Origin of the sequence: Helicobacter sp. (assembly GCF_022770205.1) — a bacterium.
In the GTDB taxonomy this organism is placed as follows: domain Bacteria; phylum Campylobacterota; class Campylobacteria; order Campylobacterales; family Helicobacteraceae; genus Helicobacter_D.
This window is the reverse complement of the sequence record NZ_JALEIK010000002.1, coordinates 1-48555: the sequence shown is the minus strand read 5'-3', so window position 1 is coordinate 48555 and position 48555 is coordinate 1. Positions and strand designations below refer to the sequence as shown.

The 48555-nt window shown below is 36.1% G+C and carries 50 protein-coding genes and 2 pseudogenes; 2 read left to right on the top strand and 50 right to left on the bottom strand.

From position 1 onward, the window contains the following. From MRZ19_RS00535 to MRZ19_RS00515, 5 genes are all read right to left on the bottom strand, one after another. A partial coding sequence (locus tag MRZ19_RS00535) for an acyl-CoA dehydrogenase family protein (RefSeq protein WP_291029263.1) occupies positions 1-864 on the bottom strand: 864 nt, incomplete at its 3' end. Then, a complete protein-coding gene (locus MRZ19_RS00530; RefSeq protein ID WP_291029260.1) occupies positions 864-1394 on the bottom strand; it encodes an OsmC family protein in 531 nt (176 codons plus the stop codon). The genes MRZ19_RS00530 and MRZ19_RS00535, both read right to left, overlap by 1 nt. A gap of 75 nt (positions 1395-1469) precedes the next feature. Continuing rightward, the gene (locus MRZ19_RS00525) at positions 1470-2219 is read right to left on the bottom strand and encodes an ABC transporter ATP-binding protein (RefSeq protein ID WP_291029258.1); all 750 of its coding nucleotides are present in this window, start codon (positions 2217-2219) and stop codon (positions 1470-1472) included. After that, positions 2216-2959 carry an ABC transporter permease gene (locus MRZ19_RS00520; RefSeq protein ID WP_291029256.1) on the bottom strand — a complete coding sequence of 248 codons (744 nt, stop codon included), beginning with the start codon at positions 2957-2959 and terminating at the stop codon, positions 2216-2218. The genes MRZ19_RS00525 and MRZ19_RS00520 overlap by 4 nt, the downstream gene beginning before the upstream one ends. A 2-nt stretch (positions 2960-2961) precedes the next feature. Continuing rightward, the gene (locus MRZ19_RS00515; protein ID WP_291029254.1) at positions 2962-3918 is read right to left on the bottom strand and encodes an ABC transporter substrate-binding protein; all 957 of its coding nucleotides are present in this window, start codon (positions 3916-3918) and stop codon (positions 2962-2964) included. 217 nt (positions 3919-4135) lie between these two features. Here MRZ19_RS00515 and luxS point away from each other — a divergent pair, with 217 nt between their 5' ends. Beyond that, complete coding sequence (gene luxS, locus MRZ19_RS00510; RefSeq protein WP_291029252.1) at positions 4136-4621, top strand: S-ribosylhomocysteine lyase; 486 nt, start codon at positions 4136-4138, stop codon at positions 4619-4621. Further along, positions 4618-6627: an NAD-dependent DNA ligase LigA gene (gene ligA / locus MRZ19_RS00505; RefSeq protein WP_291029250.1), complete on the top strand. Its 2010-nt coding sequence runs from the start codon at positions 4618-4620 to the stop codon at positions 6625-6627. The genes luxS and ligA overlap by 4 nt, the downstream gene beginning before the upstream one ends. Positions 6628-6633: 6 nt before the next feature. Here the strand turns inward: ligA and MRZ19_RS00500 are convergent, their stop codons facing one another. The 45 genes and pseudogenes from MRZ19_RS00500 to MRZ19_RS00280 all read right to left on the bottom strand — a co-directional run. Beyond that, positions 6634-8208, bottom strand: a complete 1575-nt coding sequence (locus MRZ19_RS00500) for a pentapeptide repeat-containing protein (RefSeq protein ID WP_291029249.1) — start codon at positions 8206-8208, stop codon at positions 6634-6636. Between the two features lie 656 nt (positions 8209-8864). Then, on the bottom strand, positions 8865-9617 hold the full coding sequence (locus MRZ19_RS00495; RefSeq protein WP_291029247.1) for an extracellular solute-binding protein: 753 nt from the start codon (positions 9615-9617) through the stop codon (positions 8865-8867). Positions 9618-9793: 176 nt separating this feature from the next. After that, complete coding sequence (locus MRZ19_RS00490) at positions 9794-11974, bottom strand: saccharopine dehydrogenase family protein (protein WP_291029245.1); 2181 nt, start codon at positions 11972-11974, stop codon at positions 9794-9796. A 66-nt stretch (positions 11975-12040) separates the two neighbouring features. Next, positions 12041-12526 (bottom strand): DNA-deoxyinosine glycosylase, encoded by a 486-nt coding sequence (locus MRZ19_RS00485; protein WP_291029243.1) that lies wholly within the window; start codon positions 12524-12526, stop codon positions 12041-12043. Between the two features lie 8 nt (positions 12527-12534). Continuing rightward, positions 12535-13020: a hypothetical protein gene (locus tag MRZ19_RS00480; RefSeq protein WP_291029241.1), complete on the bottom strand. Its 486-nt coding sequence runs from the start codon at positions 13018-13020 to the stop codon at positions 12535-12537. Continuing rightward, positions 13020-13601, bottom strand: a complete 582-nt coding sequence (locus MRZ19_RS00475) for a TPM domain-containing protein (RefSeq protein ID WP_291029239.1) — start codon at positions 13599-13601, stop codon at positions 13020-13022. Before MRZ19_RS00475 ends, MRZ19_RS00480 begins: the two co-directional genes overlap by 1 nt. Positions 13602-13711: 110 nt before the next feature. Then, positions 13712-13924, bottom strand: coding sequence for a DUF4006 family protein (locus MRZ19_RS00470; RefSeq protein ID WP_291029237.1), 213 nt, complete (start codon positions 13922-13924; stop codon positions 13712-13714). A gap of 10 nt (positions 13925-13934) precedes the next feature. Continuing rightward, positions 13935-14816 carry a c-type cytochrome gene (locus tag MRZ19_RS00465; RefSeq protein WP_291029235.1) on the bottom strand — a complete coding sequence of 294 codons (882 nt, stop codon included), beginning with the start codon at positions 14814-14816 and terminating at the stop codon, positions 13935-13937. Continuing rightward, positions 14803-15036 carry a cytochrome c oxidase, cbb3-type, CcoQ subunit gene (locus MRZ19_RS00460; RefSeq protein ID WP_291029233.1) on the bottom strand — a complete coding sequence of 78 codons (234 nt, stop codon included), beginning with the start codon at positions 15034-15036 and terminating at the stop codon, positions 14803-14805. The genes MRZ19_RS00465 and MRZ19_RS00460 overlap by 14 nt, the downstream gene beginning before the upstream one ends. Before the next feature lie 2 nt (positions 15037-15038). Further along, positions 15039-15722: a cytochrome-c oxidase, cbb3-type subunit II gene (ccoO, locus tag MRZ19_RS00455; RefSeq protein WP_291029231.1), complete on the bottom strand. Its 684-nt coding sequence runs from the start codon at positions 15720-15722 to the stop codon at positions 15039-15041. 12 nt (positions 15723-15734) lie between these two features. Beyond that, positions 15735-17201 carry a cytochrome-c oxidase, cbb3-type subunit I gene (ccoN, locus tag MRZ19_RS00450; RefSeq protein WP_291029229.1) on the bottom strand — a complete coding sequence of 489 codons (1467 nt, stop codon included), beginning with the start codon at positions 17199-17201 and terminating at the stop codon, positions 15735-15737. A gap of 102 nt (positions 17202-17303) precedes the next feature. After that, on the bottom strand, positions 17304-17438 hold the full coding sequence (locus tag MRZ19_RS00445) for a hypothetical protein (RefSeq protein WP_291029226.1): 135 nt from the start codon (positions 17436-17438) through the stop codon (positions 17304-17306). Next, the gene (locus MRZ19_RS00440) at positions 17435-17917 is read right to left on the bottom strand and encodes a DUF3972 domain-containing protein (RefSeq protein WP_291029224.1); all 483 of its coding nucleotides are present in this window, start codon (positions 17915-17917) and stop codon (positions 17435-17437) included. The genes MRZ19_RS00445 and MRZ19_RS00440 overlap by 4 nt, the downstream gene beginning before the upstream one ends. Positions 17918-17925: 8 nt before the next feature. Beyond that, entirely contained in the window at positions 17926-18420 is a 495-nt protein-coding gene (gene purE / locus MRZ19_RS00435; protein ID WP_291029222.1) for a 5-(carboxyamino)imidazole ribonucleotide mutase, read from the bottom strand. 54 nt (positions 18421-18474) lie between these two features. Next, positions 18475-19797, bottom strand: coding sequence for a hemolysin family protein (locus MRZ19_RS00430; protein WP_291029220.1), 1323 nt, complete (start codon positions 19795-19797; stop codon positions 18475-18477). 108 nt (positions 19798-19905) lie between these two features. Further along, positions 19906-20793 carry a YihY family inner membrane protein gene (locus MRZ19_RS00425; RefSeq protein WP_291029218.1) on the bottom strand — a complete coding sequence of 296 codons (888 nt, stop codon included), beginning with the start codon at positions 20791-20793 and terminating at the stop codon, positions 19906-19908. 7 nt (positions 20794-20800) lie between these two features. Beyond that, positions 20801-21640 (bottom strand): annotated as a pseudogene (locus MRZ19_RS00420) (biotin synthase). A gap of 9 nt (positions 21641-21649) precedes the next feature. After that, positions 21650-22051: a pyridoxamine 5'-phosphate oxidase family protein gene (locus MRZ19_RS00415; RefSeq protein ID WP_291029216.1), complete on the bottom strand. Its 402-nt coding sequence runs from the start codon at positions 22049-22051 to the stop codon at positions 21650-21652. A gap of 9 nt (positions 22052-22060) precedes the next feature. After that, a complete protein-coding gene (gene topA / locus MRZ19_RS00410) occupies positions 22061-24277 on the bottom strand; it encodes a type I DNA topoisomerase (RefSeq protein WP_291029214.1) in 2217 nt (738 codons plus the stop codon). A 73-nt stretch (positions 24278-24350) separates the two neighbouring features. After that, positions 24351-25199: a 3'(2'),5'-bisphosphate nucleotidase CysQ gene (locus tag MRZ19_RS00405; RefSeq protein WP_291029212.1), complete on the bottom strand. Its 849-nt coding sequence runs from the start codon at positions 25197-25199 to the stop codon at positions 24351-24353. Further along, positions 25180-25695 carry an adenylyl-sulfate kinase gene (locus MRZ19_RS00400; protein ID WP_291029210.1) on the bottom strand — a complete coding sequence of 172 codons (516 nt, stop codon included), beginning with the start codon at positions 25693-25695 and terminating at the stop codon, positions 25180-25182. Before MRZ19_RS00400 ends, MRZ19_RS00405 begins: the two co-directional genes overlap by 20 nt. A gap of 56 nt (positions 25696-25751) precedes the next feature. Beyond that, a complete protein-coding gene (locus tag MRZ19_RS00395; protein WP_291029208.1) occupies positions 25752-26525 on the bottom strand; it encodes a phosphocholine cytidylyltransferase family protein in 774 nt (257 codons plus the stop codon). A 155-nt stretch (positions 26526-26680) separates the two neighbouring features. Continuing rightward, positions 26681-27625: a CDP-glycerol glycerophosphotransferase family protein gene (locus tag MRZ19_RS00390; protein WP_291029267.1), complete on the bottom strand. Its 945-nt coding sequence runs from the start codon at positions 27623-27625 to the stop codon at positions 26681-26683. Next, a complete protein-coding gene (locus MRZ19_RS00385; protein WP_291029206.1) occupies positions 27625-28098 on the bottom strand; it encodes a hypothetical protein in 474 nt (157 codons plus the stop codon). The genes MRZ19_RS00390 and MRZ19_RS00385 overlap by 1 nt, the downstream gene beginning before the upstream one ends. Further along, positions 28095-28715 (bottom strand): gamma-glutamyl-CDP-amidate hydrolase, encoded by a 621-nt coding sequence (locus tag MRZ19_RS00380; RefSeq protein ID WP_291029204.1) that lies wholly within the window; start codon positions 28713-28715, stop codon positions 28095-28097. Before MRZ19_RS00380 ends, MRZ19_RS00385 begins: the two co-directional genes overlap by 4 nt. After that, positions 28706-31024 carry a PEP/pyruvate-binding domain-containing protein gene (locus MRZ19_RS00375; RefSeq protein WP_291029202.1) on the bottom strand — a complete coding sequence of 773 codons (2319 nt, stop codon included), beginning with the start codon at positions 31022-31024 and terminating at the stop codon, positions 28706-28708. Before MRZ19_RS00375 ends, MRZ19_RS00380 begins: the two co-directional genes overlap by 10 nt. Then, positions 31025-32575, bottom strand: coding sequence for a CDP-glycerol glycerophosphotransferase family protein (locus MRZ19_RS00370; RefSeq protein ID WP_291029200.1), 1551 nt, complete (start codon positions 32573-32575; stop codon positions 31025-31027). After that, a complete protein-coding gene (locus MRZ19_RS00365) occupies positions 32559-33326 on the bottom strand; it encodes a class I SAM-dependent methyltransferase (RefSeq protein WP_291029198.1) in 768 nt (255 codons plus the stop codon). The genes MRZ19_RS00370 and MRZ19_RS00365 overlap by 17 nt, the downstream gene beginning before the upstream one ends. 73 nt (positions 33327-33399) lie before the next feature. Further along, positions 33400-34223: pseudogene (locus tag MRZ19_RS00360) on the bottom strand (class I SAM-dependent methyltransferase). Next, the gene (locus MRZ19_RS00355; RefSeq protein ID WP_291029196.1) at positions 34210-34725 is read right to left on the bottom strand and encodes a hypothetical protein; all 516 of its coding nucleotides are present in this window, start codon (positions 34723-34725) and stop codon (positions 34210-34212) included. Before MRZ19_RS00355 ends, MRZ19_RS00360 begins: the two are co-directional and overlap by 14 nt. Next, complete coding sequence (locus tag MRZ19_RS00350) at positions 34718-35521, bottom strand: hypothetical protein (RefSeq protein ID WP_291029193.1); 804 nt, start codon at positions 35519-35521, stop codon at positions 34718-34720. The genes MRZ19_RS00355 and MRZ19_RS00350 overlap by 8 nt, the downstream gene beginning before the upstream one ends. A gap of 55 nt (positions 35522-35576) precedes the next feature. Further along, on the bottom strand, positions 35577-36923 hold the full coding sequence (locus MRZ19_RS00345; RefSeq protein WP_291029191.1) for a hypothetical protein: 1347 nt from the start codon (positions 36921-36923) through the stop codon (positions 35577-35579). After that, a complete protein-coding gene (locus MRZ19_RS00340; protein WP_291029189.1) occupies positions 36923-38032 on the bottom strand; it encodes a DegT/DnrJ/EryC1/StrS aminotransferase family protein in 1110 nt (369 codons plus the stop codon). Before MRZ19_RS00340 ends, MRZ19_RS00345 begins: the two co-directional genes overlap by 1 nt. Further along, complete coding sequence (locus MRZ19_RS00335) at positions 38023-38694, bottom strand: class I SAM-dependent methyltransferase (RefSeq protein WP_291029187.1); 672 nt, start codon at positions 38692-38694, stop codon at positions 38023-38025. Before MRZ19_RS00335 ends, MRZ19_RS00340 begins: the two co-directional genes overlap by 10 nt. Before the next feature lie 8 nt (positions 38695-38702). Beyond that, entirely contained in the window at positions 38703-39170 is a 468-nt protein-coding gene (locus MRZ19_RS00330; RefSeq protein ID WP_291029185.1) for a hypothetical protein, read from the bottom strand. 1 nt (position 39171) lies between these two features. Beyond that, positions 39172-40161, bottom strand: coding sequence for a hypothetical protein (locus MRZ19_RS00325; protein WP_291029183.1), 990 nt, complete (start codon positions 40159-40161; stop codon positions 39172-39174). 31 nt (positions 40162-40192) lie between these two features. After that, entirely contained in the window at positions 40193-40612 is a 420-nt protein-coding gene (locus MRZ19_RS00320) for an acyltransferase (protein ID WP_291029265.1), read from the bottom strand. 10 nt (positions 40613-40622) lie between these two features. Then, positions 40623-41363 carry a formyltransferase family protein gene (locus tag MRZ19_RS00315; RefSeq protein WP_291029181.1) on the bottom strand — a complete coding sequence of 247 codons (741 nt, stop codon included), beginning with the start codon at positions 41361-41363 and terminating at the stop codon, positions 40623-40625. Next, entirely contained in the window at positions 41360-42427 is a 1068-nt protein-coding gene (locus tag MRZ19_RS00310; RefSeq protein ID WP_291029178.1) for a Gfo/Idh/MocA family oxidoreductase, read from the bottom strand. Before MRZ19_RS00310 ends, MRZ19_RS00315 begins: the two co-directional genes overlap by 4 nt. Continuing rightward, positions 42421-43512, bottom strand: coding sequence for a DUF354 domain-containing protein (locus MRZ19_RS00305; protein WP_291029176.1), 1092 nt, complete (start codon positions 43510-43512; stop codon positions 42421-42423). Before MRZ19_RS00305 ends, MRZ19_RS00310 begins: the two co-directional genes overlap by 7 nt. Next, positions 43512-45203 carry an asparagine synthase (glutamine-hydrolyzing) gene (asnB, locus tag MRZ19_RS00300; protein ID WP_291029174.1) on the bottom strand — a complete coding sequence of 564 codons (1692 nt, stop codon included), beginning with the start codon at positions 45201-45203 and terminating at the stop codon, positions 43512-43514. Before asnB ends, MRZ19_RS00305 begins: the two co-directional genes overlap by 1 nt. Continuing rightward, on the bottom strand, positions 45203-45943 hold the full coding sequence (locus tag MRZ19_RS00295; RefSeq protein WP_291029173.1) for an SGNH/GDSL hydrolase family protein: 741 nt from the start codon (positions 45941-45943) through the stop codon (positions 45203-45205). Before MRZ19_RS00295 ends, asnB begins: the two co-directional genes overlap by 1 nt. A 77-nt stretch (positions 45944-46020) precedes the next feature. Continuing rightward, on the bottom strand, positions 46021-46641 hold the full coding sequence (locus MRZ19_RS00290) for a hypothetical protein (protein ID WP_291029171.1): 621 nt from the start codon (positions 46639-46641) through the stop codon (positions 46021-46023). A gap of 43 nt (positions 46642-46684) precedes the next feature. Then, positions 46685-47680, bottom strand: a complete 996-nt coding sequence (locus tag MRZ19_RS00285) for a methyltransferase domain-containing protein (protein WP_291029168.1) — start codon at positions 47678-47680, stop codon at positions 46685-46687. Continuing rightward, a partial coding sequence (locus tag MRZ19_RS00280; RefSeq protein ID WP_291029166.1) for a glycosyltransferase occupies positions 47673-48555 on the bottom strand: 883 nt, incomplete at its 5' end. The genes MRZ19_RS00280 and MRZ19_RS00285, both read right to left, overlap by 8 nt.

The window sequence follows — 48555 nt, the reverse complement described above, 5'->3', positions numbered from 1 at the left end:
AATCGCATAAAAGAAATCCTCCCTTGCATCATAAGGCGTTTTAGCTAAACGCAATGCTTCTTGCTGTATTGTTTTGTGCTGCTCTTTTACCTTTAAGACATTCTGTAAATTTCCATAAGAAAGATATGCATTAATTCCATTTTTGGAATCTTTTAATTTCTCTAAAATTTCAATGGCATTTTCTAAAAGTCCAAGAGCGATTCCAGCTTGCATTAGCACGAAGCCGGGCATTATTTTTTGCGATATTGCGCTAAAAGAATGGCTAATCACTAATGCCTCTTCTAAAAAATAATCCTTAAACACAACGGCAAATGTCCCTGAACCCTCTAAGCCTATAAAATGCACATTTTCTTGTAATTCTAGCTTATCAATAGCACAATGTGCGATTCCAAAAATGTAATTCTCTTCTTCTTTAGCAATCACACCAAAATAATGTCCGTAATCTAAATTTGACACCCAAGGCAATGTCCCATTTAACACATATCCTCCAGCAACCTTCACTGCTTTTATCTTAATGGATTCTATCTGTGCAAAAGATTTGATAGGATTAGACAATCCCGTTCCACCTAGAATTTCTCCCAAACTTGCCTTTATAAACAATTCTTTATTCTCGCTATGGAATAAATACCAAGCAAGAGCATTTTGACACCACACGCAAAACCCCGTGTTTCCACACACTTTAGAAACTGCACAAATAGACTGCAAAGCATTCTCTAAACCAAACTCTTTTTGCTCTAAAAAGCTAGCATAAGTACCAGCTTTTCCTAAATTTTCTAAAATTTCCTTAGGATAAAATCCTTGATGGATATGTGTTAATCTAGCCTGCAAACTCCTTAGAGTTTGCTCTAAAAGTGAATTCTGCATTATTTAACCTCTAAATTCACAGCCCTTAGAATCGTATTTGCCACTGGAGAATACTTTGTTGCGTGTGCAATTAACGCATCTTGTGTTTCCTTGCTAGCATCAGATTCTAAAACCACCTTCACACGCACATCTGTAAAACCTAGCGGCTTATCTTTGTTTAAATCCCCTGTTCCCCAAACTGCTGTAATGTTTAAATCCCCTTCTAACTCTAACTCCAACTTATGAATGATAATATTTTGTGCAATTGCATTTGCGTGAATTCCCACTGCTAAACAACTTCCAAGTGCTGCTAAGACTGCTTCACTAGGATTAGGAGCAGTATCATCCCCTAAAAGTGTAGGTGGCTCATCTACAATATAAGCAGGCAAATTTCTAATATAATTTGCGTGGCGGAATTTCCCTTCAGCAACCGTTTTACATTTTAGAGTTTTAATCACATCAGGATTTGCCTTTCCTGCTTTAATCAGCTCTTCTAATCCCTTCTTATCAATAGGATCTAATCGCGTGCAACTTGTTTGAACAACTTCCATTTGTATTCCTTAATAATAAATTCTAGGTTAAACCCTAGAGTCTTTAGAATGCTAAGATTCTAAAGAATTTAGGGTTTAAATCGCATAATCTTGCATAAAACGATAGGTTTCTAAATATTCTGCAATCTCTCTTTTTAAACGCAAAAATTCTAAAGAATTTCTATCATTTTTATTTAATTTAACCTTAATGTCTGCAACAACTTCTCCGGGATTTGGTTTTAGAATAATCACCCTATCCCCTAAATACAAGGCTTCATCAATATCATGTGTTACAAAAATCATCGTTGTTTTAAGGTTTTGTTTAATCTCTAAAAGCTCATTTTGCAAAGCATTGCGCGTGAAATTATCCAAGGCAGAAAAGGGTTCATCTAAAAGCAAAATTTTTGGTTGCACGCATAACGCTCTAGCCAATGCCACTCTTTGTTTTTGCCCTCCACTAAGTTGTGCTGGAAAACGCATTTCAAAAGATTCCAAATGCACACTCTTTAAATATTCTTTAGCTATCCTTTCAGATTCTTTAGCTCCTTGTGCTTGCAAGGCAAATTGCACATTCTCTAAAACATTTAACCAAGGCAGCAAAGCATAATCTTGAAAAATCTTCACACACGCATTGGGCTTTGTCTGCTTAAGAAAAGTTTCTTTTTCTATTCTAATCTCTCCGCTATCAAAGGCTTCAAAACCTCCAATGATATTTAAAAGCGTTGTTTTACCACAACCACTAGCTCCCAAAAGCGTGATAAACTCTCCCTTATAAAAATCAAGATTCACATTGCGCAATGCTAAATAATCCCCATAATTTTTAGAAATATTCCTTAAGCTAATCATCGCAAGCCTCCTAATCTTTTTTGGATTATCTTTTCTAAAGCATTAAAGAGTAGTGTAATAAAAAATCCTAAGATTCCGATTAAAGCCATTGCAACAATGACCATATCAATCCTTACTAAATTGCGCCCATCAATGATTAAATACCCAAGCCCACTTTGGATTCCAAGCATCTCTCCTGCAACCAAATGAATCCAAGCAATAGAAGCTGCAAGCTTAAGACCGCTAGAAATATGTAAAAACGCTCCGGGTATGATGATTTTTCTAAAAATTAAGCCCTCGCTTGCGTGGAAATTTTTTGCCATCGCAATTAAATTAGGATTAATCTGTCTAACACCGGCTATTGTTAAAAGTAAAATAGGGAAAAACACCGCATAAACAATCACAAAAATTGCGCCCACTTCACCAATCCCAAACCAAAGCACAATAAGTGGTAACCAAGCAATAGGAGAAATAGGACGCAACAGCTGAATAAAAGGTTCTAAGACAATTTGCACGCTTTTAAATCTCCCTAAAAATAACCCAAGCAAAATTGCTAAGACTCCGCCAATTACTAATCCAACACAAAAGCGCACTAGGGAATCTATAATGCTTGTTTGCAATCTACCATTTTCTAAAAGTTCTATAAAGCAACTCCAAACTGCACTCACTTGAGGCACACTAGAACCTTTAGCGCAAAATTCCCACAACACCAATACGCCAACACACAAAGCAAAAGAAAGCAAATACAACTTAAATCTCACCCTTACGCCCCTAAATACGCATCTACAAAACTAGAATCTACAAAATCATCAAAGGCAATCTCTAGTGTATCCACTTCATATTTTTTAATGTCTTGCAAAGTTTTCTCTAAATCACTCTCTTGTAATTTTAGATTCCTATACACAACGCGCTCCTCTTGCGCTAAGAGATTCTCTAAAATTTCAGCCCTTTGTCCCAAAAACTTCAAAGACAACTCTGAAGCCTCCTTAGGATTCTTATTAATAAAATCTGCTGTGGTTAGAAAATCCCCTAAAAGTTTAGAAACCTCCCCACCCCTTTGTGTTAAAACAGCATTTTGAAAGGTTAAAACGCAGCAAATGTGATTATTAATAATCTCATAAGAGAGCGCAAAAACATCAGCAATCCCTAATGTTTCTGCCTGCACACAAAAAGGCTCTGCAACAATAAATCCATCAATGCTATGAGATTGCAAGGCAAAAATCATCTCTGTTGGTGCCATATCAATTAACTGCACATCTTTAGGGCTTAAACCTCCTTGTTGGAGTAAATTTGCTAACAATAAATAATGCGTTGAAAAACGACTTGGAATCGCAATTTTTAAGCCCTTTAATTCTGCAACTTCTTTATTTTGTAGCACTCCTTTTTTAATCACCAATGCAGAACCATTGCGATGCGCTGCTAAAATTGCCTTAATATCTAACCCTTGCGATTTTAATTTTAAAGCAAGGGGGGTTAAAATGAATGCTCCATCAATACTTTTGCTCCTTAAAGCTTCGCTTAAATCTGCCCACGATGAAAATTTCACAGGAGTAAAAGCACTTTGCTTTAAATCCTTTGCAATCACTAAGAGATGATCTGTAATTGGCAAATAACCGATTTTTAAAGTTTTAAAATCTGTGTTAGCTGTATTAGAGCAAGCATTAAATGCTAATGCTGAAAGTGTCAAACTAGATGCTTGCAAAAAACCTCTTCTTGTCATATTAATCCTTTTAGGTGATAAATTTGGTGGCATTATATACTATTTTTTAAAAAATACAATATGTATTTAAATAAAATTTAAAAATTTTAAGCATTAATGCTCTATTGTGTAGAATTTTGTAGCATTTGATGATAAACCACACCATAAAGCAATATTTAACATCAAATTCTAAAAATTGTGTTAGCATTACATTTTATTTTTATACCAAAGGAATCCTATGCCACTACTAGATAGCTTTAAAGTTGATCATAAATTAATGCCAGCCCCAGCAGTGCGCCTTGCAAAAACAATGCACACACCAAAGGGTGATACCATCAGTGTGTTTGATTTGCGCTTTTGCAAACCTAATGTTGAAATTCTAAGCGAGAAGGGAATCCACACGCTAGAACATCTTTTTGCCGGCTTTATGCGTGAACATTTAAACAATAATGCAGTAGAAATTATTGACATCTCTCCTATGGGTTGTCGCACAGGATTTTATATGAGTTTAATTGGCGCTCCAAGTGCGGAATCTGTAAAGAGTGCTTGGAAGGAAAGTATGCAAGATATTCTAAAAACTACGCAAATCCCAGAAGCAAATCCTCTACAATGTGGCACTTATGCAATGCACTCTCTTGATGAAGCCAAAGAAATTGCGCAAGATATGCTCAATAAAGGAATCGGAATTATGGATAATGAAGCCTTGAAACTTGATTTAGAATGACACAGGATTCCTATTTAAAAGCAGTTGCACGCTTAAACCTTTGGGCTAGACACTATTATGTGTTAGATAGCCCCATTGCAAGCGATAAAGAATACGACATTTTATACCATAAAGTGCTAACCTACGAAGCACAAAATCCAGAGTCTATCGCTAAAGACTCACCAACACAAAGGGTTGCAGACAAGGTTTTAGAAGGCTTTAATAAGCACACACATCTTAAACGAATGTGGAGCTTAGAAGATGTCTTTAATGTAACAGAATTGCAAGAGTGGATTTTACGCATAAAGCGTGGTTTAGAGCTTGATTCTAATGCAGCTTTAACTTTTAGCATTAGCCCAAAGTTTGATGGTGCAAGCCTTAATCTACTCTATGAAGATGGAATCCTAAAATGCGCTGCCACAAGAGGAGATGCCTTTGTGGGTGAAGATGTAACACAAAACGCACGCACTATTGCTAGCATCCCACTAAGCATCGCCTATAAGGGACGCATTGAAATACGCGGAGAGTGCGTTATTAGCAAAGATGACTTTGAAGCCCTAAACTTAGAGCGACAAAACAAAGGCGAGAGCTTATTTGCCAACCCTAGAAATTGCGCAGCAGGGAGCTTACGCCAACTTGATTCTAAAATCACAGCAAGCAGAAAATTACAATTTATCCCTTGGGGGATTGGAGCGTGCGAGATTAACGATTTTATAGACTTCACTAAGGAATCTTTAAAGCTTACAAACATTCATAGGGATAGCTTTTTTACCCTAATGGAAGGGATTTATGCTTTAGGATTCCAAAAACCCCCTTTTATAGAGCTATGCACCAGCACACAAGCAATCCAAACCGCCTACACACATTTAGTCCAAATGCGCGATTCCTATCCCATTATGCTTGATGGAATGGTGATTAATACGGATGCCTTTAGCTTACAAGAGAAACTTGGCTTTACCATTAAAGCACCACGCTTTGCGTGCGCCTATAAGTTTCCAGCCATTGAAAAACGCACTACACTCTTAAACATCACACTCCAAGTAGGAAGGACAGGCGTTATCACCCCCGTAGCAGAGCTTAAACCCGTATTATTAGAAGGGGCAAAAATTAGCCGTGCAACCCTACATAACTTTGATGAAATCCAAAAAAAAGACATTCAAATTAATGATTCTGTGATTTTAATCCGTAGCGGTGATGTGATTCCAAAAATCATTAAATCTCTGCCCGCATTGCGTGATGGCACGCAGTATCCTTATGTTATTCCAACACAATGCCCCATTTGCAACAGCACACTCCTAATAGAAGAAAAGCTCATCAAGTGCCAAAATCTAAATTGTCCTGCAAGAGTGAAAAACTCTCTTACGCATTTTGCTAGCAAAAAAGCTTTAAACATTGATGGCTTAGGTGAAAAAATCGTAGAACTTTTGTTGGAACACAAAAAAATTCAAAGCATTGAAGACATTTTCACGCTACAAGCTAGTGATTTAAAAGGTTTAGAAGGCTTTAAAGACAAGAAAATAAAGAATCTTATAGAAGCCATTTCTAATGTCAAAGGTGTGGAGCTTTGGAGATTTATCAATGCGCTTGGGATTGAACATATTGGCGAAGGAGCTAGCAAAAAGTTAGCAAAGGCTTATGGATTAGAGTTTTACAAAAAAAGCTATGCAGACTTCATTGCCCTTGATGGCTTTGGAAGCGAAATGGCGGAATCTTTAGTGGAATTTTGCGCTGTAAATCAAACAAGGCTTTTGCGCTTGCTAGAATACATTGCGCCAACTTGTAACACACAAATATTGGAATCCAAAATCAGTAGCAAAACTTTCGTAATCACCGGCACACTTCCCAAAAAGCGCGAAGAATACCAAGAGTTATTAGAATCCTTAGGCGCAAAGGTTAGCGCAAGCGTGTCTAAAAAAACGGATTTTCTACTCTGTGGAGAAGACGCCGGCTCAAAACTCACAAAAGCCAAAGAACTAGGCGTTAGAATCATTAATGCGCAAGAGCTAGAAGCATTATTGGATTCTTAAAGACACCTAAGGTTTGATTAATGTGGCACTATGGAGTTCTTTCTTGCAGTTTTTTGAAGAGAGAAAAGCACTAAAAACATAAGAATAAGTGTAAGCAAATGTTAGGACTACAAACCAAGTATCCTGCATTTTTTCCTCATTTACAAGCTTTCCTAATAATGGATTTAAAAGAGATATTTTACCGATGGCTATAACCCAAAAAACAATGAGATAGCTCGCTAGGACAATCAAATTTCTTAAACAAAGCGTTCTTAAAGAGATTAAACAAAAATAAAAAAGAATAAATGCACAAAAAAGTATTGCGACAGATAAGATGTTGATAATTAGCAAAATAAACACCACTAAAAATATTAATACAAAAAAGATAAGCAATAACTCTATTTTATCTTTTAAAATAAAATATTTTAATCCTTGCTTGATAGTATAAACACATAAAGAAAGAAATAATTTTATTTTATATTTTAATACTTTTAGCAAATATTTTAATCCTTTCTTAGTGGTATAAACACATAAAGCAAGCAATGATAAACCTAAACCAACCAACACTAAGAGTATCCATCTATATTCTTCTATAAAACTTGAAATAGATTCTGTGATATTTTGCAAAAATGATAAAATAATACGATAGAGCTTAGAATTATCAGTATTGAAAACTTCATTATATTCTACATCAATAAATAAAAAATTAAGCGAAGCATAAAATGCAATCAATACTAAAAAATTATTAAAAATTTTTAAAAAATCTGTATGGTGCTCACATAAATTTCTATAAAAACTTAATAGCCAAGCATCAATGTCTTTTTTCAATCCCCCAATCTCTTTGCGCGTATCCTTCCTTGCCATTGTATCTTTATTTTCACTTTCTTTTTCATTTTTCTTTTTATTCTCTTCTTTCTTTTTCTCTTGTCTATTCTTAAATTTTCGCAACTCTATCTCTTGACAATAAAGTTCATATTTATGAAATTTTGATGCTTCTAAAAGATTATTCTCTTTAATCAAAGCATTTTTTAAAACCCTAAAAGAATCTTTAAAATCAGCCGCAAAATCGCTTAGACTTTTCTCGTTCTCTTGGTTTTCTTCCTTCGATTTTTCTCTATCTTCGCGTTCTTTTTCATTTTTTATCGTTGTTTCTAAATTATCAAAACTAAAATCAAATTTTACATTGAGTAAATTTATATTTTCTTTGAATATAGATTGAGAAAAGTTAGGAGCTTCTTTAAAGTTAGCCCTATGAAAATTAGCAATTTTTTCAAACCTACACGCATAAAAAGATGAAGATTCTATAAATTCACATTCATCAAAATAAACCTCTTTTTCAAAAGTGCAAGTTCCAAATTTTATTCTATTAACTTTTCCTTTGCTGAATATTACTTCTTTTTTAAACTTGCTTCTCATAAATTTTACATTTTGTAAATGGATTTCTTTATTTGAAGTATTTTTTTCTAAATAAAATCTAATTTTCCCTGTAAATTCACAATCCTCAAAGGAAATATCATTTTTAAAACAATTTGTAAATATTATTTCATTTTTAAATCTACAATTTTTAAAATAAAAATCAATTGCAAAGGACTCATCCTTCAATAAATCACCAAAAGATAATCTATCAGAAATACAAATATAATGCTCTTCTTTCCCTTGTATGATGCACTTTTTCCTCTCTATATCTATCTCTATATTCTTATATCTTACACCAAGCAGTTTTATAATCTTTTACTTTAAATCCTCTTCACTCATTTTATCTCCTAAAAAACGGATTGCTGATTTCTTTTTCTAGGGAATAGCGTTTGTTTTATAAAACTCTTCTTAAACTTAGAATAACTTCCATAAACTACTCTATGCAAATTTAATGCATCTCTGTTAAGGCATCTCTTTATTTTGAGAATATTCATTTTTTTGATTAAAGAGGCTAGGTTGATTAGGGGATAAAGCGAGCAATGCAAAGCATTTGAAAATTTTTTGATGATAGCTTGCGTCATAGCCACTTAGGGCACTAATTTTTGTGTGTAGATTCTAAAAATTCTTTAGCTTGTCGTTCTTTTTAACGCTAATTGATTGGCTTTTTCAATTGTATGATTGTTTCATTGTAAATGATAGGAATGTTTTTAAAGCTTTGCAATCTAAAGCTATGATTTCCCTTAGAATTTATTAAGATTCCATTAGGCAATACAAGTTACAATACCACTCTAAAAATAAAATCCCTCTTTTTTGCAAACAAAAAGAGGGATTATGTTAGAAGTTTAATTTTTCCAGCCGTATTGATTAAAAATTTTTTTAGCTTCCTTAGAGCTTAAATAATCAATAAAATCTTGCACCTCCTTGCTAGCACCTTCTTTAGCTACAACATTAAAATTCCTATAAACAACTAAATCATCCTCTATCTTTACCGCACTCCCTATGTTAGGATTGCTCTTTGACCAGTCTATCCAAGTAATCCACGCATCCGCCTTATCTTCCTCAAAAAGCCTTCTTGCACTTCCGCTATTTGGAACAAAGGCTACGATATTATTTCTAAAATTTTGTATGGTTTTAATATCCTTCGTTCTGCCTATCATATCCTCCCAAACGCCAGTCCCAGAAGTGTTGCTTTTCCCCGCACCCTCAGGCACAACTATCCTTACATTTTTATTTGCTAAATCCTTTAAACCCTTGATTTTAAGCGGATTGCCAGGCTTAGTTAGGATAATCGCCTCCCTAAAATACAAAGGCTGAATCTTGCTCGTGTTAAAATCCTCGCCAAAATCAGTTGCAATCGCTAAGGCCGACTGCTCAGAAGTGCCAAATAAAATGTCTGCATTCTCCTTTGCCTTGTCAAACCAAGTCGCCTGAGGACCGAAATTAATATGAACCTTCACGCCTGTTTTTTCAGTGTATTGACTTGCTATGTCTTTTAAGGCTGTGTGCGGACCGCCAGGACCATAAAGATTAACATCTGCGTTTGCTACACTCAAAGCTAAAGAAAGCGCGCCAAATAAACTCACAATTTTTTTCATTTTCTTCCTTTTAAGATAAATTAGAGATGGAATTTTAACAACCATTTGTCAATGAAGTGTAAATTTTAATAAAAACATTTTTATTGATTTTAGTGATATTTCTTTTGCTCTTTTAAATCTTGTAGGGTATCAAAAAGCTCACCCAATGACAAATTAAAATTACTTATATCTTTCTTTTATAAGGGAGATTTTAGCTTGTTCTTTAAACTTTCTCTCCCATCTTCTAGCACTTTTAAGTTGCCATTAGATTCTATTTCACAGACAACATAGGGGAGTCCTTGTTTATTTAACTCGCACATAAATGGATCGGGGTCATTTTGCTCCATATTCCACACCCCAGCCCCTTGAAATTCAGCTTTTGACGATAAATGCGGGAGCTGCGAAAAATCACATTTCTCATTCAAAATCTTAGAATTTCTGCTTTGCTGACTGCCCACAACTGCTTCTGCAAGATTTATGGCATTATCAATCCCTTGATACTCCCCACCTTTTGGCATATCGGCGTTGAGTTTTAGCCGCTCTGCGTTGTAGAATTCTAGGCTAGAAGCTTCACTGCTATGGCAAGGGGTAGAATCCACTTTTTTAGATTCTGTATTGTTAGAATCTAAAGAATGTAGATTTTGCTTAAGATTTGTGGGTTGCGCAGAAAATTCTGCGGAGACTAGTCTGTCTTGGCTGTCGCACAAAGAATTTTCAAGCTCCTGCAAAGATTGAGTGAAAGCTACATTCTTAGGCGCATTTAGCCCCCATTTATTTTCACAGATGAGCTTTGCTCCAATCATTGCTGGCACACCTGTCGTATAACTTACACCTTGTGCATTAACTTCCCTATAACAAGCTTCGTGGTCGCAAATATTATAAATATAAATCGTGCGTTCTTTGCCATCTTTCACACCCTTCATATAACAGCCAATATGCGTTTGCCCCTTTGTGCGGCTTGCTAAACTTGCTGGATCTGGCAAAAGTGTCTTTAGCACTTCAATAGGCACGATTTTACTGCCTTTATGACGCACTTCATCAATGCGTAAAAAGCCAATGTTCTCTAAGCATTTCATATGCGTGAGATAGCTCTCGCCAAAAGTCATAAAAAAGCGGATTTTTCGTAAGCCTTTGATATTGCGGATAAGCGATTCTAGCTCTTCGTGGTAAAGCAAATAGCTATTTTTCACGCCAACTTCTGGGTAATCCCACTCTTTCATTAAAGCCAAAGGCGCAATATCCCTCCACTGCCCCCCTGCGTATGGAAATTCAGCTTTTTCTAAAGAAACTTCGTTTTGCGATAAAGGTGCGATTGTTCGCTCACAAGCGGCGTCATTACCGCTTAGGTAACTCCTTGCTTGTTCACTCCAAAACGCACCTTTCTCATCAAAAATCTTAGAATTTCTATTGTGCTGATTTGCTGTAACTGCTTCCGCTTTTGCCTCCACTTCTGCTCGCCAGTGTTGCTCCTCTCGCTCAAATTTGCGGTAAATGGTGTCTTGTTGTAAGTCTGGATTTAAGGCTAAATCTGTGCTAGAAACTAGAGATTTGGATTCTATGTTTTGTGGATTGCCACGACTTCTTGCAGAAGTCTCGCAATGACTAGAATCCGCTTTTTGGGAATCTTTTTGAGACTCTTGGCATTCTAAGGATTGAGATGAGAAATCGGCGTTTTCAAGTGAGCCAACAAGAAGATTACTAGAGGTAAGTGCCGCAGTTGGCGAACGCAGAATCGCCAATTTATCGCTCAATACTGAATGCCCTAGAGAATCGCCCTTAACCCAATATCGAGCCTTTGAACTCACCTCTCTTAAATTAATTTCAGGGTTAAAGTTTGTAGCAAACGCATAGCCGTGATCCCCTGCATTACAATCCAAAATATCAATGCTATGAATCTCATCAAAATAATGCTTTTGCGCGTAAGCACAAAATACATTGGTAACACCCGGATCAAATCCACTGCCAAGCAACGCAAAGATTCCAGCTTGTTTATAGCGTGTATCATACGCCCACTGCTCTTTATACTCAAAATGCGCAGAATCTGGATGCTCGTAATTTGCCGTGTCTAAATAATGCGTTTTTGTGCGCAAACACGCTTCCATAATGCTTAAATCTTGGTAAGGCAATGCAACATTTACCACAAGCTTTGGGCGATACTTTTCAATCAAAGCCACCACAGATTCCACACTATCAGCATTTACAGAATCTATCTCAATCCCGCCTAAGCCCTTCTCTCTAATAGAATCTGCTATCGCCTTGCATTTATCTAGCGTGCGAGAAGCTAAGATAATGCGCGAAAAGCTCTCCCTATTCATCGCCATTTTATGTGCTACTACGCCACCAACTCCACCTGCTCCAATTTGTAAAATGGTTACCATATCCATCCCTTAAAAATAAAAATACTCCAATTTTACAAAATTTTGCTTTAAAAATATATTCTAAAATTATTGTATCTGCAACAACTCCCTTTTCCACTGCACACTATCAAATCTAACATTTGCTGGACTTGTAGAAGAAAGACATTTTGCTCTATCCTGTAAATGCGGATAAGATTTACAAAAAAGTGCGTAAGCTTTCTTTCCATTGCATAGGATTTTTTTAATCTTTGTTACATTAAGCAATGCAACAATATCAGAAATTTCAACCGCTAATAAATTTTTATCCATACTGCCCTCCCTTCCTCCTTGTGTGTTACTACCAAGACACACAATATCCCATAAAGCAATATGCTGTTTTAACAAAAAATTCTTTTTTGCTTCTATACTTACTAATTTCACTTTAAAGAAGTCTTGTAACATTTTCCAAAATCTGTTTCTAGGATTTGCGTAATAAAAGCCTTCTGCAAAAGACATTCTGCTTGGAAAACTCCCAAGTATTAACACTTCACTTTCACAATCAAAAATTGGCTCAAAGCCTCTCTTATTGCACATCTACAAACTTATTCTCTAATAAAATATTCCTGCGTTACACAAATAGAATCCCCATCAATTTTCACCAAAGCTTCACTTTGATAACGCCCTTGTTTTTGCACTTCAAAATACTGACTCTGCCACAATCCCTCAACAAGCTCTCCACTTCCCAATGCTTTATCATCCTGCGTTGTGTGAGGACGCATTAAAAAAAAATTAACCTCTGCATCTGTTACAATTCTTCCATCAGTTTTATCGCTAATGCGTAAGAAAATCTGGCGATAACTTTTTAGATTCTGTCCTTGCATACCTTCAAAAGTAATGTCATACTGCTTCAATAATCTTGCACGCATTTGTGCAATTGCATTAGCATTTTCATCAATGTATTGGGAGCTTTGCTGACAAATCCCTTGTAGCTCCACAGGATTTGATATGGCAACCTTTAATGTCAGCACTATAAGTCCCACAACCACCATTGCAAGTAAAAAAATTCCAAGTGGCCAATAATTTCTCATCACTTTTTCCTTAAATGCACAAACAAAAACAACAATAGCATTATAAACAACATTGCATACAACAAGGTTCGCACGGCAATTTCCACACCTTTATTTTGTTTTGGGAAGCTATGCTCTAACTCCACATTATGGTAAGTAGCGATTCTATCTGCAATATCCACAAAACCATTCAATAAAAATGCGGAAATATTTTGTTGGGTTAGTTCTTTATCACTTTGAGGGATTAAAGGCACAATATAATCCCAATACACTTCTTTTTTGTCAAACATTCTCTCAACTTCTGGGCTTGTGATGATATTGATTTTCTTTTCAAGTTGTGTAAAAAAGAGAAGCGCATAGGGAAATTTTAAGTTTTGTGTAAAAAAATGTTCCTGCTCTTGGATACTCTTACCCCCCAAATTCTCAAGAGCAACAACATACAAAGAAACGCCTGTTTTCTCATACACTTCATCTGATAAAATCTCAATAAAACCCTCTGTTTTATCAACCAACTGATTTTGATTTTCTAAAACATAAGTTCTAGCAAATGCAAACACACAAAAAAATAGAGAAAAAATCCCTATTTCCAAAATTTTTAACATCAATTAGCCAACAAAAAGAAGCATATCAGGAATAAAAGCAACAGCAATAGACACAATAACTGCAACGATATTTGCAACAAAAAGAATCTTTTCTAATCCCGTATATTTCATCATTGTTTCCCTTCCTTAGCATCTTTATAATGCAATACATTGTCTTTGCTCACTCCTTGCAGTGTATTAATATCCTCAATCACATAAGGGTTATTAGCCTGTTCTTTTTGTGTAATAACAGCAGCATAGCCTAACCCAAAAACAATAGCAAGCAATATAACAACTGACAAAAAATATCCAGAAAGCCCATTAATCCCAAATAAACCATTCATAAAACTCTCCTTAATCTTTCTCCGAATAAATGAAATGCGCCAAAGCTTCTTTTTGCTTATCTGTTAGGATTTGGGATTTAAAGGAGGGCATAATGCCAATATATCCTTTTTTACCTTTTTCAAGAACTTCAGCTACAAATGCTGGTGTCCCATACTTGGTTAAATCAGGAGATAAGCCGCCCATACCCCTGCCATCTTCTCCGTGGCAGGCTGCACAAGTTGCAGCACCAAAAAGCTCCTTGCCTTTAGCAACCAACTCGGGGTATTTTGTTTTTTTCACTTCTGAGATTTCTGCCATAACATAAGCAGCTATCGCCCGATAATCTTCTTCGCCATTTAACACACCAGGTGCAAGCTGATCAATTGGAAACATATCTCCTAAGGGATAGCCTAAACCTTTACTTCCCTCTTTGATAGTCCGAACAATCCCCTCTTCTCTGCCCCATTCAAGCAAGTTTGCAGCAATTCCATTAATCCCTTCTGTTGTAATCCCGTGGCATTGTGAACATTGCACCAAATAGAGATTTTGCCCCATTTTTGTTAATGTCTCCTCATCAATATCTTGCCATTTTTCTTCAAATTTTGCATTATAAGCTTTCACCTCCTCATTATATTCCCCAATTTGTGAATAAGAGTTCAAAGGATACCCCACAAACCAATACCATAAAGCCCAAATAATAAGCACTAAATAGGCTACCCCCCAACCAATAGGAATGTCATTTTTAAATTTTTTAATGCCATCCCATTCTTCTTCTCCTAAATCACCTTCTGCTTTGCTATCCTTCATTTTTCTAATATAACTACCCGCAATGAAAATCGTCAAAGCTAAAATTATCACGGCTCCAGCTAATCCAAATAAATTTATGCTATCACCTAAATTAAACCATTCCATTTACCTCTCCTTCTTTTTTGTCTTGACCATTACGCTTTTCTATCAAACGATCATCTAGTCCATCGTCTAATGCAAGTCTTGCATATTTTTCATAATCAATTTTGCCTTGCCTTTGACTTTTATACAAATGATAAATATAAGCATACAATAACACCACTAATAGTAGCGAGATAAACCAGTAGGCATATGCCTGAATAATTTGTATTGTTTCATATTCCACGATTAATTTGCCCTTCTTTTTTGTCCTAAACTATTAAGATAAGCAATCAATGCAACAATCTGTTTAATCTCGCCCCTTTCTAATGCAGCCTTAATTTCTGGATCCTTCATATCTTCTGCTAAAATCTTAGCTTCTGCTAAAATCTCTGCCCTAGCTGCTTCTAAATCACCTAATTTTGGATTATTTTCCGTGTCATAAGGCACTCCAAAAACAACTTTTTGCGTATAAGCCTCTGCGTATGCAGTATCCACATCTACACTTTTCTCATACAAATGTGGATAGGCTGGCATAATAGATCCCGGAACAACTGCTTCTGGATTTAACATATGTTCTTCATGCCAATCTGTTGTTCTATAATCTCCAACGCGGTGTAAATCAGGACCCGTCCTTTTTGAACCCCAAAGAAAAGGTCTATCATAAGCATACTCACCACTTAAGCTGTATGCACCATAACGATCTGTTTCTGCCTTAAACGGACGCACAAGCTGGGAATGGCAGGCATTACAACTCTCTGCAATGTAAATTTGACGCCCTGCAGTTTCTAAAAGCGTGTAGGGCTTAAGATTCTCTGTTGGACGAGAAGCTTTTGCAAAATCCGGTAGAATCTCAACTAGCCCCGCAATTGAAAATACCAATAAAAACGCTGTTGTAAAGAAAAATGGATTCTTTTCTAACCAATGGAACATCACAAGCCTCCCTTACGCTGCCATAGGCGTTGCAAATCTTGGCTCTTTTTCAAGAGTTTTGCTAGCCACAATTGTCATAACAATATTATAAGTAAAGATAATAAATCCGATTAAATACATAGCCCCACCAATCGCACGGATTGTATAATAAGGCATTAATACGGTCACTGTATCAATAAATGAATACGCCAAACTTCCAAATTCATCAGTTGCTCTCCACATCATACCTTGTGTGATTCCTGCAATCCACATACTTGAAAAATAAAGAATAATTGCCGTTGTTTGAATCCAAAATTGAATATCCATTAATTTTTTAGAATAAATCTCACGCCTAAATAAACGCGGCGTCATATGATAACACGCAGCAATAATTGTAAATCCAACCCAACCTAGAACTCCATCATGCACATGTCCAATCACCCAATCTGTAAAGTGTGCCAAAGCATTAACTGATTTAATAGCCTGAATAGGACCTTCTAATGTTGAAAGCATATAAAATGTAGAAGCAAGGATTAAAAATTTAATCAATGGAGATTCTTTTAACTGATGCCATTGCCCCTTCATTGTAAGAAGCATATTAATTGCTGTTCCCCAAGAAGGCAGGATTAAAACAACAGAAAAAATTGAACCCATTGTTTGCATCCAATCAGGCACGGTAGAATAAAGTAAATGGTGGCTACCAGCCCAAATATAAACAAACATTAAGCCCCAAAATGAAAACAATGTTAATTTATAAGAAAAAATTGGCTGCCCAGATTCTTTTGGTAGAAAGTAATAAATCACTCCAATAATCCCTGCAGTAAAAACAAATGCAACTGCATTATGTCCAAACCACCATTGCACCATCGCATCATTTGTTCCCGCATAGAGGGAAATAGAATTCCACACTGAACCCACACCAGAGACTAAATAAGTAGGCACAGAAAGATTATTAAAAATATAAAGCGCTGAAATTGCAACAAAGGTAGCAATAAAATACCACAAACTAATATAAATTGTTTGTTCGCGTCTAACAGCCATAGAGCCAAATAAATTAAACCCCCATAACAACCAAACAAGCACCACCAATAAATCAAGTGGCCAAATTAATTCAGAATATTCTTTTGATTGCGTAAGTCCTGCAAATAAACTAACAATTGCCAAAACCATCAATACAATATAAAGCCAAAAATGTAAATAACCTGCAATTTTAAGAAATGGATATTCTGCATAGGACATTTTTAAAACTCTTTGCCCTAAATAATACCAGGCTGTCCAAATACCACTTAATGTAAATCCGTAAATCACTCCGTTTGTATGTAATGGTCTAAGCCTTCCAAATGTTCCAAACTCACCAGCAAGATAATTAAGATCTGGAAATGCCATTTGAAAAGATATAACAACCCCTATCAATAAACCAATAATGCCAAATGTTATGGTTGCAAAAAGAAATAATTTTGCAATAGAGTAATCATATCTCAATGTAAGATTTGATTGCATATACACTCCTTACTCTTATAAAATTTCCTTATTTGACTAGAAAACTGTGGATTGTATAAAATTTCATATAATCACTAGCTTAAAAATATCGCATTTAGCCAGTCAAATACCAAAACTTTCAAATCGCAACATTAAAAAGACACAAACTTCATACATTTTTTCAATATAGGTGGAATCTAAAATCATCATTTGAAAGGATTCAAGGCAAATATATTGCAGATTAATGACTTTGCTCATTCCTTTACTTTTGCATCAATCGCCTTGCCCCACATTAGACGATATTTCCGCTTTAAAAACTCAATCTCCTCTTGTGCTGCACGCAACTGCTCACGCAAAATAGCAATGGTTTTTTTATCATCTTCATACACTTCTTGTGTGTTAAAAAGTGCATCTTTTAAAAACTGATTTTCATTTTTAACGCTTGAAATTGTCTCTTCCTTAGAATTAACAACTTTTTCGTGCAAACTTAAAATTGTGCCAATAGTTTTTTCTATAAAATCACCATCCACAGCCACATTTGTAGAGCCCGCTAACATTACAGCATTGCCAGATATACTGCTTTGCACAAGTGCTTGCGTGCCACTACTTGCATCGATTAGAAATTCTCCCTTCTCTTGCTTACTCTTTAACATCCCGCTTGCTACCATTTCTAAGATTTTTTCTTTGTCCAAATGCGCTAACTTTGCAAACTCCTCCAGCCCAACCCAAGATTCCATAATATTCCTTATAAAATAACTTCAATTTCGCTAGAATCTAACTCAACATTTTTTGCCTTCATCACACGATCTTCTTTGAGTTTCTCTCCTAGCTCAGTATCGTTTAATGCTAAAATCTGCATTGCTAGATACGCACTATTAATAGCACCTGTTTTTCCAAGCGCAAGTGTTGCCACAGGCATTCCAGAAGGCATTTGCGCAGTTGATAGTAAAGCATCTAAACCATCTAATGCACCCCCTTTTAAGGGCACACCAATGACAGGTTTTGTTGTCATTGAAGCCACTGCACCCGCTAAATGTGCCGCCATTCCAGCAGCTGCAATAAAAACTTTTGCGCCTTTTTGCTCAGCATTTTTAACATATTCTTTTGTGCGGTTTGGACTTCTGTGCGCTGAAGAAATGATCACTTCATAAGACACATCAAATTTTTTTAACACCTCAATACACTCTTCCATTACAGAATAATCACTCTTGCTTCCCATTAAAATTGCGACAAACTCCATTTTTCTCCTTTAAAATACTGCGGCATAGAACTCTTAAATCTAGCTACAAATCACCTATTCTTCATCCACAAAAGGCTTTTTTGTAGCTTTCAATCGCACAATCCTAGCCCCTTCCGTTGCTAAAACTTCATATTCACAATACTCATCACTAATCACATCGCCAACTACTGGCATTCTCTCTAAAAGGTTAAAAACATATCCGCCAATAGTAACCTGCTCTGTGTCTTCTTCAAAAGTGATTCCAATCACATCTGCTACACGCTCTAAATCAATCATACCATCAAAAGAATAGGAATCCTCACTGATTTTATGATAATCATCGCTCTTTTTATCGTGTTCATCACTAATATCACCCATCACCTCTTCTAAAATATCCTCCATCGTAAGAAGCCCCGCTGTTCCACCATATTCATCTACAACAAGTGCGGTATGGATTTGACGGCGATTCATTTGATTAAGTATGTTAGAAATAGATGCACTCTCAGGAACAATAATCATTTCACGCACTAAGCTTTCAAGCTCCTTTGAAGGATTTTTGCTTAGCATTGCTTCAAGCAAATCTCTTAAATGCACCATTCCTATAATATTATCCTTCCCTTCTTTGCAATAAGGATAACGCGTGTGCTTTGTAGTTGTTACAATTTGCATATTCTCCTCATAAGTGTTATCATCATACAAGCAAATCATATCCTTCCTAGGAGTCATAATCTCCCTTGCCATAGTATCAGAAAAGCTCACAGCATTTTGGATAATTTCATTCTCAATTTTATCTAAATACCCACCCTTTAAGCTCTCTCCTACAATGATTTTTAATTCCTCTTCAGAATGCGCACTCTCTTCACCCTCACTTGCTGGCTTAATATGGATAGAATGTAAAACCATTGCTGCAATGCAATCAAAAATTTTAATCAAAGGATAAAAAACAATCCAAAAAATATGCAAAGGAAGTGCAATGAGCAACACGGATTTTTCAGCTTTAGCAATCGCAATAGATTTTGGCACAATCTCCCCAATAACAACATGCAAAAGCGTGATAAAACTAAAGGCTACGACAAAACTTACAGAATGCAACACAACAGGATTATCCCCAATAAAATATTTAAAAGGAGTTTCTAACAATCTAGCAATAGCAGGCTCGCCAATCCAACCAAGCCCAAGTGAAGATAATGTGATTCCAAGTTGAGTGGCTGAAAGATAAGAATCTAATTTTCCTGTGATTTTTAAAGCTAACTTTGCTCCTGAAACTTCACGCTTTGATAATTCCTCCAAACGCGAACGCCGAATCTTAACAATAGCAAATTCCGAAAGCACAAAAAATCCATTTAATAAAACAAGAAACAATGCGAAAATTGACAAGATAAACGACTCAATTTCCAAAAAAACTCCTTTAAGCCTAGAGAAAAAATTTTATTATTCTAGCATAAAATTAATAGCAAAGCTCAAATTTTTAATGTTTTGTTAATTTTATACGCCGGTTAAATTTCTTCAACTTTGGGATTCCAATTCTTTAACAAACATTGCATCAATTCCACGGCTTAAACTCATCCCAAAAAGCAGAATCGCCCAAGAAAGATACACCCATACAAATAAAAACAATACAATACTAAAAGAACCATAAAGTGTTAAATACGCTTTATTGTAAAACACATAATACACAAATCCCCATTTACAAAACGACCACAAAAGCGCAGTAATCAAAGAGCTTATTAAAGTGTTTTTAGTGCTAATTTTTGTATTAGCAGAAATTTTAAACAACACAAAAAAGACAATCCAGATTAAAAGATAGGGAATCATTCCAAAAAGCCAAGCAATATAAATGCTATATCCCATTTCATCTAAATAAATATATGCCTTCGTGCTTAAAAAAATAGAAAATAAAACACCTAAGGGAAAAAGCGTCATACAAGTCCAATACACAGATAAGGAATCCCAAAATCCACGCCCTTTAGAGTGAAAAATTTTTGTTGTGATATTTTGGTAGTTTCTAAAAAATAAAATAGAAGTGATGAAAGCATACAAAAGCCCCATACCACCAAGCTTTGTAGAGTTTTCTAAAAATCCATCTAAATACTGCAAAAACACATCAGAGTGCGTAGGGATAAAATTTGCAATGATTAAATTCTTAAAACTCTCAAAATATTCCTTAAAATCAGGCAATGTTGCCACAAGCGAAAACACCACAAGCAACATTGGCAGAAGTGCAAAAATAGTATAAAAACTAAGACTTGCAGCAAAATAAAGTAAATCTCCTTTTAAAAACGCATACAAATAACGCACAAGCACCCAAAATTTAAGCACAAGCTCCTGAAGCAACTTTAGCGTCCAGAAATTTTGAAATCGCAAAATCAGGGAGTTTTTAGGCGTTTCTAGCATCGCTCAATTATTCACAACTTGTTGCGATTCCATATCCATAGCTTTTAATGCGCTCTACCTCATCTTTTGGTGTATTCCCTTTGGTTGTTAGGTAATCGCCTAAGACTACCGCATTAATTCCAGATTCAAAGAGATCCTTTTGGTCCTCTCCAAAAACCCTTTCTCTCCCTCCAGCAATCATTAACCTTGCATTTGGCAAATACTCTCTTGCTAACTTCACACATTCTAAAGCTTCTTCTTGGCTTAAAGTATCTTGTGTAAGCGGCAATGCAGGGTTTGGGATAAAAAAATTAATGGGCGCGCTATGGGGATTTAGCGTTTGAAGCGCATAAAGCAAATCCATTCTATCTTGCCAACTCTCTCCCATTCCAAAGATTCCACCACTACATAGCCCAAGCCCAGCTTTTAGAGCATTCTCACAGGTTGCATAACGCTCTTCAAAACTATGCGTTGTGCAGATTTTTGGAAAAAAATTACGGCTTGCTTCTAAATTATGATTATAGCTCGCAATGCCTGCATTTTTAAGCTCCACTAATGCTTCTGTGCTTGCAATTCCGCTACAGCCAATCAAATGCAAATGCAACCCGCTATCTACAATGGCTCTTGCAGCTTGGGTAATGTATTCTGTGCGCTTGCTATCTAGCTCCCTACCACTTGTTACAAGGCAAAATCCCAACGCACCATTCTCGCTAGCTCTTTTTGCTTATTCTAAAATCTTTGGAATCGCCTTATACTTATAACGCTCAATGTCTGCATTAAACTTTGCACTCTGTGTGCAATAAGCGCAATCTTCTGCGCAACTCCCACTTGAAACATTACAAATTGTGCATAAAAAAATCTCTTGCATTTTCTCTCCTTAATTCTTTATAATTTCATCGCGTCCGCTAAAACTCTGAATCTTAATGCTAGGCTCATCAAAATAAAACACTGCAAAATCAGGATTATCAGCGTTTTTGTAAATCTCTTGCACCACAGGATATTTTTCAAACATTTTTTCTTTGACTTCTCTATCTTCATCAAACACAGCCTTTGCACGGATTCTAATCCAAGTTTCTTTCCCATCAAATGCGCTTAATTCAATCCCAGAAAAGTTTTGCATATGCTTATATAACCCCTTCTTTTTAGAAGTGCAAGCATATAATTTTCCCTTACAATACAAAGGGGATTGCATAGGGCGCACGCGCGGATTACCACAAGTCCCTTTAGTTGCCAAAAACCCTACATTCTTATCCAAAAAATCTAAAATCTCTTGTGTCATTTTTATCCTTTATTCTTCCTTATCATCAATGCGCTCTTTACACGCAAAACATTCTAAAACCGGTTTTTTACGATATGTCCGCCTTAGCATTACTCCATTGCATTTTGGGCAAGTGTGTTTTGTGGGCGGAAAATTGGCGATAAAATCACATTTTGGATAATTTCCACAACCATAAAACTTCCCACGCCTCCCCATTCTTTCTACAATATCCCCTCCGCATTTTGGACATTTTACATCCTCTAAAACTTGCATTTGTGCTTTAGCTCCATTTAACGCCTTTGTATTTTTGCATTCTGGATACCCACTACAAGCCAAAAACTCTCCGTTTCTGCCACGCTTTTTTACCATTGGTTTGCCGCATTTCTCACAAACGCCAAAATCCTCAACTGCAATATCTTGGATTTGCTCCTTTTGGATATATTTACATTTAGGATAGCCACTACAACCTATAAACTCACCAAATCGGCTATTTCTTTGCACAAGCTCTTTGCCACAAAGCGGACAGAACTCCCCTATTGGAATCGCAATTTTTTGGCTTTGTATGTTTGCCCTACCTTCACTAACTTTTCGTATAAAAGGCTCATAAAACTCCCACAAAAGTTTTTGCCAATCCTGTTTAGATTCCGCAATTGCATCTAATCTCTCCTCTAAATTTGCAGTAAATTTAGAATCTACAATCTCATTAAAATACACTTCAAGCAAATCAACCACTTTAAAAGCAACCTCTTGGGGCTTAATTTGCTTTTTTTCAACGCTAATGTATTCTCTTGAAGTTAAAAGCGCAATTGTTGGTGCATAAGTGCTTGGACGACCAATTCCTAAGGATTCTAATGTTTTAATCAAGCTTGCTTCAGAATATCTTGGTGGAGGACAGGTTTGATGCTCACTATCAGAGCATTCTTCAAGCTTAATTTTTTCATTAGGAGAAAATTCTGGAAGCAACTTATCCTTATCCTCATTACCAAGCACACGATAAAATCCATCAAAAACCAATTGACGCCCAATTACTTTAAGTTTTGCGCAATCACTTGCAATTGAAATAGTCTGCAATTCAAACTCAGCATCTTGCATTTGTGAAGCTAAAAATTGCTTATAGATTAGCGTATAGAGCTTTAGCTCATCGCCCTTTAAATATTGCGCTGCAATCTCTGGAGTAAAATCCATTAATGTAGGACGAATCGCCTCGTGTGCTTCTTGCGCACCCTTTGCCTTTGTGGTATAGATTTTTGGCTTTGCTGGCAAATACTCCTTTCCATAATTTTTTACAATAAGCTTACGCACCTCATCTTGTGCCACTTTTGCAATGTTTAAACTATCTGTCCGCATATAGGTTATCACACCCATTGAACCTTTATGCGTCATTACGCCTTCATAAAGCCTTTGTGCCGCTTGCATTGTGCGCGAAGGAGAAAATCCAAGTTTAGAGCTTGCGCTTTGTTGCAAGGTAGAAGTCATAAAAGGCGGAGGAGTAGCTGTTTTTCTGCGTTTTGTCTCAATCTCTCTTACGCTAAAACTCTCACCCCTTAGCACTTCTACTATCTCTTTTGCTTCTATGGAATCTTGCAAGGTTAGCTTCTCAATCTTTTTGCCCTTAAACTCCACTAATTCCGCTTCAAGGCTAACCTTATCTTTCTTAAACAAACTCTCAATAATGTAGTAAGTAATGGGCTTAAAATCCAAAATCTCCTTTTCTCTATCCACTACAATTTTTAACGCACTGCTTTGCACGCGTCCTGCACTTAAGCCACTTTGAATCTTAGAAGCAATCAAAGGACTCAAGCGGTAGCCCACGATTCTATCTAGCAAACGCCTTGCTTGTTGCGCATTCACTCTATCCATATCAATGTAGCGTGGATTTTTTAACGCATCTTCAATCGCCTTTTGTGTAATCTCGTGGAACACAATCCTAGGAAGCTTGCTAGGATCTTTACCAATAGCAGTTGCGATATGATAACCTATCGCTTCCCCCTCTCTGTCCTCATCGGTTGCAATATAGACTTCTTTTGCATCTTTTGCAAGTTTTTTTAGCTCGCTTACAACTTCTTTGTGTGAAGTGTCAATTTTATACTCTGGAATGAAAGTTTCATTTTCAATTTTGATTCCAAAAGCATTCTTTGGTAAATCGCGAATATGCCCCTTTGAAGCAATAACATCATATGCGCCACCTAAAAAATTCTTTATCGTGCGTGCTTTTGCTGGCGATTCCACAATGATTAGATTTTTCAAACACTTTGCCTTAATTGTATTTTTCTAATCATACAAAAATTTATGCAAAAATTTCAAGACAAGACATAAACTGCTAAAAATTCCCACCCAAAATATCCTGATAAATTTCTCCCCCAATTTGCGCCTTTGCAAATGCAACAAAATGGTTATTTCTAAAATTTTCCTTATTATAAACCAAAGGCTTTTTAGTAACACAATCTAATACAATTCCACCACTCTCTTCTAACACAATCTCACAAGCTGCAATATCCCACTCACTTGTGCCATTAAAACGCGGATAAATATCTGCCCTCCCCTCTGCTAAGGCACAAATTTTAAGCGATGAACCATATTTTTGCACTTTTAAATGGTATTTTTTAACAAAATCCTCTGTAGCCTGTGTGCTATGGAACATAGAATCGCACGCAATAATTTCCGTATCTTGTGCGATTCTCTCTCCATTTAAGCGATTTTTGTTTTGCTCTAGCCAAGCTACATTTAATGCGCCATTTTCTCTTGCATTCCTTAGTGATTCTATACCATAATTAAAACTCCCAAAGCCCTTTAATGCGATATAGAGCTTAGAAAATGCAGGAGCAAACACTACCCCCAAAATAGGACGATTTTTATGGATTAATGCAATATTGATGGTAAATCCTCCATTTTGCGCTAAAAAATCCTTCGTGCCATCAAGGGGGTCAATGAGCCAAAAATACTCTAAATCCTTGCGTTTTGCATACTCTAGCACTGCCTCTTCAGAACACACTTGATAGGGAGAAATTTCTTGCAATTTTTGCACAATTAAAGCATTAGATTCCAAATCTGCCTTTGTTAAAGGTGAAGAATCTTGCTTCAAATCAAAATCCTCTAAACCATAATATTTTAAAACAATTTCACCCGCTTCTAACGCAATCAAAGCGGTTTTATAAAGCAATTCCTGCATTAAACTCCTTAATTTTTTCTAAAATTTTTTCACAAGCAAAATCAATATCAAAATTATCTTTAAAAACCAAATGACTATTTTTAGGTAACTCCACACTTTGATCAAGCCCAGCCATATCCACTATATTCTGTTTATAAAAATCTTTTGGATCTCTTTGTTTGCGGATTTCCTCTGAAACCTCCAAATACACTTCTAAGTAATTTTGAAAATTCTCCATATTAAACGCACGCACTTTATCAAACATAGAAATTGTTGATAATACCACAACAAACCCTTGATCTACCAAAAGTTTAGCCACTTTCACATAATATAAAGCCATATTAAAACGCCCTTGTGTGGAATAATCCTTATTCATCACGCACTCACGCAAAATATCCCCATCCAAAAAGATAGGCTTTATATTTAACTTATCCTTTATGCTTTTAATCACTTCTTTAGCTAAAGTCGTTTTGCCAGCACCACTTAGTCCTGTAATATAAACTAAAACTCCTCGCAAAATTCTTCCTTTAATTTAAATCTCTTTATAAATTATTTGAAATAGCACAGGCATTTCTACAAAGTAATTTTTGCAATTTTCACGCCTAAATCACTCTTAAAATCCACTTCTAGCCAGCCTCCATTAATCACCACCGCCTTAGCATTATTAAACGCATCAATGAGTCCTTGCAAAAAACTCGTCATATACATATTATCAAAGTCCTTGCCATCATAATTTAATGTGCGATCTAAGCCATCATAAAAGGCAAGCATTTGCGGCAAAAATTCCCAAGAAACCTTAAATAAACCTATATATTGCGCTTCAATCTCATCATAATTCTTTGGTTTCTTGCCAAGCTCAATAATGTTTCCATTGCACATTTTTAGCGTTTCTGCATCTTCTAAAGGATTGCTAAATCGCCTATCCCAAAGCTTGCGCCACCCCTTATCCACGACAATGCTTAAAGGCGCATTAGAATTTTTAAGAGCCAAAACACTCTCCTTAAAATACACAATATCTGCATAAGAAATAATCAAATCCTGCTTAGATTCCACACAAGATTCTAACCACTCCCTAGCGCAAAACAATGTGGTAACCATATTTGTGGAATCAAATTTTGGATTTTTAAAAACATTCTTAATCCTATGCGCATCTCTCAAATACGCCTCTAGCACTGCAAACAAATATCCACCAACCACTGCAATATCGTCAATCCCAGCTTCTTTTAATGCGCAAATCTCATAATCAATAATCTTTTTACCTTGATACTCCACCATACATTTTGGATGATTTTTTGTTAAAGGCATAAGCCGTGAGCCAAAACCCGCCGCTAAAATTAACGCTCTCACCTACAAACTCTCTTTCAAAATTGCATCAATCTGCTCCATAATCACATTCACAGACGCCCCAATATTATAGACATTCTCATCTCTAAATTTCTTAATCCTAGAATAATCCCTATTAAAGTCTAATACTTCAATACTCCTCTTTATAATCCTTTTTGCTACAAATTTTGCCCCCCCCCACTAGAGATATATTTCGCCAAATGCGATTCCAACTTTAAAGGTGTGAAAAATAAGCTAGGGCGCAATGTCGTGAAAGAATAAGTAAAAGCCGTGGTAGAAAAATCTGTTACCAAAAAATCACTAAAATTACAAAAAGCATTTCCCAACTGCTCATCAAAACTCACGCGCGATTCATTTTGCCAACGCGCTTTAATGAGATTATAAAATGTGTGATGGTTTTGAAAATTCATCGGATGCGCACGATAAGAAATCTTATAATCTGTCAATTCCAATAAAGATTCCACCATCGCATTTTCAAAACCAGAAAACAAATTCAAACTTGCATTATCACCACTAAAATAACGCAAACTAGGAGCATAAGTAATAGTATTAGAATCTTGATACGCATAAGAATTAATAGCTGCATCTAACTTTGGATATCCGCTTTCTAGCAACTTTACCCTGCTATTTTTTAGTGCATTCTTAAAAGATTCCATAGCGATTTTTGAAGGCACTAAAATATAATCCACCACATCACTAGCACCTGTTTGCTCAATCAAACTATGCGGAAAATACACACGCTTTGCCTTTGTGCTCAAAAATGTCCTATCAATCCTTCCATCTTCATAACCCACCTCATCGGCTGTTAAAATCAAATCAATCCCATCAACATCCATATTAAGATAATATGTCTGCCCGTCTTCCATAACTCTCCAAGGGAAATACAAATTGTGATGCCCACTGCTCTCAAACGCATCGCCTAGCACACGCTCAACTACAATGATAACATTATACTTTTCCTTTAATCGCACCAACAACTCCCCATAATGCTTGCGATAAGTTGGATAATACGCTACAACAACAATATTTTTGCGTTCTTTACTCAAAAAAGATTCCATTGTGCGCTTGCTCATCTCTATAAATTCATTGATTTGCCTTTGCATCACAGCACCACTCCTTGCAAAAACTTTTTAATCTCTTCTTGTTTTTGCTCCTTAATATTTTGATAATCCCTTAGTGTTTCTTTTAGCGCATTAGGAGAATACACGCAATGGCTCAAATGGCTAACCAAATTATAATATCTATCATTTTGTGGCAACTGGATACCATTAAACCCAAAAAGACACAAAATGCTAGGATGACTTGTCCAAAGTGCATATTTCAATGCCAAAATAGAAACATCACTTACAAGCACATCTACTTTTGCCATCCCATCTGCTTGCTCAAGAGAATCCCCAAAAATCCCTAAAATCGCTTCCACAATCTTAGGGCTAGTTTCTTCGTGTGGCAGATACAAAACCTCTCCACTTTTAGACTCCAATATGGAATCTAAAACCATCACATCAAACCCACACGCAACATTCACACGCAAATCATCACTAAATGCTCTTTGGCTAGGTGCATACAAAATTTTCATTCCCAACTCCTTACTAACTCTCTCCACGCTTCAAACAACAAAGTATTCTCCATTCCACCTTCGCGCTCAATATGCCACATTACACCATAAACCTGCGCATTCTTATGCAAAAAGGATTCCACACTGCCATCACCTGCACTATCAATTCTCTCCAAATCACTTCCTAAATGCGTAATGCAATAATTATGGTAAGAATTTACCCAAAACTCCCCTTCCTTACTAGATACAATATGCTTTTGCGTGTGCCCCACGCATTGTTCAAGCCTAGAACCAAAATATTCTGCAATTTTTTGCGCCCCCCTACAAATGCCTAAAAGCGGAATCCTTTTTTGCAAACACTCCGCAATAATCGCATCTTCATACAAATCGCGCATTTGTGAAAGCGGATTTGGATTGAGCGTGTTTAAATCATTCCCACCACTTAAAATCACACCACTTAATACGCTAAACTTCACATAATAAGAAAAAGGAATCGCATAACTTAAAGGAATAGGCAAAAAATCTTCTAAATGCTTTTTAAAAAACTCTCCCCAATCCGCACTTAGTGCCTCCCTTATCTCAAAATAGCTCGTGTTTTCTAAAAGCCTTTGTGAGATTCCAATGAGCTTTACAGACATACAATGCGCTCACTTCCGCAATCTAACTCAATCCGCTCGCTATTTAGCAGCACAACAAATAACTCTTCTCCTACACCAATTGCTGCTGGTAATCCAAGCTCAGAAGCACGAATCGCCATATGAGAATTAGCACCGCCATAACAAGTAATTAGCCCTGCAATATTTTTAGAAAAGAGATAATCATAACCCGGATCTGCTGCCCTGATTAAAACAATTTTGCCTTCTAACTCCGTATCATTTTCTTTAGCAATCCCTGCGATAATGCTTTTTTGCGTGATGAAATTTGGTTGATTTTGCAAACTATAAAAGCTAAAAATTTCGCTTGCATCTTTTAAAAGTGCTGGAAGCTTAAGGGCAAGTGTTAGCTGATATTCCTTTTTGTTTTGTGCGATTTCATTAAGCAATCTTTGCTTGGGACTCTCAGAATACAATGAAGAATACAGCGTTAAAATGCTTTTAATATCCAAATGCGCAATATCCTCTTTTAAGATTCCATAATGTTCGCCCAATTCCCCAATTAAAGAGATCGCCTTGGATAAAAGTTTGCTAAATTCAAACTTTGCAAATTCCCTTCCTTCAATAGCAGTTTTTAAAAAGTCAAAAAAATCCTTAGCAGATATTTTAAGTCCGTGCTCTTTTAAAATTCTATCTAAATGTTTTTCTTTCTGCAAAGAAAGCGTAAAAGATTCCTGTATAACTTCACTTTTTATTTCTAAAAAATTAAAATATTTATCAAACTCTTCATCATAGCGCGGCGATAGGATATTATAAGTTCCTGCACGCAAATGCCCAAATTCCCTTAAAAACTCTTGTTTATTTTCTGGTTTTAGATTCTGCACTTTTAGACTTAGCTTCTTGCTTATAGTTTGCAAAGAATTTAAAAACTGCATTTTTTCTTCAGGAGCAAAAAAACCAATTTCAACTAGAGAGTTAAGCATTTGCATAGCAATAAATCCAGCCCTTGCAACCCCTGCAAAAGGCAATGTTCCATAACGCTTGCATTCCTCTATTAGCCAATAAATCTTATCAATTAAAGACAAATTTGAAGTAATAATTTCTTGATAAATATTTGATAGTTTATTGACTTTATTTAAATCTTTTAAATAAAGTCCCTCTTTTGGAGAAATAATCGCATTTGTAAGCTCTAAGAGTGCAAACTCCAAACGCTTAATTTCATTTTCATTAAATCCACTTTCTAAAAGATTTTTCAGTTTATTTGAAGTGTTTAAATCATAACAAGAATATACAATCCCAAACTCAATCTTATCGTGTAAATGCGGATTTTCTATTAATTTATTCAAATAAAAATCAACTAACTTTGAAGAAATATTTTCATCTAAACTCTTAGGGATAAAAGAATTAAAAGAAAGACGCACATCAACAAAAGGCATTCCCAAAAAAGAATACATCAAGGGATGCGAACGCAATTTTAAATATCCATAATTATCCCTTTGATACGCCCAAGTTTCATCTGTAATAATTTCCTTATACAAAGAAAGTGCTAAACGCTTGGGCTTTAATCCAATCATTTCTGCAGGATTCCAATCTGGCATCACTCCAAAAACCGCTTTTTTTCCATACACTCCAACCCTAGGCTGCTGAAACCTTAAAAAGCGTTTTTGTAATCGTTCTAGTGCATCTTTTGGAAGAGAATAAAAAAGATTAATGGCATTTTTCACAAGCGGTCGAACTTGCAAGCAATATAAATCCCCATTTTCTGTAATTGCAAATTCAATATCCAAAAAAGTATAATCAAAAATACTCTCTAATTCCTTAATAAGTTTAATAACTTTTTCCAAATTTTTATCATCTACCTTTTCAGCATCGCGGTGCGCAAAAAAACTGCTTTTATTCTTAGAACTCCCATCAGTGATAGAATGCGTAGAGCCACTTTCATCAAATTCAATGCAAAAATAGGGAGCAAAACTATCCTTATCCACACTAAAAGCAACACCACAAAATAATACGGATTCCAACATTGGTTGGATTAGAATTTCATCATCTAAATTTGGCATAGAATCCCCAACCTCTAAAATTGCCTGTGTTATAGCCTGCTCCGCTATCTCAACATTTAAAAGACTTTTAAATTTTCCAGCACAAGATGACTCTTTGCTATCTTCAACTTTTGATGAACTTCTTACAACAACACTTTTTGCTTGAAGATTTTTAACTTCTTTCAAAACTTTTTGTATATTATTTTGAAAACTAATTTTATTTGTAATCACTAGTGGCAAAATTTTTGCACTTTGCAATTTCCCCTGTAAATTTTCAAGATTCCGCGCTTTTGAAATAAAATTCACACGATACATTTACCCACGACCTTCTTCTTTTAATTTCTTTACAATGAAATTAGCAATAAACTCACTAGAATGTCCTAGATTAAAGACTTCCTTTTTTCTGTATTCTAAAATTTTTTGTGCTCTTTGCTCTGTGTGTTTTTTGGATTCCACAATACAAGAAAATATTTCATCTGCATCACTAGCTAAAAAATGCAACAAGGGATTAAAAAAACTAACTCCATTATAGACATTTTTTATTATCGCTTTATCTTTAAAAACCAATATAGCAGGCTTTAAAGTTATCAAAGGAAATGTCCAAACCAAACTTGAATAATCCCCAATAAGCACACAAGAATCTCGCATACTTTCAGCACTTAACCGACTGCTATCATCATAAATAAACCAATCTTGCTGCATAAATTTTTCTTTAATGCCAATGATCGCACTCTGTGTTTTATAGCCCGGATGGGGACGGAAAATTACCTTAAAGTTTTGCGCAGATTGATTTTGAATTTGCATCAAAAATTCTTCTATGATTCCTATATTATCTAAAGCATTAATAGCTATCAAAATATTGCCCCCCCCCCCGCTATTCAATGGCAATTCCTCATATTCTTTAATGGCAAAATCTAAACTAGGATATCCACCACAAACTAGCTCATCTTCATATCCCAATGCCTTCACTGCATCTTCATAGATTTTATAATTTGAAAGCGATGGAATAATTCTATATCCGCCAATACCCACTTTTCTTTGAAACCAAAAATTATCCAAAGGGCGCTTCCTCTGAACTAATGCAGCAATAGGATCAATATAAGCGTGAGAAACATAAACCATTTTACAACCTAAATTCGGAGCCGCTAAAGGCATTAGACAAGTTATAAACATTTTAAAAATATTAAGAAATTTTCCCATATAGCTCATTTGTAAAGGAATAATAACTGCTTTAGAACCCTTGCTTGGAGGAATCTCATTAAAACTCTCTGTATTATAATAAACATAAACCACATAAACACCCATATCCTCTAAAAGCTGTCCAATGTTGCCTAAATGTCTATTAGAAGAAAAAGTAGTTACAGCAATTCCAATAGAATTTTCAGGAATATTTAATAAGTTTTTAAAATAAATACTTATTTCTTGACTTAATATTTTCAAAATTTTAATCAAATCATTGTCTTTAGTTAAAGTTATAAAAAATTGAGAAACAAAATAACTTGTAAGGTTTAAAAACATAATATTCTTTTGGCTTGCAATAATAGCTTCAAACCGCATTTCTTTTAAATGCTTATGCAATAACAATTGCATTTTTTCAATCCCATTACACACTAAATCCTTAGACAAAATCCTTGCTTTTTGCATAAGCGTGCAATAAATCTTTTTATCTTGATGCGCTATCCAAAGCTCACCATTTTTTGCAATCTCATCTTTGTATGCAAAAAGAGAACTCTCCTCTTTTGCATCATCTAAAATAAAAAGATTCTCATAAGAAAAAAAATCTTTGAGATTTTCTAAAATCACTTTAATTGCCTGCGTGTCCTCGCCATTAGGATAAAGATAAATACTTCTAAAGTTTCCTTGCACTCCAGCACCTTGTTGCATATTTAATGTCAAATGCGTTAGAAAGTTTTTTTGCTAATTCTTGCGTGATTTTTTCAAACAACTCTTCACCCTCCTTTGTCTCTAAATCCCAATAAGGATTTTTCACACTTCTCCAAGCATTGATATAATTTTCTAAACTTTGATGAAAATAGAAATCCTCCTCTGTGTAAATGATACCATCAAATAAATCCTTTTGCTCTAGCAAAAAAGGTTTTTGATCCTCCCTTCTAACGCCACGCGTATAGTTTGGCACAAACTGCATAATCACATCTTCAGCAATCTTTTGAATGGCATCGTTTAAATCCCTATGATTCCACATACAAGAAAAATAGCTCCCTTTCTTTAATAACCTATGCGATTCCTCTAACGCCTTTCTTCTATCCATCACATTAAAACTGCTTCCAAAAGTTACCCAATCAAAAGCATTAGATTCTAGCGTAGAATCCACTCCAATGGCACGCACCCATTCTATATCTTGTCCTTTTGTGCGTTTCTCTCCGATCTCGCGCATCGCATCATTTGGCTCAACTGCTACTACCTTACAACCTCTCTCTAACAACATAATGCTTAAATTCCCTGTCCCTGCACCAATATCTGCAACCTTGATTTCTGTATGATTGCGCCCAACTAAAGCCACCAACATATCAAGGGTTGCGGGCGCATAATTGGGACGATATTCATAAAATTTCGCGTGTTTTGTGTAATCCCATACCTGTTCTACAATTTTTTGCATTTTCTATCCTTTCAAAACGCCACAAGCAAGAAAGCAAGGAACGCATCTAAAAGGAATAGATTGCAAAAAGCAACTAGCTAGAAATTGCCCCCCCCCCAGCTTCCCTAGCCTTAGTAGTCTTTTTTACCACCTTAGCTGTCCAAGCGCGAATTTTATAAGGAATCTCTAGAGTTTCAAAGGGAGCAATTTCTTTTTCAATCATCGCTAAAATCTCTCCCCATCGCTTCTTTCCTGCTTGGGCTTGTATATCATTTACAGAATGCCACGCCCCAAGATAACGCTCTTTATCCATTATCTCAATGTAATCGCATTCCATAAAAAAACAATCTTTAAAATCCCCTGTGGATACAAGGATTTCTTCCCATTTTTTCACATTTTGCGCGCCACTACTCACACGAGCAAGCTCTGGAACAATATTCTTAATTTTCTTTTCAATCCTATCAAACACCGAGCCTTCTAGGAGATTGCGCGGATTCCAAATAGCTGTAAAATACCCCCCCCCCCGCTAGAGTCTAGGATTCTTGCAAACTCCGGCAGAGATTTACTAGGATCAGTCCAATGAAAAGAGCTTGCCATAATCACCCAATTTGCAAAATTAGATTCCACTCCTGTATCCTCTCCACTTCCCTTTATCCACTGCACTTTAGAATCTTTGGTGTATCCAATGCCTTCAGTGCGCATATTATCATTTGGCTCAACAGCACACACAGGCAAACCCAAATCACTCAACATTTTTGTAAGCTTCCCAGTGCCAGCACCAACCTCAACAACTTGCAAATCCTGCAATGGCTTGTTCTCCGCATTCACACAAGCAATAAGCTTTTGCAATAACATTTCACTATATGCTGGACGATTGTGATAATGCTTTGCCAACTCTGTAAAATCACTTTGTTCCATACTTTCTCCTTAAAAAATTAAAAATAAATTCTGCTAAATACGCACTTGCATTTCCAAAGTTATAACACTTAGTTTTGCGATAATGTAAAATTTTCTCTCTCCATATTAACCCATTAGCTTCTATCTCCTGCACGATTTTTAGAAACGCACTAGGCGAGATATCCTTTGCACACACAACTCCAAGATTCTCACTTAAAGATCCTAAAGAATCTGACAAAACTAGAGATGGACATAAAGTCAATAAGGGAAAGGTGTATTGCATTGTTGTTGCTCCACAAACCAATACGAAAGAATCTCTATAACTCTCTAAAGACATCTTCCAATTTGCATCCACACTAAAATTAGGATTCTGCAACAACATCTCTATCACTCTTTTACTCTGCTTCCAATCGCTTCCCTGTGTAAAAAATCTAGCGCGGAATCTTACCTTATACTCCTTTAAAACTTCTTTTATCAAAGGCAACATTCCATAAAATTCTTTTTCATCATAAGCATCAAACAATACCCCCCCCCCCCCCGCTACCTAAACCAACTAATTCTGCACAAGTCCTATCAAAGGCTAAATAACCACTTTTTAAACAAGTGATCATCTGCGGTTTAGTTTTAGGGTAAAAATCACTGCTTGCAATACATAAATCATCAAAATATTCTTCATATTGATCTAAATCCATTTTAGAAAAATCACTCATTGAATGTCCTATTTCAATCGTTTTGACAGAAGGATTTTTTAATGTCCAAGAAACTTTGCACAAAACATCAACAAAATCCACCATTGCCAAATCATAAGGGGATAAGCACACAGCAAGGGCAGGAATATTATTATTTTTAATTTTTCGCAAAATCCTTTTGTAAGATTCTATAAAACCACAAAAATAAAGAATCAAAACATTCTTTCCAAAGATTTCAACCAATAAATCATCCAATAATCCAATGTGCTTGTCTTCTGCCATTCCTCCAAGCTCAATACCTACACATCTCCTAATCCCTTTACTTAGGACATTTGCTTTTAACTTTTCAACAACCTTGAGAGCATACTGCTCCATCGCATTTTCCTCATAAGGAATCCCAAATTTTTGTAACTTCATAACCAATTGCTGCATTGTAGAATCATTCCAACCTGATTTTTTATCCCAAGCAAGCAATACAATAGAATGCGTCTTTAAAATCTCCTCTTTATAGTCTAACAATCCGCTTCCAAACACAGCATCATCTACTAGCTTTGGACAAACCCCATCCACATACTCAACCATAGCAGCCAAAAGTTTTCCTGTCCATCCTGAAGGATATACATAATACATTGCATTTAACCTTTTACCAAATATTAATAGCCTACTATAACATCAATGCGCATTATTAAATATACTTTTGAAAACACTCACAAATAAACTGCACAATGCTTTTTGATGCTTCTCCAAAACAATACGCATCATTTTTGCGATAATCTTCTACCATTTCCTCTCTTTTAGCACAAAATTGCGCATTTTCTAAAAGTATAAGAATCTCTAACACATCCTCTACACAAAATGCTTTAATATGCAATCTCTCTTCATAAAAATTATCTTCGCTAGACTCTAAAAACTTAGAATCAGGCTGAAGAATAATTGATGGCTTACCTGTAATAAGCGGATAAGTATAAAGCAAAGAACTTCTGCTTTCTATGAGCGTGATACTTCGCTTTAGCTCCTGTGGTGTCAAATTTGCCTCTGTGTAAAAAACAAAATTATCATCATCTATCCATTGGGAAACAAACTGCTTTTCTTGCTCAAAAAGCTCGGGGTGTCCATTGTGTGTTTTATACACAATCCTATAATCTGTCTTCTCCAACAAAGCATTAATTAAACGCTCGGCTAATTTTTTTAAAAATTCTCTCCGCACCACCGCTAGAACAATAATTGTATCTTTTACACACTCTTCTTGTTGCCTATAAGATTTCACTTCCCTATCTAAACTAGGATACCCAAGCTTGAGCAATCTTTCCTTATAGCCATTGTTTTTTTCAAAAAACTCTACTAAACTCTCATAACTTTTCTTATTGGAGCATACAATATAATAATTTACAAAAGATGCGATTTCACAATGCGAAAAAGCCCTTCCTCTTGCCTCTCTTGTATGATAATATAAATGAAAATTTGGAATATAATACGCACTAAAAAGACTAATATATTTTACTTCTCTATGCACAACATAGTGAAAGGTTGTTCCAATCATTAAAGGACAAAAATGTAAATACGACAAAAAATCACTCACAATTAACAATGCATTTGTATCTGTCAAATCCACATTATATTCGTGAGAACCAAACAATTTCAGATAAAACACTCTAAACCCCGCATTCTCTAACTCTTCTGCAATATTTCCAAAATGTTTTTGACTCGCATAATCATCACAAATTAATCCCACATTTTTCCCACTATTGCTAAAATTTGCATTCAATTCCTTAGCAAACTTCTTAATTCCATTAGAAAAATTCCTAATTCCAAAAGCTAGTAAATTATCCACAAGCTTTTCATAAAACCTATCTGAAGCAATTAAAACTTCACAATCCTTTATCTCCTTATAACAAGATTCTAAACTGGTTTTTGGATTAGAATCATCAATAAAGGAGTAAGTATCACTTCTCCCCTCTTTATGATTGAAAAACTCTATTAACCAAGCTACACAATTCCCCCCCCCCCCCGCAGGATAAATATAATAATGCATTAGCAATTCTCCTTTAAAATTTTAATCACTTTTTCTACCTCATCGTTCTCTAAATGCTCCCCCATAGGCAGTGAGAGAATCTTATCCTGCCACGCATTCGCATTTTTGCACTCTGACGCTACAACATAGGGCTTTTTAAAAAATGCAGGGGTATTAGGCAGCGCAGTAGGATAATGCAGCCCTGTTTGAATTCCAACTTTATGCAGTGATTCCATTATAGCAGAGCAATTTTCACAGCGCAACACAAACAAATGCCACACACACTCCCTATCACTAGCCACCTTTGGCAGAGTAAAACCACTAAGCCCTTTAAAATACATTTGCGCCACTTCCTTGCGCCTAGCATTCCAAGCTTCTAAATAACGCAACTTCACGCGCAAAATCGCCGCTTGCAACGCATCTAGCCTAGAATTTCTCCCAACAATCTTATGCTGATACTTCCTAAGCCCCCCGTGATGAGCGATTTCCTTGCACTTTCTTAACAGCGCAGAATCCTTACTTACAATCATTCCCCCATCACCATAAGCCCCCAAATTCTTGCCCGGATAAAAGCTAAACGCCCCCACATCACCAAAGCTCCCAACTCTCTGCCCATTAAATCTAGCTCCGTGTGCCTGTGCGCAATCCTCAATGATTTTTAGATTCCATTCTTTTGCTAACCTTAAAATCTCTTCCATATTTGCAGGGATTCCATACAAATGCACCACCACAATCGCACTCACTTCAGAGTCAATCTTAGCCTTCAAATCCGCAATATCAAGCGAATAATCCTCCCCGCAATCCACAAATTTTACCCTTAACCCATTGCTAACCACCGCTTCAGCACTTGCTACAAAGCTATTTGCAGGCACTAGCACCACAGAATCCCTAGGCAACTCCAATGCCCTAATGGCAATCTCTAGCGCATCCGTCCCATTTGCCACGCCTAACGCCTGCACTCCTCCGCCCAAAATTCCCTCACTAATAAAACTAGCAAACTCTTTTTCAAAGGCTTCAACTTCCACCCCGCCCACAAACGCACAAGTTTTAATCACAGAAAATATCGCCCTATCAATCTCATTTTTAATGCTTAAATACTGCTTATGCAAATCTAAAAACTTCACAGCCATACAGCCCCCATTTTCCAAGCATTTTCACCCACAACATAGGCTTCTTTATACATTTTAGATTCCAATATTTCCTCCCACGCCCCCTGCATTCCACCACTCCAAGCAATATCATCAAAAAGCATCACCCCACCTTTAGACATAAAAGGGCGGATTGTGTGAAAATACTCCAGCGTCGCAAACCTATCGTGATGCCCATCAATGAAGGCAAAATCTAGCGGCGCAACACGCTCTAAAAGGCTAGGCAGCACAAGATTAAATCGCCCCACTAAAACTTCAACATTCTTAAGCCCAAAGCCTTGATGATTCTCCCTTGCGATGTTTGCGACATTCTCACTCCCTTCAATGCTATAAATCCTAGACTCTGGCGCGAAATAACTCATATAACTGCTAGAAAACCCACAGCAAGTGCCAAGCTCTAAAATCACCTTAGGATTTAAGGCTTTAAAAATCTTAAAAATCTCCTGCGCCTTTTCTCTCTTAACTCCAATTTTTGCTAAATCACAAAGCGCAATCGCACACAAAACACCCTTTTCCATCTCTTCTTTTGTGCGTTTATCTTGCGGACTTCCCGCACCAAAATCCACCACTTCAATGCTTATCTCACTCCTTTTAAGCACCTCCCGCCTAGATTCTATCACTCCTACAATCTTTTCAAACTCCATCAAAACCCCTATTCATCCATAAGTTTCACAATAAAATCCGCAATAAAACTTCCTGATTTTCTTAAATTATACACTTGCTTCTCTCTGTAATCTTCTAAAAATTCTCTTGTTTCTTTCTGTGTCAAAGGATTTAAAATAGATTCAATTTCCTTTTGTGCTTCTTGCATATTAGAAAAAACCGAACTCACACAAGAATCATACACTTCAACACCATCAATTTTAATGAGATTCCCCGGATTTTGATTCAAAAAAACTGAACGCACCAATCCAACATAAGGAAAACTAGAACCCATAGAAGAATAATCCGTAACAATCACTCCAACATTTAAAAAAGAATCATCAAGCCATTGCTTTGTATCGCCCATTTTAAAATTTTCATATTTGCTCCACTGCTCAATACAACTCTGTTTTTGCACAAAAAAAGGATGCTCCCTAAGAATCACACCATAACCCTTTTTTAATAAACTTTCTATCATCTCAACAAACCCTTCTATGCAAACTAGATTTGATAGACGCTGTGGAGCTAACAAAATGCTTGTTTTGCCCCCCCCCCACCATAGCTTCAAACTTTAATAATCCATAATCTAAACTTGGATTACCCGCTTTCACAATCTTAGCAATATGCTGATAAGAATCAGATTGCGTTTGATAATATTGACAAGTCCTTTCTAAAAGCTTAAACTCTCTTTGAGTATGCGCCAAAACAAAATGCGCATATCTTATCCTAGTATAATAGAGATTATGGAATACATGCCATTCCTTTCTTTTCCAATCAATTGCGGGAATTGAAACATTAAACACATGCTGTAAATCCAATATTTTTGTTGTAAGAATATCCATATCCATAATGGGCATAGTCATTAGCATTAGCCAAACTTTAACTTTTGTCAAATACGCAAAATAAATTCCATCACCGATGAATGCGTAATCTGAACCAATCATTTCTAAACTCCCAATATAATAATCTTTTGCAGGGCAATCATACACAATAGCATAATTTCGCTTTTTTAATTCCTCCAAAACCATACGAATATGCTTTTGCTCATTGGTAATTCCCAATAAAGTCATACCAATTTTATTATTAAAATTTTTCAAAAAAGTCAAAACTTCTAATGATAATGAATCATAAGTATTTTTAAGATGTATTCCAACAGCTTTTTCAATCTTTACAATAGAATCGTGCCTAAGGTAAATCAAAAAATCACGCCAAAATTCATTTAATGCCTTAATGCTGACGCATTCCTCAATCTCAATTGCATTATCAAACCTTTTAACTTTTGGAACCTCTTCTATTAATCTTTCACAAAGTAAATCAATATAAAAATTAAGAGCACATTTATCACCATTATCCCTATCTAATTGCGATTCTAAGAGATATTCACCCTCTACGCTAACCCCTAAAATCTCCAAACACTTATTATATTCTAATATCCTCTTTGTATTTCTAAATTGACTAACTACTGCCATAACAGACCTTCCTTATCATTAAAATTAACCATTACAACTCCCTTATCAATTTCGCAGGATTCCCCGCATACACGCCTTTTTTCGTAAGATTTTTTGTCACCACACTTCCTGCACCAATCACAACTCCATCGCAAATGCTAACAGGCAAAATCGTAGCATTAGAACCAATGCTAACATTATTTCCAATCTTAGTTTCCTTCCATAAATCCACATTTCCCCCAGCAGGACGCCCACTTGCAAACACATCATTAATAAACATCACTCCATGTCCTATAAAGCAAGACTCCCCAATGCTAACTAGCTCACAAATAAAGCTATGGCTTTGCACGCGCGTATTTGCGCCAATCCTAACTCCTTTTTGAATCTCTACAAAAGGATCCACAAACACATTATCACAAAGCTCACATTCATACAAATTACAAGGCTCTACCACCACGACATTAACCCCCACCTTCACATCTCTAATCTTGCTCTGCTTGGATAAAGTAGAATTTTCTTTTTCCAATGTAGCAGTAGGGTGGCTCAAATCCGGGCATTGCTGTTGCGCGAATGATTTTTTCAATTAAAAACGCCCCCTCCCCGCAAGCTTGCAAATCCACACATTTTAAAGCTTCAATTTCATTTCTTAAATGAAACTCTTTGCGCAAAGCTTTAATGGAATCTTGTGGAATTAATTGATACTCCCCTTTTAACATTTTTTCTAAATTTTCACAAAATAGCTTAAAGCCCTCTGTATTTGCCAACTCCACAAGTTCATCCACAAAACAATCTTTTGGAATCACAAAACGCTTTTGAAAAATAATATCCCCGCTATCAATCCCTTCTTCTAAGCGATGAATGGTTACACCAAACTCTTTATCCCCATTTAAAATTGCAAAAGAAAATTGATTGCACCCCCTGTATTCTGGCAATGGTGCTAAATGTAAATTGAAAGCAATTTCTTTTGCACACTCAATTTGTTCTTGCGTTAAAATTGCGTGATACTGCACGCTAAAGAGTATGTCAAATTCTAAGCTTAAAAGCGCATCTAAGTCTTGAATAATTGGAATCCCTTTTGCTCTAGCAAACTCTCTAACACCCACTCCTCTAGGCGAAGTTCCAACAGCTAAGATTTCAAACCCTAAACCCTCTTGTTTTTGAAAAAGGATTTCTAAGCATTGCCTGCCAATCTCTTTTGCACCTAAAAACACAACTTTTTTCACGCTTTTTTCCCTAATTTACACCGCTTTGGAATGATTGGTAAAAACACTTCCTTGCCACTTTCAAGGGATTCATAGATTGCAATAATCAGTTCTAAGCTTCTCTTGCCCTCTTCCCCCTCCACTAATGCCTTTGTGCCATTATTTAAACTCTCTATTACATTTAAATAATACTCCCTATGCCCAAACCCATACACATTAGGCGGATTAACAGAGTATTTTTCTAACACTTCTGCATCACTTGGCAATGGTTTTACAAAATTCCAATGGCGCATTTGATTCACTGCAAATCCCCCAATCTCCACACTTCCAAGCTCTCCTAAAAGAGAAATACTTCCTTCTAAATCTCTAGGGCGTGTGGCAGTTGTAGCCTCCACCACACCTATTGCCCCATTTTTAAACTTTAACACAGCAATCCCCGTATCCTCCACTTCTATGGCACTTAGAGCCGTTGTGCTTTTTGCAAACACACTCTCCACATCGCCCAACATCCACTCTAGCAAATCAATGTGATGGCTTGCTTGGTTTGTAAAAACTCCCCCATCATATTCCCAAGTCCCCCGCCAAGAATCCTGTTTATAATAGTTATCATCTCTACACCATCGCACACGCACGCTTCCCATTATAAGCTTGCCAAATCGCCCCGCCTCTAATGCTTCTCTTAACTTTTGCACAGGCAAATTGTAGCGATTCTGCTTTACCACAAATAATCTTACGCTATTTTCCTTGCAAACTTGTATCATCTTATCTGCATCTTCTAAGGTTAGTGCCATAGGTTTTTCTACTATGATATGTTTTTGATACGATGCAACTTCTAATGTGTTTTGTGCGTGCATTCCACTAGGCGTTAGAATTGCAACAATACGGATTTGCTCTCCACACTCTTGCATCATCTCTTCTAAATGTGTAAAATATGGAATCTGATATTTTTCTCCAAAACCCTTTGCGCGCTCCTCTTGCACATCGCACACCGCTACAAGCTTCACACCTTTTATCTCTCCACTACTTAGCAAATCTGCGTGCCTTTTTGCAATTCTACCGCAACCAAGAAGTGCAACCCCTAACATTTCTCCCCCTTTAAAACCTCATTTTCAATCCTTGCAATGATGCGATTAAAATTGCATTCTCCTCGCATAAAATAACTTTTTGATTCCACCTTTTTGCCAAGCATTTCTTTGGCAATCTTTAAAATCTCTGCACAATCTTGCGTCCAAAACATTAGCTGATTTTTGATTAAATATTGATCGTGGATTAGCCAAATGGAGCGCGTAGAAATAGTTGGAATCCCATAGCACACTGCTTCTAAATTCATCGTTCCTCCACCACCAATAAACAAATCAATAAAAGGATAAAACTCTTCTGGCTTTAATTTCTCCTCAAGCACCACTGCAATTTTCCCAAAATCCTTTTTTAATCTCTCTTTTTCATAACGCGGCATTATGACAAGATTTACATCAAACTCTGCTTTTAAGAGCGGAATCACCTCATAAATAGTTGGTATCTTTTGTGTAACATAATGTGCCTTATATTCCTCCTCCCTAATTAAAATTGTAGGCTTAGAAATATCCATTCCATAGCGCACTCTAAAATCATTTTTAGCATTCTTTTTTAATCCATTAATCCACAATGCAACATCAATGAAAGGATAGGATTCAATTTGATTTTCATCTAACGCAAAGCGTAGCATTAAATCTTTTGGCAAAATAAAAGGGTAAAAAAATAATTTTGAAAAAGGTAGCGTAAGACGCGCTACTGCCGTAAGCTCATCTGGACATTTCTCATCTCCGGGCTTACCAAATGCTGGTGTGTCATAGAGATTAACCACTGGAATCCCAACACCATAAGCTACCTGCACACTATCCACTACTGCTCCACAAATTAGGACGCTAGGCACACCCTTAATGCGAAATAAATCTAAAATCTCTTTTTGACGAAAAATGCGTGCCTCAAATTTTTCTAAAAGCGTAGCTCCACCATATTCCCCTAGCACAATGTGTGGAATCTTATGCAAATCTAAAATTTCCTTTGCCTCTGTGTAGTTGGGAGCATAACGGGTTGTTACTAAAATCTTATGATTTCTTATTTGCAACTCTTTAATCATACTCGTAAAAAACATTGCATATTTAGGAGTTGCCACATCAATCCAAATCACTACCCATTCCTTAATTGCTCAAAAATCATAGCACGCACATCAAAAAGATTTTGGACATTATAGCCTAAACTACGCCCCAATTCCAATTCTGGTGCAGCAAAACCCTTTTTATCTCTCCTCCAAGCAAGGTTTCTACTTCCAAGTCGCTCTAGCAACACCCTCAAAACATACTTGCCATAGCCTTGTGCTACTTTCAAATGCTCGGGCAACCTAAACGCAAACTCCACCACCCTAAAATCCGTAAAAGGCGTGCGATTTTCTAGTGAATGCACCATCGCATTTCTATCCTCATAGCGCAAAAGGTTAGGCAAATTAAACTCTAGCGTATCTAGCAAAAGCCCTTGGTTAAAATCTAGTATAAATCGTTCTAAAAGATTCTCCAAAGTTGGCTTAGGCAAACCCATTTTTTCTAACTTTTCTAAATCTTTTGCATTATCCTCTGCAAAAAGTTGTAGCTTCAACTCCCTATCCAAAGCGCATTTTAACCCAAACATATACTCACTTAATGCCTCTTTTCCATAAAGCCTAAGCCTCTCTTTAAAAGCATCTTTATGCGTAAAAACATAACGCCCAATGTGATGGTAATACCCCCCAAAAAGCTCATCAGCCCCCTGCCCTCCAAGCACCACCTTACAAGTTTTTGCCATCTCTTTAAACAGCACAAATTGCACATAAATTGAAAAACTTCTAAAAATCTCATCTTGCCCCCACACAAGCCTTGTAAAATATTCTTTTATTTCCTCTAATTTTGGCACAACCTTACAAATCCCCTTCCCAACATCTCCACCAATCTGACTAATATACACACTCTCATCAATATTTTTAAAATCTCTAAAACTAAGCCCAAAAAACTTACATTCTCCATTTAAATCCGCCCCCTTTAAACGCTTTACTAAATGCGCCAAAATTGAACTATCTACACCCCCAGAAACACTAATCCCAACTTGCACATCACAGCGCAAACGCAAACGCATTGCATCTAAAAGCAAAGATTCTAGCTCCTCTACTGCACAATCCAAAGTATAATGCTGCGGCACAATTACAAGATTCCAATAACGCACCAATTCTAACTTACCGCCTTTAAACACCCCATAATGCGCCGCTGGAAAAGACAGGATTCCTTTATAAATCGTTCTATCCTTACTTCCATTACTAAAAAGAAGCCATTTTGCAACTTCTTCTTCATCAAACACGCAAGGCACAATCTCTAAAAGCCCCTTAATCTCCGAAGCAAAACAGATTCTATCTCCATTTATACTATAAAACAAAGGCTTATTCCCTAATCTATCACGGGCAAAAAATAAGCTATTATCCCGCTTATCTAAAATCACAAAGGCAAAATCACCATTAAACTTTTCTAGGCACTTTTCCCCAAAAAACGCAAAGGCGTGCAACAAAACTTCCGTATCGCTTTTTGTAAAAAACGGAATCTCAAAGCTCTCTAGCTCTGCTTTTAACTCTAAATAATTATAAATCTCCCCATTAAACACAAGCACCAAATGCGGACAAAAGGGCGAAGTAAAGGGCTGATTTGCTGCATCTTTTAAATCAATAATACTTAGACGATTATGCGCTAGAGCGATTCCATTGAGATAAAAACTCCCGCTAAAATCAGGTCCCCTATGCACCATCACACTAGACGCCTTTTGAATCACCTCCAAAGGATAATTCCCCCCACAAATGCTACACATTACCCAATCGCACCTTTTTGTCTTAAAATCTCTATGACTTTTTCTGCAATAATCTTATTTCCTTTTGCATTACAATGAATCCAATGGTTTGTAAAGAATGATTCTCTATTACTTTTTTCAATAATTTCATTTAAATCAAAACAATATTCTAATACTTTTGCTTTTTCTTTGAAATCTTTTACACAATTTAATATGTAATTATCAACAAAAATATTCATACTAGCCGATGTTTTATTAAATCTCTCTCGCTCCTTATCCCTCATTGCACATTCCTCCTTAGTCCAATGCAACATACAAGGAAGCATAGGCTGCACAAAAGCAAAAAATTTTCCATTATTAGAACATACAGATTTATCAAATTGTTGCATCCTAGTAATAATCGCTGTATTTACATCATCTATACTAATATTTTTATTATAAGATTGAGGATTTGTAGATTGCTCTATATAAAGAGGAACATCACTATCACAAAATTCTTTATAAGCAATTTCATACAAACCTGTTGAATAAACCATTTTATGCGTTTTAATTAAATGTTCACACCCAAAAAAGCCATTATACCAATCTGTTCCCAAAAAAGAAATCACAATCTCTGGCTGAAGTGGATAAACTAGTGCATTATAAAGCAACATTTGATCATAAAGAGTATACCCGGAAACACCAAAATTAATAACAATATAATATTCTTTATCATCAATAAAATTTTTCATATATTCTGTAATCATTTCTTCAACATCCAAATATTCCACCCTTAATGCACTATTACCAAAACATGCTATGATTTTCTTATCTCTTCTATTTCTCAATAAATCAAAATTTACCCCCCCCCCCCATTCCTAAAGTAAAAATTCCTGTCTAATCCCTCCAATGATGGAGCACTCAAAAAAAATCCAGGATAGTAAATAACATCTAATTTATTTTTCATCCTAAATGCACCTTGATGAATCTTTTGAAAAATATTCAACATAGACATTTTTGCATTAATTCTCCCAATCCACTCTAAATTGCTTTCTGAACTATGCCTTTTGTGTGTATAATACTCCTGCTCTAATACTCTTAGCTTCTTTTGCAGTATATTCATTTCAAAATCATCCTCTAACCACTCCTTCAAAACTTCCTCTGGAGTGCCAAAATGATTTTGCACTAAAAAGTTCATTTTCTCTCTAAAAATGTATGTATTAAAATTTCTAACCTTATCTGCTAGTTCTGAACTTCTCAATTTCAAAGCCATTTCATCAGCATAAGCTTTATTAGTAGTGCAAATTAAAACAATATCAAATTTTATAACTAAAGCTTCTTTTAATGTTATAAAAATTCTATCATTTGTAAGATCCATATCAATTGCGTCATCTACAACAAAGCCCTCAAACCCTATTTTCTCACACAAAGCTAAAGCACTTTTTCCACTCCAACCAAAACCATAAATTAAAACTTTCATTATTTACTCCTTAAATATAATTAAAAACTCACAAAACATAACCTCACCCCTTCCTTCCTCTTCCTTCCCAGCCGTTGTATCCCGGATTTGTTTCCACATCAACTAACCCAGCTTCTTGCAAATAGCGGTGTAGCGTTTGCATTTTAATTGGCTTATCATAAGCAGGGGAGAGCATATCAAAAAAATCTAAATACGCCCATTCTTTTAACTTCTCCTCACTTAAGCCCTCACTGCTATAATCAGGGATTAGCAACCGCCAGTTCAAGCGATTCGCCCTTTTTGGCGAAAACACCTTGCGATTAAACTTAAACACGGGCCACATAAAATTCACATATCTTTTTCCAAAATCATAAAGCATTTGATGCGGAATCCTTTTTGTAATAGGGCGCACCCAGTATTTAGTATTAAAAGGCGTATTTCTATTAAAAGGATAATGATCACACACTAACTCCCCTCCCTTTTTAAGCGTTGTCACAAGCTCTTTAAGCGCATTTTTCGCACTAGGAGTGTGTTGCAACACCCCAAAGCAAAAGCACTTATCCACAATCCCTTTTTTAAGCGGAATGTGAAAAATATCTGCCTGCAACATTAAAAGATTCTTGCTTGCCTTATTACTCATCGCACTTGCATCAATGGCATTAGAATAATCAAAACTTATCACAATACCCCCTCCCCCGCATATTTCAAGCGCATAAGGAGTAAAACGCCCACTTCCACACCCCGCCTCTAAAACAACGCACTTCTGCCCCTCTTTTGCCACTTCCCAACGCGTTTCCTCAAAAAATCTTTTCTTGCTTGCAGACACACCACTTGTAGAATCGTGTTGCGTCTTTTTATGCAAATTCCACTCTAACCCAAAACTATCCGCATAATTACTTTGCGACACAAATCTAGGGATTCCATTAATAATAGGATACTCTTTAGCACAAGCACAACGCAATTTACCACTCCCAACAAATTCCCCATTTTCTAAAGTATCTAAAGATAACTCACCACCACAATGCGAACAAGCTAAAAGTTTTAAATGCCCTCTATACATTAAAATTCTCCCTTAAAACCTGCAAATAATACTCCCTTTGCGTCCCTTGATGCAACCAACTTGCATTGACACAAACTCCTTGCATTTTATCTTGAAATGCTTTATCCATCGAACCCTTTAATCCCTCTGTATTTTCAAACATTAACGCATTATTAGCATTTAAGATTCCTTTATAATTTGGCAAATTATTAATAATTATCATTTTGCCATTTGCCATAGATTCCATAATAGATTGCGAAAATCCATCACTTTTACTATAAGAAATCACACAATCGCTTGCTAGCAAATATTTATCCATTTGCTTATGCGGAATCTCTGTAAAAATCACATTCCCAAATCCCTTTGGCAAGCAATCCCAAAGCGCCTTATCCTTGCGCATTGTAGAGACAATAAGCCCAACTTTATGGAAATTTTCAAAAAGACTTAAAAATGCTTCTATAATCTCTTTTGAATGATAAAACGCATTTAAAGCTCTCACGCTAAAAAATAAATACTCAAATTCCGCACCAAACAATTCCTTTTGCAAAACCCTTTTCTCCACTTTAAAAATCTGCTTAAAAAACCTCTCCTCCACCCCAAAGCTAATTTGCACGATTTTTTGAGAAATTAAAATGCTACTTTTTTCTAACATTTCTTGCATATAAGGAGTTTTTATACTGACAACTTTGCAAGCCTTTAGCAACAACATTACAAAAAATCTCTTCTTTCCGCAGCAGTCTTGTGCGCTATCAATATCTCCCCCCATTGTATGCACAATCACACGCCTACCCCATAATGCAAGCAGTATGTTTTGATACAATCTACTAGCCCAATGCACCACAATAAGTTTAGGATTGAGTGTAATTAAAAGATACAAAGTGTAAAAGAAGCTATAA

Bases quoted from the DNA above. Each gene is read 5' to 3' on its own strand.
- MRZ19_RS00375 (WP_291029202.1), bottom strand. From the start codon at position 31,024: ATGTATCGTGTGAATTTTATTTCAAAAGCGCGGAATCTTGAAAATTTA.
- MRZ19_RS00380 (WP_291029204.1), bottom strand. From the start codon at position 28,715: ATGTCTGTAAAGCTCATTGGAATCTCACAAAGGCTTTTAGAAAACACG.
- MRZ19_RS00330 (WP_291029185.1), bottom strand. From the start codon at position 39,170: ATGATAGAAAGTTTATTAAAAAAGGGTTATGGTGTGATTCTTAGGGAG.
- MRZ19_RS00485 (WP_291029243.1), bottom strand. From the start codon at position 12,526: ATGTGCAATAAGAGAGGCTTTGAGCCAATTTTTGATTGTGAAAGTGAA.
- MRZ19_RS00495 (WP_291029247.1), bottom strand. From the start codon at position 9,617: ATGAAAAAAATTGTGAGTTTATTTGGCGCGCTTTCTTTAGCTTTGAGT.
- MRZ19_RS00475 (WP_291029239.1), bottom strand. From the start codon at position 13,601: ATGTTAAAAATTTTGGAAATAGGGATTTTTTCTCTATTTTTTTGTGTG.
- MRZ19_RS00325 (WP_291029183.1), bottom strand. From the start codon at position 40,161: ATGGCAGTAGTTAGTCAATTTAGAAATACAAAGAGGATATTAGAATAT.
- MRZ19_RS00480 (WP_291029241.1), bottom strand. From the start codon at position 13,020: ATGAGAAATTATTGGCCACTTGGAATTTTTTTACTTGCAATGGTGGTT.
- MRZ19_RS00470 (WP_291029237.1), bottom strand. From the start codon at position 13,924: ATGAATGGTTTATTTGGGATTAATGGGCTTTCTGGATATTTTTTGTCA.
- MRZ19_RS00415 (WP_291029216.1), bottom strand. From the start codon at position 22,051: ATGACACAAGAGATTTTAGATTTTTTGGATAAGAATGTAGGGTTTTTG.
- ccoO (WP_291029231.1), bottom strand. From the start codon at position 15,722: ATGTTCCATTGGTTAGAAAAGAATCCATTTTTCTTTACAACAGCGTTT.
- MRZ19_RS00405 (WP_291029212.1), bottom strand. From the start codon at position 25,199: ATGCAGGAATTGCTTTATAAAACCGCTTTGATTGCGTTAGAAGCGGGT.
- MRZ19_RS00425 (WP_291029218.1), bottom strand. From the start codon at position 20,793: ATGCTAGAAACGCCTAAAAACTCCCTGATTTTGCGATTTCAAAATTTC.
- MRZ19_RS00335 (WP_291029187.1), bottom strand. From the start codon at position 38,694: ATGGAGTTTGAAAAGATTGTAGGAGTGATAGAATCTAGGCGGGAGGTG.
- MRZ19_RS00445 (WP_291029226.1), bottom strand. From the start codon at position 17,438: ATGAGCAAAGTCATTAATCTGCAATATATTTGCCTTGAATCCTTTCAA.
- MRZ19_RS00310 (WP_291029178.1), bottom strand. From the start codon at position 42,427: ATGTTAGGGGTTGCACTTCTTGGTTGCGGTAGAATTGCAAAAAGGCAC.
- MRZ19_RS00385 (WP_291029206.1), bottom strand. From the start codon at position 28,098: ATGAAAATTTTGTATGCACCTAGCCAAAGAGCATTTAGTGATGATTTG.
- asnB (WP_291029174.1), bottom strand. From the start codon at position 45,203: ATGTGTAGCATTTGTGGGGGGAATTATCCTTTGGAGGTGATTCAAAAG.
- purE (WP_291029222.1), bottom strand. From the start codon at position 18,420: ATGGAGTTTGTCGCAATTTTAATGGGAAGCAAGAGTGATTATTCTGTA.
- MRZ19_RS00350 (WP_291029193.1), bottom strand. From the start codon at position 35,521: ATGTATTATGTATATCCTTCAGGATGGACAGGAAAACTTTTGGCTGCT.
- luxS (WP_291029252.1), top strand. From the start codon at position 4,136: ATGCCACTACTAGATAGCTTTAAAGTTGATCATAAATTAATGCCAGCC.
- MRZ19_RS00490 (WP_291029245.1), bottom strand. From the start codon at position 11,974: ATGGTAACCATTTTACAAATTGGAGCAGGTGGAGTTGGTGGCGTAGTA.
- MRZ19_RS00440 (WP_291029224.1), bottom strand. From the start codon at position 17,917: ATGGAATCTTGGGTTGGGCTGGAGGAGTTTGCAAAGTTAGCGCATTTG.
- MRZ19_RS00525 (WP_291029258.1), bottom strand. From the start codon at position 2,219: ATGATTAGCTTAAGGAATATTTCTAAAAATTATGGGGATTATTTAGCA.
- MRZ19_RS00290 (WP_291029171.1), bottom strand. From the start codon at position 46,641: ATGAAAGTTTTAATTTATGGTTTTGGTTGGAGTGGAAAAAGTGCTTTA.
- MRZ19_RS00365 (WP_291029198.1), bottom strand. From the start codon at position 33,326: ATGCAAAAAATTGTAGAACAGGTATGGGATTACACAAAACACGCGAAA.
- MRZ19_RS00465 (WP_291029235.1), bottom strand. From the start codon at position 14,816: ATGGAATGGTTTAATTTAGGTGATAGCATAAATTTATTTGGATTAGCT.
- MRZ19_RS00515 (WP_291029254.1), bottom strand. From the start codon at position 3,918: ATGACAAGAAGAGGTTTTTTGCAAGCATCTAGTTTGACACTTTCAGCA.
- MRZ19_RS00390 (WP_291029267.1), bottom strand. From the start codon at position 27,625: ATGCAAAGGCAAATCAATGAATTTATAGAGATGAGCAAGCGCACAATG.
- MRZ19_RS00345 (WP_291029191.1), bottom strand. From the start codon at position 36,923: ATGCATTATTATATTTATCCTGCGGGGGGGGGGGGGAATTGTGTAGCT.
- MRZ19_RS00530 (WP_291029260.1), bottom strand. From the start codon at position 1,394: ATGGAAGTTGTTCAAACAAGTTGCACGCGATTAGATCCTATTGATAAG.
- MRZ19_RS00285 (WP_291029168.1), bottom strand. From the start codon at position 47,680: ATGTATAGAGGGCATTTAAAACTTTTAGCTTGTTCGCATTGTGGTGGT.
- MRZ19_RS00340 (WP_291029189.1), bottom strand. From the start codon at position 38,032: ATGGCTGTGAAGTTTTTAGATTTGCATAAGCAGTATTTAAGCATTAAA.
- ccoN (WP_291029229.1), bottom strand. From the start codon at position 17,201: ATGCAATCAAATCTTACATTGAGATATGATTACTCTATTGCAAAATTA.
- ligA (WP_291029250.1), top strand. From the start codon at position 4,618: ATGACACAGGATTCCTATTTAAAAGCAGTTGCACGCTTAAACCTTTGG.